The sequence below is a fragment of the Deinococcus carri genome (genome assembly GCF_039545055.1).
GTDB classification, from domain to species: Bacteria; Deinococcota; Deinococci; order Deinococcales; family Deinococcaceae; genus Deinococcus; species Deinococcus carri.
Window position 1 is genome coordinate 1 of record NZ_BAABRP010000009.1, and the last position, 53,352, is coordinate 53,352.

Annotated in this window: 71 protein-coding genes and 1 pseudogene (1 of these 72 only partly in view); 60 read left to right on the forward strand and 12 right to left on the reverse strand. The window is 67.9% G+C overall.

The window, feature by feature from the left end; translation table 11 throughout:
• The 24 genes from ABEA67_RS11860 to ABEA67_RS11975 all read left to right on the forward strand — a co-directional run.
• The coding region (locus ABEA67_RS11860; RefSeq protein ID WP_345465363.1) for a hypothetical protein at nucleotides 1-257 on the forward strand (257 nt) is incomplete at its 5' end.
• Nucleotides 258-259: 2 nt separating this feature from the next.
• Nucleotides 260-1,420, forward strand: a complete 1,161-nt coding sequence (locus ABEA67_RS11865) for a helix-turn-helix domain-containing protein (RefSeq protein ID WP_345465365.1) — start codon at nucleotides 260-262, stop codon at nucleotides 1,418-1,420.
• A complete protein-coding gene (locus tag ABEA67_RS11870) occupies nucleotides 1,417-1,809 on the forward strand; it encodes a hypothetical protein (protein ID WP_345465367.1) in 393 nt (130 codons plus the stop codon). Before ABEA67_RS11865 ends, ABEA67_RS11870 begins: the two co-directional genes overlap by 4 nt.
• 155 nt (nucleotides 1,810-1,964) lie before the next feature.
• Nucleotides 1,965-2,246, forward strand: coding sequence for a PDDEXK family nuclease (locus tag ABEA67_RS11875; protein WP_345465369.1), 282 nt, complete (start codon nucleotides 1,965-1,967; stop codon nucleotides 2,244-2,246).
• A gap of 56 nt (nucleotides 2,247-2,302) precedes the next feature.
• A complete protein-coding gene (locus tag ABEA67_RS11880) occupies nucleotides 2,303-2,665 on the forward strand; it encodes a hypothetical protein (RefSeq protein WP_345465371.1) in 363 nt (120 codons plus the stop codon).
• Nucleotides 2,662-4,260: a hypothetical protein gene (locus ABEA67_RS11885; protein ID WP_345465373.1), complete on the forward strand. Its 1,599-nt coding sequence runs from the start codon at nucleotides 2,662-2,664 to the stop codon at nucleotides 4,258-4,260. The genes ABEA67_RS11880 and ABEA67_RS11885 overlap by 4 nt, the downstream gene beginning before the upstream one ends.
• A gap of 523 nt (nucleotides 4,261-4,783) precedes the next feature.
• A complete protein-coding gene (locus ABEA67_RS11890) occupies nucleotides 4,784-5,674 on the forward strand; it encodes a ParB N-terminal domain-containing protein (RefSeq protein ID WP_345465375.1) in 891 nt (296 codons plus the stop codon).
• Complete coding sequence (locus ABEA67_RS11895; protein WP_345465377.1) at nucleotides 5,671-6,411, forward strand: hypothetical protein; 741 nt, start codon at nucleotides 5,671-5,673, stop codon at nucleotides 6,409-6,411. Before ABEA67_RS11890 ends, ABEA67_RS11895 begins: the two co-directional genes overlap by 4 nt.
• Nucleotides 6,408-7,199 (forward strand): phosphoadenosine phosphosulfate reductase domain-containing protein, encoded by a 792-nt coding sequence (locus ABEA67_RS11900; protein WP_345465379.1) that lies wholly within the window; start codon nucleotides 6,408-6,410, stop codon nucleotides 7,197-7,199. The genes ABEA67_RS11895 and ABEA67_RS11900 overlap by 4 nt, the downstream gene beginning before the upstream one ends.
• Nucleotides 7,199-7,864: a class II glutamine amidotransferase gene (locus ABEA67_RS11905; RefSeq protein ID WP_345465380.1), complete on the forward strand. Its 666-nt coding sequence runs from the start codon at nucleotides 7,199-7,201 to the stop codon at nucleotides 7,862-7,864. The genes ABEA67_RS11900 and ABEA67_RS11905 overlap by 1 nt, the downstream gene beginning before the upstream one ends.
• Nucleotides 7,852-9,192 carry a DUF3440 domain-containing protein gene (locus tag ABEA67_RS11910; RefSeq protein WP_345465381.1) on the forward strand — a complete coding sequence of 447 codons (1,341 nt, stop codon included), beginning with the start codon at nucleotides 7,852-7,854 and terminating at the stop codon, nucleotides 9,190-9,192. The genes ABEA67_RS11905 and ABEA67_RS11910 overlap by 13 nt, the downstream gene beginning before the upstream one ends.
• A complete protein-coding gene (locus ABEA67_RS11915; protein ID WP_345465383.1) occupies nucleotides 9,189-9,704 on the forward strand; it encodes an IbrB-like domain-containing protein in 516 nt (171 codons plus the stop codon). Before ABEA67_RS11910 ends, ABEA67_RS11915 begins: the two co-directional genes overlap by 4 nt.
• Nucleotides 9,705-9,735: 31 nt before the next feature.
• Nucleotides 9,736-9,960 carry a hypothetical protein gene (locus tag ABEA67_RS11920; RefSeq protein ID WP_345465385.1) on the forward strand — a complete coding sequence of 75 codons (225 nt, stop codon included), beginning with the start codon at nucleotides 9,736-9,738 and terminating at the stop codon, nucleotides 9,958-9,960.
• A gap of 66 nt (nucleotides 9,961-10,026) precedes the next feature.
• Nucleotides 10,027-10,599, forward strand: coding sequence for a hypothetical protein (locus tag ABEA67_RS11925; protein WP_345465387.1), 573 nt, complete (start codon nucleotides 10,027-10,029; stop codon nucleotides 10,597-10,599).
• Nucleotides 10,580-12,196, forward strand: coding sequence for a phage terminase large subunit (gene terL, locus ABEA67_RS11930; RefSeq protein WP_345465389.1), 1,617 nt, complete (start codon nucleotides 10,580-10,582; stop codon nucleotides 12,194-12,196). The genes ABEA67_RS11925 and terL overlap by 20 nt, the downstream gene beginning before the upstream one ends.
• Before the next feature lie 125 nt (nucleotides 12,197-12,321).
• Complete coding sequence (locus ABEA67_RS11935; protein WP_345465391.1) at nucleotides 12,322-13,890, forward strand: hypothetical protein; 1,569 nt, start codon at nucleotides 12,322-12,324, stop codon at nucleotides 13,888-13,890.
• Nucleotides 13,887-14,819: a DUF7352 domain-containing protein gene (locus tag ABEA67_RS11940; RefSeq protein ID WP_345465393.1), complete on the forward strand. Its 933-nt coding sequence runs from the start codon at nucleotides 13,887-13,889 to the stop codon at nucleotides 14,817-14,819. The genes ABEA67_RS11935 and ABEA67_RS11940 overlap by 4 nt, the downstream gene beginning before the upstream one ends.
• A complete protein-coding gene (locus tag ABEA67_RS11945; RefSeq protein ID WP_345465395.1) occupies nucleotides 14,816-15,358 on the forward strand; it encodes a hypothetical protein in 543 nt (180 codons plus the stop codon). Before ABEA67_RS11940 ends, ABEA67_RS11945 begins: the two co-directional genes overlap by 4 nt.
• A gap of 3 nt (nucleotides 15,359-15,361) precedes the next feature.
• Nucleotides 15,362-15,976, forward strand: a complete 615-nt coding sequence (locus tag ABEA67_RS11950; RefSeq protein WP_345465397.1) for a hypothetical protein — start codon at nucleotides 15,362-15,364, stop codon at nucleotides 15,974-15,976.
• The gene (locus ABEA67_RS11955; RefSeq protein WP_345465399.1) at nucleotides 15,973-16,449 is read left to right on the forward strand and encodes a hypothetical protein; all 477 of its coding nucleotides are present in this window, start codon (nucleotides 15,973-15,975) and stop codon (nucleotides 16,447-16,449) included. Before ABEA67_RS11950 ends, ABEA67_RS11955 begins: the two co-directional genes overlap by 4 nt.
• Before the next feature lie 45 nt (nucleotides 16,450-16,494).
• Nucleotides 16,495-16,716 carry a hypothetical protein gene (locus ABEA67_RS11960; RefSeq protein WP_345465401.1) on the forward strand — a complete coding sequence of 74 codons (222 nt, stop codon included), beginning with the start codon at nucleotides 16,495-16,497 and terminating at the stop codon, nucleotides 16,714-16,716.
• Nucleotides 16,709-17,542, forward strand: a complete 834-nt coding sequence (locus ABEA67_RS11965) for a hypothetical protein (protein ID WP_345465403.1) — start codon at nucleotides 16,709-16,711, stop codon at nucleotides 17,540-17,542. Before ABEA67_RS11960 ends, ABEA67_RS11965 begins: the two co-directional genes overlap by 8 nt.
• A 54-nt stretch (nucleotides 17,543-17,596) precedes the next feature.
• On the forward strand, nucleotides 17,597-18,052 hold the full coding sequence (locus ABEA67_RS11970) for a hypothetical protein (protein ID WP_345465405.1): 456 nt from the start codon (nucleotides 17,597-17,599) through the stop codon (nucleotides 18,050-18,052).
• 53 nt (nucleotides 18,053-18,105) lie between these two features.
• Nucleotides 18,106-19,290: a major capsid protein gene (locus tag ABEA67_RS11975; protein WP_345465407.1), complete on the forward strand. Its 1,185-nt coding sequence runs from the start codon at nucleotides 18,106-18,108 to the stop codon at nucleotides 19,288-19,290.
• Here the strand turns inward: ABEA67_RS11975 and ABEA67_RS19465 are convergent.
• Entirely contained in the window at nucleotides 19,287-19,976 is a 690-nt protein-coding gene (locus ABEA67_RS19465) for an HNH endonuclease (RefSeq protein ID WP_425557195.1), read from the reverse strand. The genes ABEA67_RS11975 and ABEA67_RS19465 overlap by 4 nt on opposite strands.
• Nucleotides 19,977-20,194: 218 nt before the next feature.
• Here ABEA67_RS19465 and ABEA67_RS11980 point away from each other — a divergent pair, with 218 nt between their 5' ends.
• From ABEA67_RS11980 to ABEA67_RS12030, 11 genes are read left to right on the forward strand one after another with little or no spacing between them, the layout of a single operon-like run.
• Entirely contained in the window at nucleotides 20,195-20,917 is a 723-nt protein-coding gene (locus ABEA67_RS11980; RefSeq protein WP_345465409.1) for a hypothetical protein, read from the forward strand.
• Nucleotide 20,918: 1 nt separating this feature from the next.
• Nucleotides 20,919-21,317, forward strand: a complete 399-nt coding sequence (locus ABEA67_RS11985; RefSeq protein WP_345465411.1) for a hypothetical protein — start codon at nucleotides 20,919-20,921, stop codon at nucleotides 21,315-21,317.
• A complete protein-coding gene (locus ABEA67_RS11990) occupies nucleotides 21,317-22,018 on the forward strand; it encodes a hypothetical protein (protein ID WP_345465413.1) in 702 nt (233 codons plus the stop codon). Before ABEA67_RS11985 ends, ABEA67_RS11990 begins: the two co-directional genes overlap by 1 nt.
• Entirely contained in the window at nucleotides 22,015-22,452 is a 438-nt protein-coding gene (locus ABEA67_RS11995) for a hypothetical protein (protein ID WP_345465414.1), read from the forward strand. The genes ABEA67_RS11990 and ABEA67_RS11995 overlap by 4 nt, the downstream gene beginning before the upstream one ends.
• Nucleotides 22,453-22,454: 2 nt before the next feature.
• On the forward strand, nucleotides 22,455-22,844 hold the full coding sequence (locus ABEA67_RS12000; protein WP_345465415.1) for a hypothetical protein: 390 nt from the start codon (nucleotides 22,455-22,457) through the stop codon (nucleotides 22,842-22,844).
• Entirely contained in the window at nucleotides 22,841-23,239 is a 399-nt protein-coding gene (locus tag ABEA67_RS12005) for a hypothetical protein (protein ID WP_345465416.1), read from the forward strand. The genes ABEA67_RS12000 and ABEA67_RS12005 overlap by 4 nt, the downstream gene beginning before the upstream one ends.
• A gap of 14 nt (nucleotides 23,240-23,253) precedes the next feature.
• Nucleotides 23,254-23,751, forward strand: a complete 498-nt coding sequence (locus ABEA67_RS12010) for a hypothetical protein (RefSeq protein WP_345465417.1) — start codon at nucleotides 23,254-23,256, stop codon at nucleotides 23,749-23,751.
• Nucleotides 23,751-24,002: a hypothetical protein gene (locus ABEA67_RS12015; RefSeq protein ID WP_345465419.1), complete on the forward strand. Its 252-nt coding sequence runs from the start codon at nucleotides 23,751-23,753 to the stop codon at nucleotides 24,000-24,002. Before ABEA67_RS12010 ends, ABEA67_RS12015 begins: the two co-directional genes overlap by 1 nt.
• On the forward strand, nucleotides 23,999-24,796 hold the full coding sequence (locus ABEA67_RS12020) for a hypothetical protein (RefSeq protein ID WP_345465421.1): 798 nt from the start codon (nucleotides 23,999-24,001) through the stop codon (nucleotides 24,794-24,796). The genes ABEA67_RS12015 and ABEA67_RS12020 overlap by 4 nt, the downstream gene beginning before the upstream one ends.
• A 35-nt stretch (nucleotides 24,797-24,831) precedes the next feature.
• Nucleotides 24,832-25,272, forward strand: a complete 441-nt coding sequence (locus tag ABEA67_RS12025) for a hypothetical protein (RefSeq protein WP_345465423.1) — start codon at nucleotides 24,832-24,834, stop codon at nucleotides 25,270-25,272.
• Between the two features lie 2 nt (nucleotides 25,273-25,274).
• Nucleotides 25,275-25,586: a hypothetical protein gene (locus ABEA67_RS12030; protein ID WP_345465425.1), complete on the forward strand. Its 312-nt coding sequence runs from the start codon at nucleotides 25,275-25,277 to the stop codon at nucleotides 25,584-25,586.
• Nucleotides 25,587-25,612: 26 nt separating this feature from the next.
• Here the strand turns inward: ABEA67_RS12030 and ABEA67_RS12035 are convergent, their stop codons facing one another.
• Entirely contained in the window at nucleotides 25,613-25,921 is a 309-nt protein-coding gene (locus ABEA67_RS12035) for a CopG family antitoxin (protein WP_345465427.1), read from the reverse strand.
• Nucleotides 25,922-25,926: 5 nt separating this feature from the next.
• Nucleotides 25,927-26,193 (reverse strand): BrnT family toxin, encoded by a 267-nt coding sequence (locus ABEA67_RS12040; protein WP_345465429.1) that lies wholly within the window; start codon nucleotides 26,191-26,193, stop codon nucleotides 25,927-25,929.
• A gap of 76 nt (nucleotides 26,194-26,269) precedes the next feature.
• On the opposite strand from ABEA67_RS12040, the gene ABEA67_RS12045 reads away from it, so the two are divergent.
• The 16 genes from ABEA67_RS12045 to ABEA67_RS12120 all read left to right on the forward strand — a co-directional run bounded on the left by ABEA67_RS12045 (nucleotide 26,270) and on the right by ABEA67_RS12120 (nucleotide 43,765).
• Entirely contained in the window at nucleotides 26,270-26,860 is a 591-nt protein-coding gene (locus tag ABEA67_RS12045) for a hypothetical protein (RefSeq protein WP_345465431.1), read from the forward strand.
• A 61-nt stretch (nucleotides 26,861-26,921) separates the two neighbouring features.
• On the forward strand, nucleotides 26,922-34,874 hold the full coding sequence (locus ABEA67_RS12050) for a phage tail tape measure protein (RefSeq protein WP_345465433.1): 7,953 nt from the start codon (nucleotides 26,922-26,924) through the stop codon (nucleotides 34,872-34,874).
• A gap of 9 nt (nucleotides 34,875-34,883) precedes the next feature.
• The gene (locus tag ABEA67_RS12055; RefSeq protein ID WP_345465435.1) at nucleotides 34,884-36,101 is read left to right on the forward strand and encodes a hypothetical protein; all 1,218 of its coding nucleotides are present in this window, start codon (nucleotides 34,884-34,886) and stop codon (nucleotides 36,099-36,101) included.
• A 9-nt stretch (nucleotides 36,102-36,110) separates the two neighbouring features.
• Nucleotides 36,111-36,629, forward strand: a complete 519-nt coding sequence (locus tag ABEA67_RS12060) for a hypothetical protein (protein ID WP_345465437.1) — start codon at nucleotides 36,111-36,113, stop codon at nucleotides 36,627-36,629.
• Entirely contained in the window at nucleotides 36,626-37,408 is a 783-nt protein-coding gene (locus ABEA67_RS12065; RefSeq protein WP_345465439.1) for a hypothetical protein, read from the forward strand. The genes ABEA67_RS12060 and ABEA67_RS12065 overlap by 4 nt, the downstream gene beginning before the upstream one ends.
• Before the next feature lies 1 nt (nucleotide 37,409).
• Nucleotides 37,410-37,853 carry a hypothetical protein gene (locus ABEA67_RS12070; RefSeq protein ID WP_345465441.1) on the forward strand — a complete coding sequence of 148 codons (444 nt, stop codon included), beginning with the start codon at nucleotides 37,410-37,412 and terminating at the stop codon, nucleotides 37,851-37,853.
• Nucleotides 37,853-39,172: a PPC domain-containing protein gene (locus ABEA67_RS12075; protein ID WP_345465443.1), complete on the forward strand. Its 1,320-nt coding sequence runs from the start codon at nucleotides 37,853-37,855 to the stop codon at nucleotides 39,170-39,172. The genes ABEA67_RS12070 and ABEA67_RS12075 overlap by 1 nt, the downstream gene beginning before the upstream one ends.
• Nucleotides 39,172-39,912, forward strand: coding sequence for a hypothetical protein (locus ABEA67_RS12080; RefSeq protein ID WP_345465445.1), 741 nt, complete (start codon nucleotides 39,172-39,174; stop codon nucleotides 39,910-39,912). Before ABEA67_RS12075 ends, ABEA67_RS12080 begins: the two co-directional genes overlap by 1 nt.
• A 70-nt stretch (nucleotides 39,913-39,982) precedes the next feature.
• Nucleotides 39,983-40,402 carry a hypothetical protein gene (locus ABEA67_RS12085; RefSeq protein ID WP_345465447.1) on the forward strand — a complete coding sequence of 140 codons (420 nt, stop codon included), beginning with the start codon at nucleotides 39,983-39,985 and terminating at the stop codon, nucleotides 40,400-40,402.
• On the forward strand, nucleotides 40,402-40,908 hold the full coding sequence (locus ABEA67_RS12090; protein WP_345465449.1) for a hypothetical protein: 507 nt from the start codon (nucleotides 40,402-40,404) through the stop codon (nucleotides 40,906-40,908). The genes ABEA67_RS12085 and ABEA67_RS12090 overlap by 1 nt, the downstream gene beginning before the upstream one ends.
• Complete coding sequence (locus tag ABEA67_RS12095) at nucleotides 40,905-41,243, forward strand: XkdW family protein (RefSeq protein ID WP_345465451.1); 339 nt, start codon at nucleotides 40,905-40,907, stop codon at nucleotides 41,241-41,243. The genes ABEA67_RS12090 and ABEA67_RS12095 overlap by 4 nt, the downstream gene beginning before the upstream one ends.
• 243 nt (nucleotides 41,244-41,486) lie before the next feature.
• Complete coding sequence (locus tag ABEA67_RS12100) at nucleotides 41,487-41,837, forward strand: hypothetical protein (RefSeq protein WP_345465453.1); 351 nt, start codon at nucleotides 41,487-41,489, stop codon at nucleotides 41,835-41,837.
• Nucleotides 41,834-42,196, forward strand: a complete 363-nt coding sequence (locus tag ABEA67_RS12105) for a hypothetical protein (RefSeq protein WP_345465455.1) — start codon at nucleotides 41,834-41,836, stop codon at nucleotides 42,194-42,196. The genes ABEA67_RS12100 and ABEA67_RS12105 overlap by 4 nt, the downstream gene beginning before the upstream one ends.
• Nucleotides 42,193-42,537 carry a hypothetical protein gene (locus ABEA67_RS12110; protein WP_345465456.1) on the forward strand — a complete coding sequence of 115 codons (345 nt, stop codon included), beginning with the start codon at nucleotides 42,193-42,195 and terminating at the stop codon, nucleotides 42,535-42,537. The genes ABEA67_RS12105 and ABEA67_RS12110 overlap by 4 nt, the downstream gene beginning before the upstream one ends.
• A gap of 2 nt (nucleotides 42,538-42,539) precedes the next feature.
• Entirely contained in the window at nucleotides 42,540-43,208 is a 669-nt protein-coding gene (locus ABEA67_RS12115) for a glycoside hydrolase family 108 protein (RefSeq protein ID WP_345465457.1), read from the forward strand.
• The gene (locus ABEA67_RS12120) at nucleotides 43,208-43,765 is read left to right on the forward strand and encodes a hypothetical protein (RefSeq protein WP_345465458.1); all 558 of its coding nucleotides are present in this window, start codon (nucleotides 43,208-43,210) and stop codon (nucleotides 43,763-43,765) included. The genes ABEA67_RS12115 and ABEA67_RS12120 overlap by 1 nt, the downstream gene beginning before the upstream one ends.
• Nucleotides 43,766-43,841: 76 nt before the next feature.
• On the opposite strand, the gene ABEA67_RS12125 is transcribed toward ABEA67_RS12120, so the two are convergent.
• Both ABEA67_RS12125 and ABEA67_RS19470 read right to left on the reverse strand, forming a co-directional pair.
• Entirely contained in the window at nucleotides 43,842-44,021 is a 180-nt protein-coding gene (locus ABEA67_RS12125) for an SH3 domain-containing protein (RefSeq protein ID WP_345465460.1), read from the reverse strand.
• Nucleotides 44,022-44,126: 105 nt separating this feature from the next.
• A pseudogene (locus ABEA67_RS19470) lies at nucleotides 44,127-44,447 on the reverse strand (excalibur calcium-binding domain-containing protein); the annotation flags it as partial.
• Nucleotides 44,448-44,495: 48 nt separating this feature from the next.
• On the opposite strand from ABEA67_RS19470, the gene ABEA67_RS12130 reads away from it, so the two are divergent.
• From ABEA67_RS12130 to ABEA67_RS12145, 4 genes are all read left to right on the forward strand, one after another.
• Nucleotides 44,496-44,780, forward strand: a complete 285-nt coding sequence (locus ABEA67_RS12130; RefSeq protein WP_345465462.1) for a DUF3006 domain-containing protein — start codon at nucleotides 44,496-44,498, stop codon at nucleotides 44,778-44,780.
• Nucleotides 44,777-45,838, forward strand: a complete 1,062-nt coding sequence (locus ABEA67_RS12135; RefSeq protein WP_345465464.1) for an excalibur calcium-binding domain-containing protein — start codon at nucleotides 44,777-44,779, stop codon at nucleotides 45,836-45,838. The genes ABEA67_RS12130 and ABEA67_RS12135 overlap by 4 nt, the downstream gene beginning before the upstream one ends.
• 35 nt (nucleotides 45,839-45,873) lie before the next feature.
• Nucleotides 45,874-46,461, forward strand: a complete 588-nt coding sequence (locus ABEA67_RS12140; RefSeq protein ID WP_345465466.1) for a restriction endonuclease — start codon at nucleotides 45,874-45,876, stop codon at nucleotides 46,459-46,461.
• A 273-nt stretch (nucleotides 46,462-46,734) separates the two neighbouring features.
• Nucleotides 46,735-47,451 (forward strand): hypothetical protein, encoded by a 717-nt coding sequence (locus ABEA67_RS12145; protein ID WP_345465468.1) that lies wholly within the window; start codon nucleotides 46,735-46,737, stop codon nucleotides 47,449-47,451.
• Nucleotides 47,452-47,520: 69 nt separating this feature from the next.
• Here the strand turns inward: ABEA67_RS12145 and ABEA67_RS12150 are convergent, their stop codons facing one another.
• The 6 genes from ABEA67_RS12150 to ABEA67_RS12175 all read right to left on the reverse strand — a co-directional run bounded on the left by ABEA67_RS12150 (nucleotide 47,521) and on the right by ABEA67_RS12175 (nucleotide 50,145).
• Nucleotides 47,521-47,736, reverse strand: a complete 216-nt coding sequence (locus ABEA67_RS12150) for a hypothetical protein (protein WP_345465470.1) — start codon at nucleotides 47,734-47,736, stop codon at nucleotides 47,521-47,523.
• Between the two features lie 82 nt (nucleotides 47,737-47,818).
• Entirely contained in the window at nucleotides 47,819-48,712 is an 894-nt protein-coding gene (locus ABEA67_RS12155; protein WP_345465472.1) for a DUF3560 domain-containing protein, read from the reverse strand.
• Complete coding sequence (locus tag ABEA67_RS12160; RefSeq protein WP_345465474.1) at nucleotides 48,709-49,077, reverse strand: hypothetical protein; 369 nt, start codon at nucleotides 49,075-49,077, stop codon at nucleotides 48,709-48,711. The genes ABEA67_RS12155 and ABEA67_RS12160 overlap by 4 nt, the downstream gene beginning before the upstream one ends.
• Nucleotides 49,077-49,502: a hypothetical protein gene (locus ABEA67_RS12165; protein ID WP_345465476.1), complete on the reverse strand. Its 426-nt coding sequence runs from the start codon at nucleotides 49,500-49,502 to the stop codon at nucleotides 49,077-49,079. Before ABEA67_RS12165 ends, ABEA67_RS12160 begins: the two co-directional genes overlap by 1 nt.
• On the reverse strand, nucleotides 49,499-49,894 hold the full coding sequence (locus tag ABEA67_RS12170) for a hypothetical protein (protein ID WP_345465478.1): 396 nt from the start codon (nucleotides 49,892-49,894) through the stop codon (nucleotides 49,499-49,501). Before ABEA67_RS12170 ends, ABEA67_RS12165 begins: the two co-directional genes overlap by 4 nt.
• Nucleotides 49,891-50,145 (reverse strand): hypothetical protein, encoded by a 255-nt coding sequence (locus ABEA67_RS12175; RefSeq protein ID WP_345465480.1) that lies wholly within the window; start codon nucleotides 50,143-50,145, stop codon nucleotides 49,891-49,893. The genes ABEA67_RS12170 and ABEA67_RS12175 overlap by 4 nt, the downstream gene beginning before the upstream one ends.
• 138 nt (nucleotides 50,146-50,283) lie before the next feature.
• On the opposite strand from ABEA67_RS12175, the gene ABEA67_RS12180 reads away from it, so the two are divergent.
• From ABEA67_RS12180 to ABEA67_RS12200, 5 genes are all read left to right on the forward strand, one after another.
• Nucleotides 50,284-50,526 (forward strand): helix-turn-helix domain-containing protein, encoded by a 243-nt coding sequence (locus ABEA67_RS12180; protein WP_345465482.1) that lies wholly within the window; start codon nucleotides 50,284-50,286, stop codon nucleotides 50,524-50,526.
• 2 nt (nucleotides 50,527-50,528) lie between these two features.
• Entirely contained in the window at nucleotides 50,529-51,176 is a 648-nt protein-coding gene (locus tag ABEA67_RS12185; protein WP_345465484.1) for a MarC family protein, read from the forward strand.
• Between the two features lie 129 nt (nucleotides 51,177-51,305).
• Nucleotides 51,306-51,824: an HNH endonuclease gene (locus ABEA67_RS12190; protein WP_345465631.1), complete on the forward strand. Its 519-nt coding sequence runs from the start codon at nucleotides 51,306-51,308 to the stop codon at nucleotides 51,822-51,824.
• Between the two features lie 96 nt (nucleotides 51,825-51,920).
• Complete coding sequence (locus ABEA67_RS12195; protein ID WP_345465486.1) at nucleotides 51,921-52,475, forward strand: HD domain-containing protein; 555 nt, start codon at nucleotides 51,921-51,923, stop codon at nucleotides 52,473-52,475.
• 123 nt (nucleotides 52,476-52,598) lie between these two features.
• Nucleotides 52,599-53,018: a hypothetical protein gene (locus ABEA67_RS12200; protein WP_345465488.1), complete on the forward strand. Its 420-nt coding sequence runs from the start codon at nucleotides 52,599-52,601 to the stop codon at nucleotides 53,016-53,018.
• Between the two features lie 99 nt (nucleotides 53,019-53,117).
• Here ABEA67_RS12200 and ABEA67_RS12205 read toward each other — a convergent pair whose 3' ends face one another.
• Nucleotides 53,118-53,352, reverse strand: partial view of a response regulator gene (locus tag ABEA67_RS12205; protein ID WP_345465633.1) — the 3' portion only. It continues 227 nt past the right edge of the window; the window shows 235 of its 462 coding nt (coding positions 228-462); its start codon lies off the right edge, out of view; the stop codon is at nucleotides 53,118-53,120.

Sequence of the window (53,352 nt, forward strand, 5' to 3'; positions counted from 1 at the left end):
GGGCCGTGCAGCGCGGCGCGCAGGACCGGCGCGACTTCCAGGGCACCGACGACGTGAAGCCGATGGATTACGTGGCCGGACTCCAGGGCATGGGGTTGCGCGGCGGCATCCAGTTCGACGAGCGCGGCTATTGGCTGGAGGTCATGGACAGCAGCACCGGCGACCTGCGCCCCGGCCCGGTCGTGAAAAGCATCTGGGACGCCCCGCGTGCGTGGCGGCGTCAGTACGAGGCCGAAACCTCTGAAAGCGAGGAATGACCGTGACGAACACCCTTCCCCTGTCCGCCCGGCTCGCCGCCCTAGAAGAGAAGGCAGCCCCACTCGCCGGGATGCGTGCGGCCCACGCGGATACTCTCGCGCACCTCGCCCATCTGAATACGCAGATTGCGGAGGCGGAGGCCGCGTTCCGAATTCTCGTCCACCTGACCGACCACGTGGACCGCGTGCTGTCGAGCGGCGACCTGCTGGCCGAGGCCCCTGTCGTGGACGCCGCGCCTGCCCCGGTGGACATGCCCACGGCAGTTGACGCCGAGACTCCTGCACACGATGCCCCGCCCGTCGTGCAGGAGTCTCCCCCCAGCTCGCCGCAGGAGCAGCCCCAGGTGCCGCCGTCTGCACCCCCTCCCGCCAACCCTGATGACGATGCAGAGGACCGCGACGACGGAGAAGAGCAGGCTCCCTACCGCAGCAACATGGACATCCTGACCGAGTACGCGCAGTCCCTCGCGCACGGCGAAGAAACCACGGCCCAGGAGGCCGCCAGCGCGACCGGCCTGCTGCCTGCCACGGTCAAGGACTACCTACGCACCCTCACCAAGCGGGGCGTGCTGGAGAAGGTGCCTGGCACAGGCACCACCGCTGTCGGTAACCCCGCCCGCTACCGCCGTTCGGGAACCGGGAAGGCGGCTGTCGTACCGCCGCCCTCTGGGGACAGTTCGGCCCTGAGCGATACCCAACCGTCTACCCGTGCCTACATCCTGGTGCACCTGCGCGAACACGTCGGTCAGGAGTTCACAGCCGTCCGCATCGCGGAGGACCTGCGCCTCGACCCGGCAGCCATCCGTGAGCACCTCCAGGCACTCCACCGCCTCGGCACGCTCTCCGCTTCCCCGGAGGAGGAGGACGGTACGCAGTGGTTCTGCTACCCCTCCCCAGTGCAGGTGCCACCCCCGCCTGCGGCCCAACCTACCCTCTCGCCCATTCCTGACCGCCTGAACCTTGACGAGCGCAGCATGTACGACTGCCTGCGCCGCGAGGAGGCGGGCTTGACTGCCCGCGTGCTGGCCGCCCGTCTGAACTGGAGTGCCCGGCGCACCGACAAGATCCTGAACATCCTCGCGCAGGGCGGGCATATCGGCCGCAACGGCGACCGCTGGCGCGTCATCCCCGCCGAACTTCAGGATGAGGAGGGGGCGGCGTGACCTGCCGACTGTGCGGGCGGGGCACCGACCATCACCCCGCCTGCCTACTGGCTCCCCGAGAGGTCGTGGCGGCGTACAGCGCCATCAACAGCCTGGGGGCAGTCGTGCCGCTGGAACGCCTCACATCGGGGGAATACGAAGACGCCGAACATGCCGCCTACATCTCCCGGCGGCTCCTCCCCTACGACCCGGATACCTCGCGAGTGTTGCACGGCATGTACCGGGGCATGGCTATCCAGGATGCCGAGGAGATGGAGGTCGGGTACCTCCGCCGCACACATACCTACGTGGGCATCCGCACCGTCACCGTGCGTCCCTGGTGGCGCTGGTTCTGCCCCACGCTGGCCGTGGAGCTGACCCCCACCAATGTGCTTGAGGTGCTTCTCTGACGTTCGACGAGGCCTTCCTGCGGGAGTACAAGCGCAGGCACCCCAACCTCTTCCCCAAAGAGCAGCAGCCCGCCCAGGGAGAACGCCTGGGCGGGTATCTTCCGCGCACCGTCAGCAACGGCTACGCCAGCGAGGCCGCGTTTCAGGCCGACGCCGTGAAAAAGCTCACCGAATGCGGCTGGAGCGTGCAGGAGAGCCTGAAGGGCAGCAGCAAGGGCGGCACGGTCTGGTACACGCCGGGATGGCCGGACCTCGTGGTCTACCTGGAAGACGGCCAGCGCCGCCTGTGGTTCGCGGAACTCAAGCAGCCCGGTAACAAACCGACCGCTGAGCAGCTCGCCTGCCATCTCCGGCTGCGCGCGTCCGGGTTTACGGTCGTCGTCGCCTGGACACTCCAAGAACTACTTGTCACCGAGGCGCAAGAACGGCTGCGCTAGTCTGCATCACAACTTTACTCGCCTTCCATCCCCACTTTTATCGGAGAAGCTGCTGCATGAGTGACCCCCTGCCCGCCGAATATCTGCTGCTCAGCGCCTTCAGCCTGACCCCCCTCGAACCTATCGACGCCCTCAAAGCCGCTCGGCTGTGGGCCCCCGAACAGCAAGACCCTACCAACGAGCAGCGGGACCTCCTGCACGAGTTGCACCGCATCAAAGGCCAAATCCGCTGGGTGCGTGCTCGCAAAGGCAAGAAGGGCGAACAGGAGGGCTACATCCTCACCCCTGCGGGCACCGATGCCCTCGCCACGTACTGGACCGAATACGGCCCCGCGCATACTCGCCGGGTCGGGCCAAGCCTGGGTGAGATCGCGCGGCAGCGGCTGGCAGAGCAGTGCCACCAGGTGGGAGCAGCATGAACGCCAGCGCCGCACGGGGGCAACAGGCCCAGCGGGAGGCAGACAGACTCGCCGCCCAGCGCCGCCGCCTGCTGGACGAGGAGCAGCAGGCGGCGGCCACCAACCGTCACCGCAGATCCCCCAGGAAAATCACCTCCAAGCAACTCCTGACCCTCACAGCAGGCGAGCAGGTGTTCTACGTTCCCCGGAACGTCGAGCATCCCTATGCAGGCAGCCGTGCCCGAGTCCTGCGCGCGCCCCGCAAGGACGTGAAGATCCCCACCGTCCGCCTCCAGTTCCTGGACGGCACCCAGAAGACCGTGCCCCTCAAGCACGTCTCCCGCGCGCCCGCCACAGCGGCTCCCCCGGCTTTCCTGATAGACGCTCGCAGCCGCCCGAGCTGGAAGCGGCTGATGAACCAACTGCTGGAAGCGAACGCGCAGGAAGCCGGGGGAGCCGCTGGGGTGGCCGCGCTCCGGCAGGCCGCCGACCAACGTGCCCGGCAACTCGCCGCCTTGGTGGTGCCCCGAGGCAGCGCACAGGCGGTGAAGACGGATGCGGCGCGCGTGCTGCTTGACGCGGCGCAAGCGGAAGCGGTGGCGCTCGCAGCCCGTCAGCCGGGCCGCAACGGGCGCGCAGTCATGCTGGAGGCTCCGCTGCCCGATGAACGCCTACAGGTCCAGACCGAGGAGCTGAATCAACGCAGTCGCCTCCTGATCAACAACATCGCCCGGTGCATTCATAAGCGCTACTTCCTCTCGGACGCGGAGGCGCGCGAAACCGCGCAGATCAGCAGCACGGTGCGCCGCATGATCGACCTGGCCGAGCGCGAGTACGGGACCAACAGTCGCCCCGACAACAGCGGCCAGGGTAAGGGGAACGCGACGGCAGGCGTGCTGCAAGATTCTCTGCTCGCCATGTATAGCGCGGCCCTCGAAGCCTGCAACCTGCGCGCCCAGGGCGACACGGTAGGCGCGGAAGTCATGGAGCGCGAGGTCCAGACCTACCGCGCTGAGTACGAGTTGGCGAATGCCGAGCTGGAGCGCCACCGCAAGAAGTTCCACACCGGTCGCTACTTCCACGGTGAGATTTTGTCGGTGCGCGAGGAGCGACGGCAGCGCGACGATCAGGGCATGATGCAGTTCTACGTGCGCCTCGTCGTGGTGTATGACCGTGATTGCCACACGCCCGTGGTGGTCAACGGCAGGGAGATCGAGGCGCGCACGCTCGTCGAGGTGGGCGAGGCGGGGTGGGCCGCTCTGGGGCGCTGGATTCAGGACCTGGCTGACCGCGAGCACGGCCGCAAGCAGGGCCGCCGGCAGGATGACGACTGGCATCTGATCTACCGCGACAACGACGGCCACCTGCGGCTGCGCGAGAACGTCAGCGATGGCCTGCTGCGCGCCTTTGATGCGATCCGCCGCGCCATGGTGCTCAACGACGTGGACCCGGCAGAAATTCCGAGTACCCACCCGGAAGCAGGCCTGCATTTGCCGCAAACGAAGAACACGCCCGAAAACCGTGAGCAGCGGAAAAAAGCCCTCGGGGACACCATGCAGAGCATCATGGCGCGTGCGCTTGAGCAGGGGGGCTTGACAAATCCTCGTCAGAATTAGCAGTTTTCTTTTTAAGCTGCGCCGAAGTCTACCCGTGTAAAGCGATGCCCCTGCCTTCACAGGGGCATCGTTCGTTTAGGCCTGGCGTAGCCCGCACGTTGCCGAGCGTGCGTCCAGCCCTGGAGGTGCCTGCCATGAAGCGCTGACCCTTCTTCCCCACTCGCCTGCCGGTCTTCCGGCCTTCCAGAACATGCGGCTGAAACCGCCTATATCCAACCCAACCGCGCAGCGCCTGACGCTGGGCGGCACTGTCGTTTCTGGCCCCTCGGAACGGGGGGCGACCCGCACCGCCCCGCGCCCACAGGATGTGAATCCGACACCCTCCTCCCGGCGCGCGGGCCACGCGGGATTTGTAGAGCGGCCAGCCCAGGGCCTTCAAACCTGGGCGCATCGCGGCATGACCGCGTCCACCGGGCCGCAGGACGCCCCTGCCCCACGACCACCTCAAGACGCCGCTGCCCCCAGGGCAAATCCTTGTGCGTCGCCCCGCTGTCCACCCTGGTGGACACGGGCTGGAGCTTGCATGTCCCGTAAGAACTCCCCATCCGCCGCCTCCGCCCTCCGCATCGAGTACCTGCCCCTCGACCAGCTCGCCCGCTGGCCCGGCAACCCGAAGGAACATGCCGAGAGCGCCATCGCCGCCAGCATCAGCCGCTTCGGCTTCCGTGACCCGCTCGCCATCGACGAGGCCTCGGGCCGCCTGATTGCCGGTCATGGTCGCCTCTCGGTGCTGGAGCGCGCGCACGCCGCCGGGCACCCCGCCCCGCAATTCGTGCAGGTCCGCGAGGACGGCATGTGGCTGGTGCCGGTCACGCGCGGCGCGTCCTTCGGAAGCGAGGACGAGGCCGCCGCCTACCTGGTGGCCCACAACCGCACCGGCGAACTGGGTGGCTGGAACGACGAGCTGCTGGGCAGCCTGCTGGCCAACCTCGACGAGGACCTGCGCGCCGTGTCCGGGTTCGACCTCGCTGCGTTCGTGAGGGAAACGGACGCCGCGGCGACCACTGCCCCCGCACTGCCCGAGGCCCCCAGCGAGTTCCTGAACGATCTGATTCAGCCCGTCCAGCCGGTGGCTGCCCCTGTCCTCCCACAGCAGAGCGGCAGCGCGCCGGGCATGACGGTCCCGGAGACGTCTGCGGAAGTGCCCGCCCCTGTCAGCGCCCCAGACACGTTCGTGACGCCTGCAACAGGCACGGCCCCCAGCGAAGGCTTGCCCGCGCCTGCTGCCCCGGCCACCGACGACGACCCCTACGTGCAGGTCGCGTACGTGGTGCGCCAGAGTGAGCGCGACGACCTGCTGCGGGCCATCAAAGACGCCCGCGAGCGCTTCGGCGTCGCCACCTCGCCGGAGGCCGTCGTCCGCATCGTGCGCCACTACCTGGCGGGCGTGCAGCAAGGGACGGTGGCCGCGTGACCGGCCAGCCCATGAAGGCCCACCCGGACGACGAGAACGAAATCCACGACGTGGCCGGATTCGTGGACCCCGCGCAGAACGTCGTCACGCCGGTCCTGCGGCTCAGCGCGGACCTAGCCGGGCAGATCGTGTGGGCCTTCGCGCGCATCGTGCAGGCCGCCCACGGCAGCCGCGCCGCCCGCACGCCCGACGAGGACGGCATCATCCGCGCCCAGGAATTCGAGGAAGGTGACGTGTACATGCTGGAGAAGCCCTTCGACGGGTACGTCTCCAGCCGCTACCTGATGGACTTCTACGACGTGACCGAGCGCGGCATCTGTTCGCGGATGCACCTGCACACCGGCCTGCGCTTCGTGCGGATGATGACCGGCCCCGGCACCACCATCCGCGTGGGCAGCCTCAGCCCCTTCCTGGTGACGAACATCCCCGGCGTGACGCCCTTCGTGCCCGAGCAGTTCGAGGACGACATGCCGGACTTGCCCGTCGGCGTGCGGCGCACCCGCTACAACCTGGTGGTGCCGGAGAACAGCTTCGTGGACATGCAGATTCCGCGCGGCGTCTCGCACCAGTTCAACGCGCTCGGCCCCAACGCGGTCATCGACTCCGTTCACCCCGAGGAGAGCATCGAGACCTTCCGCGAACGCATGAGCGGCTTCAGGATGATGGCCCAGACCATCTTCCTGACCGAGGACCGCCCCGACGCCAGCAGTTGCGCCGACCTGCCGGGGAACCTGTGACCGCCCCCGCCATCCCCCGCAAGCAGGTGTCCGCCCAGCAGGCCTGGCTGGACACCTGGGACCGCGTGGAGGACCTCTGCCCGGCGGCCGACCTCGACGCCCTGGTCGAGCGCACCCTCGCGGAGATGCGCGCCAAGCTGACCGGCAAGCGGGTGGCCTTCGCCTGGAGCGGCGGCAAGGACTCGCTGGTGGTCGAGTGGCTGTGCGAGCAGCTCGGCACCCAGGCCTGCGTGTTCGGCATGACCAACCTGGAGTACCCGGAGTTCCTGGCCTGGGTCACGGACCACATGCCGCCCAGCGTGCAGGTCATCAACACCGGCCAGGACCTGCACTGGCTCGCGCAGAACCCGCACCTGCTGTTCCCGCAGCGCGCCCAGGACAACGCCCGCTGGTTCCGGGTGGTGCAGCACGCCGCGCAGCGCCAGTACTTCCAGCAGCACCGCCTCGACGTCCTGGTGCTGGGCCGCCGTCACGCCGAAGGCAACTTCTGCGGGCAGGGCGGCATCTACCGCAACCGCGAGGGCATCACCCGCTACAGCCCCATCCGTGACTGGCCCCACGAAGCCGTGCTGGCCCTCCTGAAGCGCGAGGGCTTCTCCCTGCCCCCCATCTACGGGTACCCGCGCGGCTGGCAGGTCGGCACCGGCTGCTGGCCCCAGCGCCTCTACACGAAGAGCCAGGCGCAGGGCTGGGACGAGACATGGCAGATTGACCCTGACATCGTCCGGCACGCGGCCACCGTGCTCCCCCAGGCCCGCCAGTACATGCAGGCAAGGGGGCTGCGGTGATGTGCGGCCTCTTCGGCTTCTGGCGCAGCGGCGGCCCGCCGGAGGCGGACAGGCTGCGCGGCCTCGCCCTCGCGGCGGGCACCCGCGGCCCCCACGCCCACGGCTGGGCGACCGCAGGCAAGCGGCACGTCCGCCTCGGCCCCGTGGACGGCGCGGCCCTGTCTACCGTGGTGGACAGCGTGGTCGGGCACGCGCGGCTGGCAACCGCCGGCGCACACGACGACCTCGCCTGCGCACAACCCCTTCAGGCCGAACGCCTCTTCGTCGCTCACAACGGCACCGTGCCCGGCGCGGCCCTCCTTGCTGAGCGACACGGCCTGGCCCCACAGACGGCCAGCGACAGCGAGGTCCTGGCGCTGCTGCTGGCCCGCACGGACCTGGGCGCGGGCGTGACCACCCTGCTCGACACCGTGGCCCCCGGCGTGCCGCTGGCGCTGCTGGTGCTGGCCGGGGACGGCCGCGTGCTTGCCGCCCGGCGCGGCCACCCCCTGCACGCTTTGACCCGCCGCGAGGGCACGTACCTGTGCAGCCTGCCCTTCCCCGGCAGCGCGCCCCTCCCGGACGCCACGGTGACGGTCTACGGCCCCGGCGGCGCGGCCCAGCACCCTCTCAGCACCACGGCCAGCCTGCGCCGCCACACGGGAGGCCCGCAGTGGACCCGCTGACGTCTGAGCAGCCCCTCGCGGAGATTGCAGCGCCCCACCCTGGCCTAAAGCCCTACCGGTACAACCCGAAGAACAGCCGCCTGAAGTCGCACTTCGTGGACCAGGACGTGCTCACCCTGGCCCGCGAACGGATGCGCGTCCTGTTCGACCGCTTCGACCACGTGAGCGTGAGCTTCAGCGGCGGCAAGGACAGCACCATCGTCCTCAACCTGGCGCTGGAGGTGGCCCGCGAGCGGAGCCGCCCACTGCATGTGGTGTTCTACGACGAGGAGTGCATCTACTCCGAGAACGTCGCCTACGTGCGCCGCGTGGCCGCCGACCCACTGGTGAAGCTCGACTGGTATTGCGTGCCGGTCAAGCACCGCAACGCCTGCTCCAGCGAGTCGCCGGTCTGGTACCCCTGGGCACCGGAAGACCGCGACGTGTGGGTGCGCGATCTGCCACCCGCGGCGATCACTGAGGTGCCAGGCTACGACCACCACGACGTGGAAAAGCGCCTCTCCATCCCGGAGCTGTCCGGCCTGCTGTTTCCCCCCAGCTTGGGGAACGTGGTGCAGCTTCTCGGCATCCGCGCCGACGAGAGCCTGATTCGCCGGGCCGCGGTGAGCCGCCGCGCGGTCGACAACTACATCATCAAGGACAGCGGCGGGTATGGCGGAGCGAACGACGTGCAGCACGCCGGGAACGTCTGGAAGGCCTACCCCATCTACGACTGGCGTACCGAGGACGTGTGGCTCGCGCCCAAGCTGATGGGCTGGGATTACTGCCGGGTCTACGACCTGCTGGACAAGATGGGCTTCACGCCCGGCAAGCAGCGCCTCGCGCCGCCCTTCGGTGAGGAACCCATACAGCGCCTCGACCAGTACCACGAGTGCGAACCCGAACTCTGGGACCGCATGGTCTACCGCGTCCCCGGCGCAGCCACCGCCAAACGCTACAGCCGCACCGAGCTGTACGCCTTCGGGGAGATTCCCGACAAGCCGCCCGGCCTCACCTACGAGGCCTGGCTGCGCGACCTGGTGCAGGCCAACTTCCCCCCGAAGGAACAGGCCCAGGTCAGCAAGGCGATTCGCGCCCACCTGCGGATGCACTACCGCAAGACAGCCGACGACTTGGCCCCAAATGTGGACCATCCGCTCACCGGGTACTCGTGGGCCTTCTTCGTGAAGATGGCCATGCGCGGGAACTTCAAACAGCGGCGGCAGCCCAACATCGGGCGCAAGTCGCCAGACGAGTTCCGGAAGGCGCACGAGAAGTACTGCGCCGACCTCCAGCGCTACCAGGACGAGCTGTCTGAAGCGCGCGCCCTCCAAGGAGACGCCCCATGAAAATCGGACGTGACGCACAGCCCCTCTCCCGAATCGAGTGGGTGCCACGCGACGACCTGCACGCGAACGGCTACAATCCCAATTTCGTCGCCAAGCCTGAGTTGCTGCTGCTGAAAACCAGCATCCTCGAAGACGGCTGGACCCAGCCCATCGTCGCCCGCCCTGACGGCGAGATTGTGGACGGCTTCCACCGCTGGACCGTCAGCGCTGACCCGCGCATCTACGCCATGACCGACGGGTACGTGCCGGTGGTGCGCCTGCTGCCGCCTGCGACCGGCGACCAGATGCTCAGCACCATCCGGCACAACCGGGCGCGGGGCGAGCACGGTGTGTTGCCAATGGCAGGCATCGTGCGCCGCCTGATCGACGAGGAAGGCCTGACCGTCCCCCAGGTGATGGAACGCTGCGGTATGGAGAAAGAAGAAGTCACCCGCCTCTATGACCGAGGCGGGATGACGGAGCGGGGCACGGGTGGCCGCACGCGGTTCAGCAAGGGGTGGACGCCGAAGTAAGGGGCCCCAACTTTATGGGCTAACATCCCTCATGACCCGGCGCGACGACGGTCCCAAAGAGCTGGCCCCGCTTCTGGAGTTTGTCCTGGAGGAGATGCGGAGCGGCCGTTACGACTTCGAGAGCGTTCCAGAGAGCTCGCGCCTTCGGGACCTCTTCCCATCGGATGACAAGGACGGTGACGACGAGGGCGGCGGCTTTGCCTACACGAACGACGGTGGCGTGATTACCCTGTTCCTCCGCATGAAGCAGCTCTAACTCCCGTTCACCCTATTGCCCGCCCCAGCGCGGGCTTTTTCTGTGCCCTGAAGGAGGTGAATCCCCATGTCGAAACGCGACCCCAAGCCCAAGACGATCCCGAAAAAGAAGAGTGGCGGCGGGGCGCGTAGCGCCGCAGGGCGTCCCCCCGCCTATAACTGGACGGCCATCCGCCGCGAGTACATCCGCGGAGATGACACCGTCACCCTGGACGCATTAAGTGCCGAAAGTCGCGGAATTGGCTGGCCCAGCCTCAGTCAGGTGAAACGCCGTTCCAGCGACGAAGATTGGACGGATCTCCGCGCCCAATTTCGCGCCCAAGCTGCGGCCGCCGCGCGCACTCTCGACCTCGAAACCGTGGAAGAGGTACGCGTGCGGCAGGCCAAGATCGGGAAGGGCATGCAGACCCTCGCCGTGCGGGCGATGGCACACCAGAACCCGCAGGAGATGTCCCCCTTCGAGCTGGCCCGCCTCGCCACTGCGGGGGCGCAGTTGGAACGCCAGGCGCGCGGCATGGAGGAGTTCACCGTGCGGGTAGAGGACCTGCGCAGCCCGGCTGACCTGAAGAACCTCAGCACGGACCAGTTGATGGAGCTGCTGGAGCGGAGGCGGCAAGCGCGTGGCGCGGCAAAGGCGTGACGACTGGCCGGAGTGGCTCGACGATGATGTGATTTTCGCGGAATTGGCCGAGCGGGAACTGTCCGACCGCGGCGAACTGCCTGAACCGGAAGAGGTGAAGCCCCTCACGCTGCGCGAATTCGTGCACGAGTTCTGGGAGGTTCTGGAACCGGGTACGCCCCTCGCCTGGGGCTGGGCGCTCGACGCCATGTGCCTGCACCTCGAAGCGGCGGCGCGGCGCGAAATCAAGCGCCTGATCATCAACGTCCCGCCCGGCACCATGAAGTCGTCGCTCTGTAACGTCTTCTTCCCCGCGTGGGTGTGGGCCGAGATGGACGCGGGCGAGCGGTTCCTCGCCGTGGCGTTCAACGAAAGCCTGAGCCTACGCGACAGCATGGCCATGCGCCGCCTCGTGGAGTCGCCGGAGTATCAGGAGCGGTACAGCGACCAGGTGCGGCTCACCCGGGACCAGAACAGCAAGAGCCAGTTCGACACCACGGCGCGCGGCCGCCGCCTGGTCAAGTCCATCACCGCGGCGACCGGCGCCCGCGCGAACATCCTTCTGATTGACGACCCGAACAACGCCACCGAGATTCACAGCCGGGCGCACCGCCGGGCCATCAACAACGCCTATGACACCAGCCTCAGCCGCCGCGGCGCGGACCCCAAGCGGTACGTGCAGATTTGCATCATGCAGCGCCTGCACGAAGAGGACCTGACCGGCCACCTGATAGCCAAGGGTGGCTGGGAGGTGCTGCGCCTCCCGGAGAAGTACGAGCCGGAACACCACACCAGAACGTCCATCTGGGAGGACCCTCGCACCCGGCCCGGCGAGCTGCTTTTCCCGGAGTTCCGCGACGAGGCCGACTACGAGCAGGCGGCCCTGGACCTCGGTTCCTTCGGCGTGGCCGGGCAGCTTCAGCAGCGGCCTGTGCCGGTGGGTGGCGGCATCGTGAAGGGCTGGTGGTGGCGGTACCACGCCCCTGCCCACCTCATCAGCCGTCTGCCGCCCATCCGGGTCCCCGTGGTGGCCGAGGACGGCAGCATCACGGAGGTGGAGGCACTGGTGGTGCCTACTCCAGAGACCTTCGACCTCCGGCTCAGCAGTTGGGACCTGGCTTTCAAGGAGACGAAGAAAAGCGACTTCGTGGTGGGGCAGGACTGGGGCAGTCGGGCAGCCGACTTCTTCCTGCTCGATCAGGTACGGGGGCGCTGGGACTACGTCCGCTCCAAGGCCGAGGTGCAGGCCTTCGCGGAGCGGCATCCCGACATCCCTGAACACCTGATCGAGGACAAGGCGAACGGCCCGGCCATCATGAGCGACCTGCGGAGTGTTCTGCCCGGCCTGATTGCCTACGAGCCTGAGGGCAGCAAGGAGAGTCGAGTGGCCGCAGAGAGCAGCACCATCGAGGCCGGAAACGTCTACCTGCCTCACCCGAGCATCGCACCCTGGGTGGCGAGCGAATACCTGCCGGAGTGGGCGCAGTTCCCCAACGGCGCGAACGATGACCAGATTGACCCCACGACGCAGGCCTTGCAGCGCTTCAAGCAGAAGCGGCGGGCCAAGAAGCCACCGGCTGCGGCCCGTCAGCGCGGCTGGAACGGCTGGACCGGCTGACCTTTCAAAGGAGGTGAACCACCCTGAAGAAAATCCAGAACCTGACCCTGCTCACGGCCTCGCTGCAAGACCTGCGCGAGGCCGCTGTCGTTGGCCTCAGCGCGACCGCCGACCAAGCCCGGCAGATGTACCACGGCCACCACCTCGGCAAGCCCATCGGTGGCGGGGCGGAGGATCTCTCCTACTGGCGTGGCCCGGTCGTCCATCCACCCCAGGGCGGCACCGAGCAGGAGAAGCGCCAGGCTCAGGCGGTGGTCAACGAGTTCCAGATGGCCCTGCGTCGCAGTTTCACCTCAACCAACTTCATCAAGGAGTTCGTCAACCGCGAGGTGAACAGCAGTGTCGCCCGGATGAACTGGACGCTGTTGCAGGTCGAGGCCACCCGTGACGACGAGAACAAACGCACGACGCTGGAGCAGGAGGCCGACGCCCTCACCAAAGCGTGGTGGAGGCTCGACCGCAACCACCCCGAGCGCGCCATCCGGCAGGCCCTGGTGTTCGCCCGGCGCGAGGGCCGCGGCATCCTGCGCTTCCGGGTGGCCGGGGGTGCGCTCCAGCAGGGGGCAGATGGCAAGGTGCGCGTGAAGCCGGGTCTGAAGCTCGCGCAGCTTGCGCGTTACATCCGCCTGGAATGCATCGCGCAACCGGAGAACGTGGTGGTGCGCGAGGACCCGGACACGTTCGTCCGTTCCGCCATCTATGCCTACCAGGACGCGGCAGAGAAGGAAGCGGCAGAGGTCTGCACCGTCGAGGGCGAGGAAACGGTGCTGCGCGTGGTGAAGGAGGGGCAGGAAGGGGAAGCACCGGCCACCCGCATCAAGTTGGGTAGCCGCATCACCTTCATTGAGCTGGCCCTGGACGCGCTCATCACACCCCAGGTGTTGCAGAACCAGATGGCCTACAACACGGCCAGCACCATGATTCTCCGTAACACCGAGCTGGCCGGGTTCATGGAGCGGTACGGCATCAACGTCGAACCGCCCTATGTGTTGGAGCAGGACCCGGACAAGGCCGAAGGGGTCATGCGCCGCCGCTACCTGCCCCTGAAGGTGGGGGCAGGGCACATGACCGCCTGGCGCGGGGCCACCTACGACAAGACTGGCGAGAAGGGCGAGTATCTGGGCGAAGAGCCGCTGGGTAAGCCCGAGTACGGCCGCTTCACGCCGGTCAGCCCGGACGCCCTGATCGAGGCCGCCGACCACAACCGCATCAACCTGTACGGCGAGGTGGGGCAGGCCTACGTGCTGATGGGTGCGGACGCTGTGGCGAGTGGCCGCTCGCGCGAGGTGGCCATCGCGGACTTCGACTCCATCCGCCAGCCGGTGATTGATCTGGCCGAGGCCACCATCACCGAGGTGCTCGAAACGTTCCTCGCGCTGCTGGCCGCCCTCGCCAACCAACCCGGACGCTTCGAGTCCATTCAGGTGGACGGGCAGGTCAAGAGCCGCATCGTGCCGCCCAGCCCCGAGGACCGCTCGGCAGACCGGGCCGACGCACAGGCAGGTGTCATCAGCCTCCAGACGGCCCGGCAGCGGCAGGGCCAGGACGACCCGGCGCAGGAGGACGCCCAAATCGAACGCGAGCGGCAGGCAGGCGTCAGCCCCACGCTCAAACAGCAGGTGCTCACGCCCAAGGCACCTGAGGCGACCGCGCCGCCGAAACAGACGCGGCGGAAAGGGAGGAAAGCAGCGTGAAGGTCTTCTACGACACGGAATTCATTGAGGACGGCAACACCATCGACCTCATCAGCATCGGCGTCGTTGCCGAGGATGGCCGCGAGCTGTACCTCATCAACAACGAGTGCGACTGGGAGCGGGCCAACGACTGGGTCAAAGAACATGTCATCAGCAAGCTCACGCCCAGGCCGGAGAATTTTGTGAGCCGGGAGGAGATCAAGGCACGTCTGTTGCGCTTCCTGGGCTACCACACACAGCGGGAATGGTACGAGGAGCAGCACGGGAGGCCGCTGGCGCTCGACTTCTTCGAGGCGCACGGCATTGACCCGAGCCAACTCGCACCGCCCCGCGAGAAGCTCGAGTTGTGGGGCTACTACAGCGCCTACGACCACGTGGTCCTCTGTCAACTTTTCGGGCCGATGATTGACCTGCCGAAGGGCATGCCCATGTACACCCGCGACATCAAGCAATGGTGCGTGGCCCTGGGCGACCCCAAGCTGCCCGAGCAGGGCAAGGGTGAACACAACGCGCTGGCCGACGCGAGATGGAACCGGCAGGCTTGGGAGTTCCTGCGGGACTTTCAGGCGGGTCCACCTCGCAGCAGCCCCAGCCCTGAAGAGGCCGATGAACGTCCGCGGCACGTCATCTTCAAGTACTCCCTATCCCACGGGCCGGGCCAGGTGCTGGAACTGCCCCAGGGGGCCACCCCCGTCCACGTGGACGTCCAGGGGGACACGCTGCAACTGTGGGTGAGGCAGCCGCAGTGCCCGGAGGGCGGCACGACCCCTCGCACCTTCCGCGTCGTGGCCACCGGCCAGCCCTTCCCGGCCACGGCACACCACATCGGCACCTGCCAGCAGGGACCTTATGTCTGGCACGTCGTGGAGCTGACGGACGTCACGGTCGTATACGAGGACGGCGTCATGACGGACTGGTACCGCTCGTGACCGTCATCGCCGCTGTGATTCACGGCGGGCAGGTGTTCATGGGGGCCGACAGCCTGCTCTCCGACGACGAGGGCGACCTGGAAACCACGCTGGAGGGCAAACTCTGGCAGCACGGCGACTGGCTGCTGGGCTGGGCCGGGGGGCAGCGCAGCAGCCAGGTGGTCCGCTACGCCTTCGCCCCGCCGCCCCGGCATGAGGGTCAGGACGTGATGGCCTACCTCTGCACGGCCTTCGTGGACGAGCTGCGCGCAGCCCACGCGAACGCGGGCACACTCCGGCGGCAGCACGGGCAGGAACACACCGACCTGGGCCTGCTGGTCGGCTGGCAGGCGCGACTCTTCCACGTCTCGCCCTGGTTCTGCGTCACCGAATACCGCGACTTGGCCGCCATCGGCAGCGGCAGCCGTCCGGCGCTGGCAGCCCTGCAGGCCACCCCGGACCTCGACCCACACCTGCGCCTCCAGCGCGCGCTTGAAGCGGCGGAGCGGCTGAGCGAGGGCGTGCGCCGTCCGTTCGCGTACCTGCCAAAGGAGGAGTAAAAGATGCTGACCGCACAGCAGGCCCGCGAGGGCTGTTTGCCTAAGCTCCAGGCGGCTCTGCACGCCTACCTGGAGAACGCCCTCTCTGAAGTCAGCCAGGCCGTTGAAAACGGCCTGCTCGGCACGGTCTACCAGGTGCCCTCCTATGGCGTTGGTTATGTGAGCGCCAAGTTGAAAGCCCTGGGGTTCGAGGTGGAGGTGGGACGCTCCATAGCGAATGCCCGTGAGTTGCATATCGACTGGCTGGCCCCCGAGGAGGTCGCCACACTCGTCCTCCAGCGGGAAGCCAACACCCCCACTCTCCCTGAATACGGCCGCTTTGAACCCCCCAACACAACGGCGGCAGGTCTCGCCCACTGCCCGAGCTGCCGCCGCATTCACGACCAGGCCAAGCCCGGGCAGGTCTGGCGGCACTTCTACAGCCAGAAGCTCTTTGCCATCGGCAAGAACGGGTACGGCCTGGAGTGGACGACCGGCGAGCGCACCACAAGCCCGGTCAACGGCCTCGATCAGGGCTGGTCTTACGTGGCCCCCAGCGTGCAGAACGCGCTGGAGCGGGGTGTGCTGTCGCAGGGCACGTGTTACAACTGGCCCCGCTGGGCAGGCTTGGGTTCGTGACCCTCCAGCACCGGCAGCAGCACGGGCAGGTCGGGTGTCTGTATCACAGCCTCTATGCCCTGCTGGGCGACGAGGCGTTGCTGGAGCACGCCAACGACGTGAGTGCCCCGAGGTACTACGCCCGGCTCGCCGCGGCGGGCATGTTGGTGTCCAGCCTGTGGTGCACCGAGCCGGGTTTCTCCAGCACGCCCACTGCTTTCTGGGAGAGCCTGCGCCGGCGCTTCACGGCCGCCAGCCCGGGCGGCGCGGCGCATGCGCCCCTGCTGGTGAACATCGGCGGGGCCACGCCCGGCTGGCTGCATCAGGTGGCCGTGCTGCTGCCCATTTCGCCGGGCGAGGACATCGTGCACGTTAGCGACAGCAACTTTCACGAGCCGCTCCAGTTCACCTGGGACGGCTTTCTCCATTCGGACTACGCCCAGGCCTACCGCGTCGAGATGTTGGGTCCCGCCGACCTCGACGCCTACGCCTGAGCGTCCCATTCCGTCCCCATTCATCCCCATTTGGGAGGCCAGATTATGGAAGACACTGAACTGCTCCGGAAAACCGCACTGATGCACGAGAAGCTGCTCGGCATGCGCGCCACCCTGCATGAGCAGGGCGCGGCTGAGGAAGGCTCGCCGCTGCACGACGTTCACCGCCAGGCCTGCGTGCAGATGCGTGAGGCCCAGGCCATCCACGACGAACTCGCTCACCGCCTCGGCGTGACACACCGCCTTCCTGGAGGTCTCTATGCCTAAGAACCGTGCCCTGCTCACCCTGACCGCCCTGCTGCTCGCCAATGCCCCGTTCCCGCGCGGCGAAGGCGAAGGCACCACGACCACGACTACCGGCAACGACGGACGCCTCACCGCCGAGGAGTGGCAGGCCCGTAACGACGCTCTGCACGCCAAGACCAGCCACTCCGACCTCATCAAGCGGGTCACGACGCTGGAGCGCGAGAACGAAACCCTGAAGGGGAACCAGGTGCCCAACGGTGCCCGCGTCCTGCGGGGCCAGGAACTGAAGGACTACGAGGCTTATCTCGCCCTTGGCAAGCCCGACGAGCTGGGCCAGAAGCTGAAGGAACACGGCGAATACGCTGCCCTCGGCAAGCCCGGCGACGTGAAGAAGAAGGTCGAGGACGGCGACAAGGCCGCCTCCACCCTGGCCGACCGCGACCGCACCGACGCTATCCGCACGGCCGCTGAACACGCGGGCTTCAAGCAGACCGTGCTCGGTGACCGCCTGAAGGCCGATGGCCTCACCGTGCTGCCTTCGAAGGAAGTCGAGCGCGACGGCAAGAAGGTGCAGGTGGCCTACGTCAAGGACGGCCAGGGCGTCGAGCACGAGCTGGGCGAGTACGCCAAGAAGAACTGGACCGACTACCTGCCCGCCCTTCAGGTCCAGGCGAGCGGCGACGGCAGCGGCAGCGGGACTGAGTTCACCCGGCAGGACAGCACGGCCACCACCACGAACCAGAACGGCGGTGGCGGCGGCAGTTGGGTGAAGCAGACCCTCGCCAAGCAGTCGGAAGGAGGTGGTTACAAGGACCCGCTGCAACCGCAAGCCGCAGCGGCGAAGTAAGCCCGGCGTCCGGACGTCCGCCTCTCTCGCGTAGTGAATTCCGAAAGGATTCCCATGAAGAAATCCCTGCTTTCCCTCACGGCCCTGCTGCTCGGCGGGGCCTTCGCCGTTCGCGGCGAGAAGTTCAGCATGTCCATGCCCCACTGGATCGCGGACTACCACAGCCTGACCTACCACGGTGCCGGCGCGCCTCTGAACTGGGGCGCGTTCACCGACCCGAAGTACGGCGCCACTGGGCGTCGGCGCATCCCCAGCGGCACAGCAGTCAGCGTGGTGGACAACAAGATTGTCCCCGCCGATGGAGCGGCCGACACCCTGCTGCTGTTCAGCGACGCGCAGGAGGGCCTGGCCTCCGACAGCCCCAGCGGCTACGGCCTGGTCGTGTCCGGCAACGTCTATGAGGACCGTTTGCCCGACGCGACGGGCATGCCCGCTCGCCTGCCTGTTGCCATTCGCGGCAAGGCGACCCGCTTCTACCTTCAGGCCTTCACTCCCACCTACTTGGAGTGACGTTCGGGAGACGGCGACCCCTGGTTCCACACCTCCACTCTGAAAGGACCACCATGAAACACCCCAAGCACTACCCGTCCGGCGTCTACGCCGGGCAGATGCTCGCCGCCTCGCTGCTTGCGGCCGCTCTCGGCCCGCGTGGTGACGCCTTCACCGTCCAGGCCATCCTCAGCACGATGACGTCGGACGACTTCTTCGACCTCGCCAACCAGCCGGTGCCGGAGAGTGAGTACGCCCTGGCGGCCATCCTGCCCGAGGAACTGCGCATCAGCTACGAGGCGAAGTCGGGCGGCCTGAAGATCATCACCACGCCTGCGGGCGAAACCGGCATGGACAGCCCCTACATCCCCGTGGGGGCTATCGAGTTCCGAGGCGAGAGCCACCCGATTGCCAAGTGGACGGCTACGAACGTGATGCCCGAGCAGATGCAGCGCGAGTTGCAGCAGCGCATCATCAACATTCGTGCGGGGGTGGTGACCGGGAACGCCCTGGAATACATCCGGAACTTCGTCGTGAACTGGCTGGGCAAGATCATCCGCCAGAGCTTCACGGACCGGCACGAGCTGATGCGTGGCGAGGCGCTGACGACCGGACGCCTCGTGCTGCGCGGCGGCACTATCGACCTGGGCGTGCCCGCCGCGAACAAGTTCGCCAAGCGCACGGGCATGGACGCGTACGGCGCAGGCACGGGTACCTTCTGGCGGGACATGCGGCGCGCGGAGAACATTCTGGGGAGCGTCCGCACGCGGGTCATGTCCATGAACACGCTGAACTACCTGCTCGACAGCCAGGAAAACCCTATGGCTGTGACCAGCGAGGTCATCAGCGCGGGGGGCAACATCAAGATCGTCGCCGTCCGCCGCCTGATCGGCTCGCAGCAGACGCTCAGCCAGGACGCCCGCGACACGTACACCCTGGTGGGCTACCGCCGGACCGTCAGCATCCCCGTGGGCGACATCTACGCGCAGCAGCAGGTCCTTCCGGACGGCAAGATCGCGGTGGTCGGCAGCAACGATGTGACCATCGACATGACGAACGGCACGACGGAAACCCGTCCCGGCCTGGGCCGCACGCACGTCGGTCCGACGGTCGAAGGCGGCGGCCGCCCGGGCATCTGGCTCAACGCCTATACCCCTCAGGGCCGCGCGATGAATGCCATCGCCGAAGGGGCCGCGAACAGCCTGACGATATTCGACGCCCCTGAAAAGCTCGTAATACTGGACTCTGAGCTTGCCTAATCAATTGTAGGCAGGGCAACCTTGCCCCGCTCTGCTTTTCTATGGCAGCTCGCGCAAAGAGTAATCAGGTTACTCAATTCATTTGCGGCTAGGTAGGCGTCATTGACGCCGACGATATAGCCGAAGCTGCGGAATGGCCGGATGTGGTGGACATGCAGCCGAGCGGACGCATTGCAATTTCGGCACCGGTTTCCATCCCGCTTCCGCGCCTCGGTTCTTTGCTTGCTCCAGTTGGGTCCCCGATACTCTACGCCGCCACCCAGCCAAAGGGGGTGATTGTCGCCAGAATTGTTGAGGGAGATGGAGTCGGCGTAACAGGATCGTGAGCAGTATTTGCCGCGCCCTCGACGTTGCGCGTAAGGCTTGGCGTAAAACTCCTTCCCGCAAGTCAGGCAAGCAGAAGGCGCTGTTTTCTTGGGGAGGCTGGGGTGCGTCTTCTTCCACGCACCTGAGCAGACTCGATCACAGAACTGGTGCCCATGCGCCTGCACTTGGTTCGCCGGCCTCTCCAGGTGTTTGCCGCAATGAGCGCATTGCACAGAGACTCTTGCGTACTTCGCGCTCTTTGGCCCCCGTAGCGTCTTGGTATACTCGGCGCGGCACGCTGGAGAGCAGTTGAATCCTTTGCCCGCAGCCTGTGCCTTCTGAACAACGCTTCTACACCGGTAGCAAGCGCGACCACACATCTGGCAACGGACCTCAATGTCGCCAGGAGAATTCCGTCTCTTCGGTTCCAGAGGGATAGAATGCTGCACAGCTAAGCACCTCCAATGCTTGGCTCGTGCCCAAGGGGATTGCCGTCCCGCTTGGGCTTTGCATTTACATTTTATCACGTCTGGGACAGGGTTTTTACAAGGTGGTTGATGATGAAAAAGAAAACATTCCTCGACAGTGAGGTGGCCTGATGCGCATGGTCACGGTGGAGCGGATGCCGCAGACGGTGGACTACGCCGGGAAGCGGTACGGCCCCTCGGAAACGCCTATCCAGATTCCCGAGGTCCTGGCGAACAGCCTGGGCCTCAAAGCAGCGGACAAGGAAGCCACGCAGGCGGAGGCCCTCGGCTCCCCGGCCCAGCAGCAGGCCCAGGACAATCTGGACACGCTGCTGGGCCTGCTGGCCCCAGAAGCGAAGGAAGGCGAACAGCCGGACGACGTGCTGCGCCGCCTGGTGCGGGAACGCGGCACGCTGGAACGCGAGGTGGCCAACCTCACCGACCGCAACAGCAGGGGGGCGGCCGCCAACCGCGAGCAGAACGTACAGCTCGGGGAGCTGTCGCGCCAGCGTGCCGAGCTGACCCAGCAGGTCGAGGCCCTGACCAAAGAGCGCGACCAGCTCCAGGACCTGGCCAAGCGGGCTTCCGACGCTGTCCTGGCCCGAGGGGACTTCCTCCGCGTCCCCCGCCCCACGGACGAACATCCCGAAGGCCAGGACCTCGCGCAGGCCGTGGCACAAGGCTTCGACGACCTGAAGGCGGAGCTGGACGAGGCCAAAGCCCGACCCGCACTGCCCCCTGAAGACGAGGCCATCAAGCGCATCGCCAGCGTGAACCGTATCAGCGAGGCGCAGGCCAAGGAGGCTTGGGCCGCCCTGATCAAGCCTGCTGAAGCCAGCACGTCCGAGGGCTGACATGGACGAGGCCGCCCGCAAGCGTGTGGCCTTCCTGGTGCAGCCCGCCGCCTGGAAGTACCACCAGGGCCTGGACCCCGCTGAACAGGCTGACCTCGATGAAGCCCTGGCGCAGCTTGGGGACCTGCGCCTCGTGGCCGCTTACGTGCTTGATGTGGCAGCGGCGGCAGCGCGGACGGAGGCCGCGCAGGGCAATGGGGAGCAGGTCAAGCGGTTTCGCGTTGAGGGGCAGTACGAGGAGGAGTATTTCGCCCCCACAAGCAGCTTGAAGGTGGACGCTGACGCCTGGACCACACTTGCCGACAGCCTACGCGAGGAGGTCGAGGCCGAGAAGCGACAGGCTACCCAGCAGCGGCCGCGCGGGGGAACGGTCGTGCTCCCGGTGGAGTCGGGGTTCTGATGGGCCGTGTGGAGCGGATTCGCGAGCGCGTGCAGGGCCGCCTGCGCGCGCGAGCCGACATCCTCTACCGGGACAGCACCACGTGGAGCGACGGCACGACCTGTCAGTTCTCCGTTCTGGACCCCAGCCGGGCGGACGGGACACTTGCTCGCAGCCTGCGGCAGCGTCCCGACGCGCCCGATATGCGGGTGCTGGAGATTCACCCGGACCACCCACGCCCCGCCCCAGGGTCTCATATCCCCTGGGAGCACGGGGTGCTGTTCATCGAGCGCTACGCGCAGGAGTCCGCCTTCACCGCTACGGCTCCCGGCGTCTGCCGCTTCGTGGACCCGGCCCGCACCCGGCACGACTTGCTCACCTTCGCCACGTCGGGCCCACTCGTTGAAGATCCACGCACCGGGAACGTCAGCCCCAGCCCCGGCGTGCCGCTGACCCTGCCCGCCCGCCTGGAGGCCACCACCGACCCACAGGCACGGGACGCGGTGGGGGCGGACACGGCAACGGTGGTGCTGTTCGGGCGCTGGGGGAAGGCCGGGGAGCCGCAGCCCTGGCCGGACGGCGTCCGTTGGGGCAGCACCTGTCCACTAACTCTTCAGGGCCAGCCGGGCACGCTCACGGTGCGGCTGGCATGGCCGGACGCGGACCCGGTGCAGAGCCTCATTCACGGCGAGCCTTTCCTCGCTACCTGGAGGTCTACGTGACCCAACCCCCCATCCCCGAGTCCCTCAAGCGCGTGGCCGTCCGCGAGGACCCCACGCAGGAGGAGGCCGCCCGCATCACCGTGGACTACTCCGGTGGCATGGACGTGGCCCACCTCACCCTCAACCCCGACGTCGCGCCCCCGGAGAGCGTGGACGGCTACCGCATCCGCGCGGCGGTCGCCGCCACGCTGGAGCCGCTGCGCCGTTACAACCGGGCCATCACCCGGCGCTACGGCACCTGGGACAACGAGCAGGCCCTCTTCGACGACGGCATGGCGAAGGCGGCTGCCGAGGTCGAGCAGCTCGTCCACCTCGCCCCCCGCTCGCCGGAAAGCCTGCTCGACGCCCTGCGCGGCCTGAGCGACGAGCAACTGCTGGCCGTGCCGGGGCTGGGGGCCAGGAAGCTGGAATACCTCCGCAAAGCGCTGGCCTGACCGTGGCTGTCACCGTCACCCTCGCCAACCTGGACGACCTGTTCGAGCAGGGGCTGACCGGTGTGGCACAGGAGTTCGCGCAGGCCTGCGACGACGCCTTCGAGGACCCGCTGTGGGCCTGGCCGAACACCACGCGCCGCGCGAACGGCGAGACGGTGGGCAGCCCCCGCAACCTGGTGGACACCGGCGAGTTGCGCGACAGCCGCCAGGACCCGGAGGTGGCCGGCAACACCGCCCGTCTCACCTGGGAGGTCGACCACGCCGCCGCGACGTTCCTGGGGGCCGTGTTCACGGACCGCAGCGCCTCCCTGCCCGCCCGCAATCTGCCGCTGTTCGTCGCCCGCGAGTTCAACTTCGCGGACGCCTTCCTGCGGCACGCGGGGCTGACGTGAGTGCCCTGGCCATTCGCCGCGGCGTGGAGGCGGCGCTGGCCGAGGCGGGCGTGCAGGTGGGCACCTACCGCTTCCCGGACGGCCAGGAGGCCCCGGCCATCCGCGTGGGCGACCCGCCGGAGGGCACCACCGTCACCGGGCTGGAGGTGCTCATCAGCCCCAACCCGAAGCGGCAGAACATCGAGGCCTTCATTCCTCTGGGCATCCAGTCCTACTCCGTTCGCCTTCTGAACCGGGCCGCGCTGCCCGATGTGCTGGAGGAGGCCACCAACGCCATCGCCCAGCGCTTCTGGCCTTTTGACGATGAACCCCGACGACTGGACGCCAGCAGCGCCATGCCGGAGCAGGTGGGGTTCAGCCTGCTCTACGACCCAACCGACCACCCCACTCCCTGAGGAGGGAACCCTACATGGCACAAGACGTGAAAGTCCGCTTCGGCAAGAACGCCCGCATCGAAGTTGCTCCCTACACCGACGGCAGCGAACCCCCTGCGGCCGCCTGGCAGCACCTCTGCCTCACCAACCGCGTCTCTCTCGGCGGCGAGAAGGGCACCGAGACCTTCGAGAACTTCTGCACCGAAGGCAACGAGGTCGAGGTGCTCGACGGCAGCGAGAAGGGCACCCTGGAGTTCGGGGATACCACCTGGACCGAAGACGACGCGGCCCTGGCGGTCCTGAAGAAGGCCAGCAAGGCCAAGACCGAGGACGGCAGCAAGGTCCACTACCGCGTCTTCCCCCTCGGCAAGGGCGAGGGCAAGCCGGTCTTCCGCGGCATCTTCCAGGTGAAGAACTGGAAGCTGGACGTGCCCAGCAAGGGCCTCATCAAGATCGAGAACGGCGTCACGCCCCTCGGCGTGCCCGAGGAGGGCACCCAGGGCGCGGACGGCGCGTTCACGCCCCTGCCCTGATGCCCGTCTGGCGTGACCGTTGGGACGGCACGCCGAACGTCGCCGTCATCAGCGAAACACCAGTCACCGAGGAGGGCACCGTCGAGGATGCCCTCCTCTTCGTGCTGGACGAAAGCCCGCAGCGGGTGGCGCTGACTGACGAACATGGCGCTTCCCGCACCTTCACCCTGCCGTCCGAAGCGCTGGAAGGCACCTTCTTTAAGGCCGGCCTCGACCTCCCCACCGAACCTCAACAGGAGAACCCACAATGACCACGGCAACCACCGCGCCGACTGCGCCCACCAAGCCCCGCATGATCTTCGCCACCAAGACCGCGCAGCAGCTCCAGTTCCCCCTAGGCGGCCTGGACTTCACCTCCAAGCGCCTCACCGCGGAGGAGGACCTCATCTACGAGGACGCCAAGCTCCGCGCCAACTTCCTGCCCACCCTGCGCGAGCAGGTGGCGGACACGGCGGGCGTACTGGCCGTCATCCTGGGGCACCGCACCGCCCAGCCGGTTACGCCCGACTGGGTGGCCGCACACCTGAACGCCACGACCGAGACGGCGCTGATGGCCTATCTCCGCACCGGTCACGAAGGCCCTGGCTTGGTGCCCGCGCCGGGCGTGACCTTCGACCTCCCCCAGGTGGACCTCGACCTGTACGGGCGGCAGTTCAGCGGCCCGGTCCTCAGCTACGCGGAGATGGCGGACCTCGCGGACGCCCTGCCGACCGCGCTGGGCGACGAGGTCCACGACCTCGACGAGAGCAGCATGACGGCGGCCCAGATTCGCGCCAAGGGGCAGGAGCTGGCCGCGAGCGTCACCGCCTCGAAACGTGCCCAGGCCGACGGGCTGGCCGCACTGCTGAACGTCCGCCGGGTGGTGACGCCAGCGGAAGAGGGGGGCGAGGCTGCCGAGGTCGAACCCATCACCGGCACCTGGCTGCTGGAGCAGATGTCCCGCGAGGAGCTGGACCAGTTGCAGGCCTTCCTCCAGACGGGCGAGATGGCCGGTGAGACCCCAAACGCCGAATCCACGCCCGCGAACGTGCCCTTCAGCGGCTGAGCAAGGGCGCGGAGGCGCTGCGATACGAGACCATCGTGCTGGAGGTGGTCAAGCACTATCCCCAGTACACCTGGGGAGCGGCGCTCGATGAACTGAGCATGGTCATCGCGCGGCTCTACATGGAGATTCCCGACATCCACCTGAAGCGCGCGTGGCCCTTCATGCAGCTTCAGGCTTTTGTGGGGAACGCGCTGGGCGGCAAGGGCAAGGGCGGCGAGAAACCCGACCCGAAATCGGTGTTCTCGCCGCCGGAGTTCGCGCCGTGGTATGCGCGGGGAGCGGACGCCATCCCTGAGCCACCGCTCCAGCCGCAGCACTGCTGGGCGCTGGTGGAAGCGATTGAGGCGGGGCACCTGAAGGGAGCCTCATGGTGCGTGCAAATGGTCGAGATCGAGGATGACCTCGAACGGGTGCGCGCCGTGGCGGAGGGCTACGGCGCGCTCCTGGAGGGGGACGCCGCTCAAGGTAGCCTGTGAGGATGCATGCTGTCCGACTGTACCGGGTGACGGCCGCCGCCGACGCCAATGCCCACACACGCTCTATCGCCGAGGTGTTGACCTCGCAGGCCCACCTGCACGTGTATCTGGGGGCGACGGGGGCGGAGGCGCTGGGGAACCTAAAGGCAGCTCTGGCCGAACTGCATGCGTTTCAGCACATTCAGGGAGGCTGGGAGGTCGAGTACAGCGCGGGGATGCTGGAGCGGCACAACCGGTTCACGGGGACCCTCCTGCTCTCGACGGCCTACCGGTTCACCCTGCCGCTGCCCTCCGGAGTTGCGATGGAGGCGTAAGGGCGCTGCTAGAGGGGGAGTGGACCTCAGATGATCTTGAGTCGCTTCTCTTCCTCGTAGACGCGCTCCAGCACGAACTCCTTCAGCAGGGTCTGGTAAGAGGTGCCCTTCAGCTCCGCGAGGTGGCGCAGCCGCTGCTCCAGGTCCGTGCCCAGGCGCAGGCTGGTGGGGTTGGACTTCCGGGGGCGTGTGGGCGGCAGCAGGTCGCTGTCCGCGTTCCCGGCGCTCAGGAGGTGCTCGGCCAGGGCGTGCGTGGCCCAGAAGTCGGCTTCCTCGGCTTCGGTGGCGAAGGCGGGAACCTGGCTCATGTCGGTGATGATGGTCAGTTCGGGCATGGGACTTACCTCCGGTAGGCGCGGCGCTCGCTGGGGTTGGCTTCCCGCGCGGTCACGACGCGGAAGAGGTCGCCGCGCCGGGTGAGGATGACGGTGAGGATGCGGCCACCTTCGGTCTTGCCAGTCACGGCCTGACGGCGCTCGCCGTTCTGGGCACGGTAGGCGGGGGCGGCCAGGCGGCGGGGGTCGGTGGCCGCTTCCTCGGCTTCCTCCGGTTCGACGTCGTGCCGGGCGATGTGCTCGGTATTGGCGTCGTCCCAGTGGAATTCCATAGCCAGAGTGTAGCGCGTTTGTAGCTACATTGCAAGGGGTAAGGGTTATGTGAGGAGGGGCAGGTAGGGTGGAGGAATGAGAAAAATCTTGCTCACGCTCACCCTGCTTTCGATAGGCAACGCAACCGCGCAGACGGCCACCACGCCTGCGCCCCAGCCTGCCACCGCCGATACGTTCCTCGATCAGTATGGCTACACCTGGGAGCAAGCGGCGGGCGGGTACTACGGTGCCCAGAAGGCCGGTATGAATGCGGCCATCGCCACTAAAACCGCAAACCTAGGAGAGGCTCCCGTCATCATCGCTACGTCCCTGATTAAGACGGGAGAAACCAGCGGAATCTTTGACTGCGTCACCTATGAGAATATGGGTGGTGCCAATGGGAGTCTTTCCCTGAGGATTACCGAAACTACTAAATTCGTTAAACAGGACTTGGCCTCAAAAGGGCTATTTGAGATACTTGCCAAGAACGATAAGGGTTCAAAAGTCATTGGTATGTCGGTGATTTGCGCCGTCAAAAACCTTGGAATGGTAATGGATACTAAATCCGAAGTCGTTCAAATTCCTGCCAATTCGAAGGTTAAACTTAAGACCCTCGCGATGGACGTATACGCAACTCTGAAGATGGAGGGCTTGGACGTCACACCGGAAATCAGCTTCTCTAAGTAAGCACCCCCTCTCTGCCTCGCCCCCGCTATAAGCGGGGGTCTTTCTATTCCCAGGAGCCTCCATGACCCAGGTCGGGCACGCCCGCTTCGATGTCACCGCCGACACCGCCCCCACCCTCAAGGCCCTACGTGACCTCGCCACCCAGTCCCAGAAGCTGCTGGGGAGCGTCGCCCTCACGCCAAAGATGGACCGGGCGGCGGCTGTTGCCGAGTTGAAGAAAGCCACCCAGAGCCTCCGGGCAAGCGTGGCGCTCAACGTGAAGCCCCTCACCCAGGCCGACCTGGACAAGGCTCTCGGAAAATTGACCGGTAGCAAGCAGGTCACGGTAGACCTGAAGGGTGACGCGAAGGCGAAGCTCGACGAGATCAAACAGCAACTGACCGACCTGCGCACCACGTCAGCCAGCGTCCTCACGGTGGACACCAGTGCAGTCAAGGCCGTCATCACCCTGCTGAACAAGCAGATTGCCGACCTGAACGCGCTGGAAACCCGCCTACGGTCCCTCGCCACAGGTAGAAGCGGCGGGGGCGGCACGGGTGGACAGGGCGGCGGCAGCCCCGGTGCGGGGAGCAGTCCCTACGCGGGGCAACTTCGCGCCCTGAATGCCGACCTGAAGGCGGGGACGCTCGGCACCACCCAGTACGAGCAGGCCGTGCGGAACCTCCAGGCGGCCATCCAGGGGGAGATCACCAGCCTCCGCTCTCTCGGCCCCCTGACGGTGGACCAGCAGCGCAAGCTGGATAGCCTGCGGGCCGCTGCCGGGCAGGCTGCCACTGCCCTGAAGGGCGTCACCCCCGCCGCCGGGGACGGTATAGGCAGGCTCGCCCGCGAGTTGCAGGTCGCCCAGTCCCAGTACGAACGCGGCGCTACCAGCCTCCGCACCTACCTGCGGGAGATGCAGCGTATCCAGACCGCTGGGCAGGGCATGGCGTCCGGGCTGCAAGTGGGAAGCCGCGAGGCCCAGGCCCTCGAACGGGTGATGAAGGGCCTGTCGGGCGCGACGGCCAAGATCAACGACCAGAGCATCGTCCGCCTGCGCTCTGACCTTGCTGGAGCACGCGCTGAGTTTGAGCGCGCGACCGCCGCCGCGGGCAGGTTCAACTTCCTGGAGCAGCGCCAGGCCACCCAGCAGTACGAGGCGGCCTTGCGCGGCCTGGAAACCCGCATCCGCGCCGTCGGCGAGCGCAGCACTACGACCCAGGGACAGCTCCGCTCCCTGAACCAGCTTTCGGCGCAGCTCGGCAGCCAGCGGAACGCCCTGAACGGGATGTTCACGCAGGTCGGGCTGGCGGGCAACGTCGTCAACGCCCTGAAGTCCCTGCCCCAGTTCGCGGCCCAAATGGGCGGGAGTCTCGGGGCGGCCTTCGTCTCCACCCAGCAGCTCACCGGGGGCCTCTCGGCCCTGGCCGGGGCGGCGGGGCCGGTGGGCCTGGCGTTGGGTGGGGTGGCGGCCGCCGTGGTGACCCTCACCGCAGGGTTGTCGGGCACGGTCGGCGTCGCCGCGCAGTTCCAGCAGACCATGGTGGATATCAAGGCCCTGACCCAGCCGACGGCGGCTGAGCTGGGCCAGTTGCGCCAGGCCGCGATGGACATCGGCACCCCGCTGGGGGTCGGGGCGCGCGACGCCGCGACGGCCATCCTTGAACTGAACAAGGCCGGTCTGAGCGCGAAGGACGCCATTGGCGGGGGGCTGGCCGGTGCCCTGACCCTCGCGGGGGCGGCGGGCATCTCGGCGGCAGACGGCAGCCGCCTCGCGGTCGCCGCCATGACCGCCTTCGGGCAGCAGGCCAAGGACCTGCCCCAGATCGCGGACGTTTTCGCCTCATTCGCCAACCGTACTTTTCTGTCGGCCGAGGACCTCTCCCAAGCCATTGCGGCCGTGGGGCCGGTCGCCAAGGACGCGGGCCTCAGCCTGAGCCAGTTCGCGGGCTACATGGCCTCGCTGGCCCAGGGCGGCTTCAAAAATATGAGCGACGCGGGCACGTCGCTCAAGACGCTGCTCACGTCGCTGCAAGCGCCCTCGGACACCGCGGCAGGCGCGCTCGCCAAACTGAAGGTCAGCTTCTACGACGCCGCCGGTGCCTCCCGCCCGCTGGGCGAGGTGCTGGAAGAGCTGCGCCAGAAGTTGGCGTCCATGTCGGACCAGGATCGCAACAACGCGATCCAGAAAATCTTCGGTTCCGACGCCGGACGCGCTGCCCGCGTGTTCTTCGGCACCACCAACGCCGCCATCGAGGAGAACATCAGGGCGATGGGCCTCCAGGGCGAGGCGGCCCGGGTGGCACGCGAGCGACTGGAAAGCTACGCGGGTCAGGTCAAGATTCTCAAGGCCACCTGGGAACAGTTCGTCGTCGCCGTCGGTGAGCGGCTGCTGCCCACCCTGACCAGCATCGTGCAGGGCCTGACCGGGTTCCTGAACGAGGTCAAGCGGGGCGGGCCGATTATCGGGGAACTGCGGGGCTACGTGCTGGCTCTGGCCGGTGCCCTCCTCATCCTGAAGGCCAATGCCCTTGGGGCCGCGGCCTCCTCCGGCTGGGGGGCACTGGCGGTGACCGGGGGAAAGCTGGCGCAGCTTATTCCCACCCTCGTTTCCGGCCTGACCAGTGTGGCAGGCGCGCAGGCTCTCCTGAACACCGCCATCGCGGCCGGCCCCGGCATCATCGCGGCGGCGGTTGCTGGCCTCGCCATCTACGCCAACAAGATCATGGGCGACACTGCCCGCGCCTATGACCAGGTGGACCAGGGCAACCAGCAGAGCTTCAACGCCCTGATGGCACGGGTGCGAGCGCTGATGGCCGAGAACACCGAGCTGTCCCGCGCCAAGGCGAAGTACCTGCTGCTGGTCCAGCAGATTTCCGACGCGCAGCAGGGCGAATACAAGGGCACGAAGTGGACCGGCGAGCGCATCTACGGTCCCCCCGACGAGGCGCGCATCAAGAAGCTCCAGGCCGACCTCGCTGCTGCCCGGCAGAACATCACCCTGCTGACCACCGAAGGCGAACGCCATGCCGCCGCTTCCAGAACCCAGCAGCAGCAGGTTCAAACCGCCCTGAAGTTGACCGACGACCAGCTTAAAAAGCAGGCCTCCACCGTGAAAGACCTGCGCGCCGAACTGGCCAAGCCGGTCAAGGTTTTCGGGGGGACCGAGTTCCAGAACCAACTGGATCAGCTGGCAGAGAAGTACCGCCAACTGCGCGAGAAGCTGCGCCAGGACGTTCTCGACCCGAAGCAGCGCAACGAGTTGAGCCGCCAGCTCACCGCGCGCCAGGGGCAGGAAGCCACTCAGGTCCGGCGTGAATATGGAAGCCGCGCCGGAGAGGCCGCGGCCACCGCCGAGCGCCAGGCCCAGCAGGCCCGCGTGAACGCGATGGCTGAGGGGTCCGCGAGGATTCGTGCCCAGGCCGTGCTGGACATTCAGGTCGTCCGGGACGATGCCAAGAAGCAGGCGGCGGCGTGGGCCGATTTCCCGAAAGAGAAGGCACGCATCCTCTCGGCGGGCGAGGCGCAGGTCCGCCAGATCCAGGCCGAAGCCAACCGCCGCGCCCTCGAAGCCGACCGCAAGGCGGCTGAGGACCGGCGGCGCGAGGCGCAGCGCCAGCAGCGCGAGGCGGCGCAGCGTCTGCGTGAAGCCCAGGCTGTCGAGAAGATGGGTCGCCAGTTCTACAACCTGAACCAGGACTTCGGCCTGAAGGTCTCAAAGGGCAGCGTCAGCGCGGCAAGTCTCCAGAACTACCAGCAGGCCGTGGCCGGTCTCCGCGCCGAAATCGAGAAGCTGCCCCAGGGCCAGCAGGACCGCTTCAAGCCGCTCTTCGGCCAGGCTGGGCAGCTCGACCGGCAGGGCCAGGCCCTCGTGAAGCTGGGCGACCAGATTGCCGAGGTGCGGGGGCGCGTCCAGCAGATGACCGTCGCAGAACTGGAAGCCGCGCGTGCCCGCTGGGCCGGGGTCCCCGCCGCCCAGGCACTGGTCAAAGCCATCGACTCCCGCCTGCCGGTTCAGCGGGCCGCCGAGTACAAGGCTGGGCTGGAGAGCCTGCGAAGCGCCCTCGCCGGCATGACGGATGCCGAACTGCAAAGCCGCCTGGCCGCCGAGCAGGGCAGCGACCAGCAGGGCAAGCGCCTCAAGCTCATCCGGGAGGAGATTGAAGCCCGCCGCAAGCTGCGTGACGTCACCCTCCGGCAGGGTCGCCTGGAACTCCAGAAGGGCGATGCCGAAGCAGTCGTCGAGAACTACGAGGCGCGGAAGGCCGCGGCCCAGGGCAACGCCACCGAACTCCTCCGCATCGAGCAGGAACTCGGCAGCGAGGTGCTGGCGGCGCGCCAACGCCTCGCGCAGGTGGCCGCCGAGCAGGAAATCATCCAGATTCAGGAGCGGTACCGCACCCAGATTCAGGCGGCCCGCAAGCTCGGTCAGGACACTACCGTGCTGGAAGGCCAGCAGGCCACGGCCATCCAGCAGGTGCGTGACCGCCGGGACGCGCTGCAACTGGCGAACAGGCTCGCCTCCGACAAGGTCCTTCTGGACCAGGCCCGCGACACCACCGCCGAACTGGTGCGCCTCGCCAACGAGCGTCTGGACCGGGTGGACGCGGTCGAGCGCCAGCGCGACGAGGGGACGGTCGGGCGCTACCAGCTCGACGTGGACCGCGCCGGGGAGGACCTTCCCGCCCGCCTGCGCGCCGAGCAGCAGTGGGAGGGACAGGTCCGCACCAGCCGCCAGGACACGGCGACCCTCTCCGCCCAGGCCGATATTCGCGCCCAGACGGAGAAATACCGTGTCCTCATCGAAAAGGCCCAGGACGACGTGGGCGAGCAGCAGCGCCTCCAGACCGAGCTGACCGACTGGATCATCGACCGCAACCAGGCCCTGGGCACCGAGCTGGAGCGCATCGCCTTCGAGACGGCCCAGGCACGGGTGCGCGCCGAGCAGGCGCTGAAGGACGCCCTCCTGCGGATTGACCGCGAGCTGCGCGATGGCCTGAACCAGCGCGCGCAGAGCGACGCCGACCGCAGGAAGGGGCAGGCCGAGTCTGACTTGCAGAACGACCTGCGCGCGGCAGGCGATAACGAAGAGGCGAAGCTGGGCATCTTGCGCCGCGCAGAGGTCGCCCGCATCGCCCTCTCGAACCAGAGCATCAACGCCCGCATGGCGTCCGAGCGTGACGCCGAGAACCGCCGCTTCGAGGACCTGCGGCAGCAGGCCGTCAAAGACGGCACCTGGGCCAGCCGCCGCGAGCAGCTCGAACGCGACCACCAGGCCCGCCTCACCGAAATCACCACCCAGGGCGAGTACGACAAGGGGCAGGAGATTCGGCGCATCCGCCAGGAAACGGAGGACCAGGACCAGCGAACCCAGGAACAACGTGCCCAGGACGAGGTGAAGCGCATCACCAAGGGCCTGAACGACATGACCCTGGCCCAGCGGCAGGCGGCCCGCTCCAGCCTAGAAGGTTGGCTGAAGAGCTTCCGCGATATGGGCTTCGCGGGGAAGGCCGCGGCGAAGGTCATCAAAGACGCCCTCGACCAGGTGGCCGACGCGGACACCTCGGCCCGGCAGCGCGCGGTGGACCTCGCGGACAAGCTGTTTTCGAAGGATGCCGGGGGCCGCTTCCAATCGCCCGAAGCAGTGGCGCGCTCCCTCTCCGACCACACCGGCAAAATCGGGAAACCTGACAGCATCGCGGATGCAGAGGCCAAGGGGCGCGAGGGCTATGTGGGCGAGATCGAGAGCCTGAAGAAAGGGATTTCCGACGCCCAGGCCGTCATTGACGAACTGGGCAAGGTCCCCGTCGAGCAGCTCGACGCGCAGCAGGCGCTGGCACTGCGGATGGCCCAGCAGTACCTGCCCATCTTCCAGGCCCAGCTTGGCCGCACCGAACAGGCGGCGACCGAGGCGGGGCAGAAGGCGGGCAAGGCCTTCGTGGACGGTCTGGCGGCTGAACTGGTCAAGGCCCAGGACTCGGCCGCCGAAGCAGGCCTGCAACTCGCGGAGGCGAACCTGAAGCTGGCCCAGTCCAAGGGGCTGCCGGGCACCGCCGAGTACAACGCGGCCCTGCGCGCGTACCGCGACTACTGGCAGGGACGGGTCACGGTGCTGCAAGGGGGCCTCGCGGCCGCTCAGCAGGCCGAGGAGGCCGCCCGAGCAACGCTGGCGGGGGCAAGTACCCCTGAGGCTCGCGCAGCAGCCCAGACGGCCCTGACAGCAGCGATGGCGAACACCGCCGCCGTGCAGGGGCAACTGACCCAGGCCACCACGAACTACGTGAATGGTCAGCAGCGGGTGCTCGACAGCACCAAGACCAGCACGGCCGGTCTGGATGCGCTGGCGGAAGCACAGCGCGGGCTGGACGGGGTGCTGGGCCGCTCGGCCATCTCGTACCAGTCGGAGATTCAGAACCTCAAGGAACTGATCGAGAAGTACCCCGAGCAGGCCGAGGCCCTGGGCCGTATCCGCGCCGAGTACGAACGGATTCAGCGGATTCGGGCCGCAGGCATCGCCACCCCCGAGAGCCTGAAGCTGGACTTCCAGATGGGCTTTGGTGGGGGCGCACAGTCCCTCCAGAACAGCGTCAGCGGCGTCGCCAAGGGGTTCGGGCAACTGATGAATCCCCTGCAACTCTTCTCGGCCATCCTCGACAAGATCAATCCGGCCGGGATGATCCTGGAAGGGATGTTCTCCGTGCTGGAGGAACCCATCAAGGCCCTCCAGGAACCCTTCAAGGTCATCGGCACGCTGGTCGGTTCGGTGCTGGCCCCCGTGCTGGAGCTGATTGCGCCCATCCTGACGGCCGTCGCCGACCTGTTCGTGGTGCTGTACGACGCGATTGCGGCGTTCGTCAAAGCCATCACGTTCGGGGTGGTCAACATCGACCGCCGCACGCCCAGCGACAAGAAAAAAGAGGCCGACAAGGACCCCGCGCAGTCGGCGCGCGAGCTGGCCGACCTCGAAGGCGAGAACGACCTGGAAGAGCTGGAGCAGCGCCACCGCCAGCGCCTGCTCAGCGACCGCAACTACGAGGAGGAAAAGTACAAGCTCACCGTCGCCCGCCTGCGCCGCGAGCGCGACGCCGAACTCGCCGCCGCCGAGGGGGACGCCAAGAAAATCGCGGCCATCAACCGCAAGTACGTCCTGCTCGAAGAAAAAGAGCGGCTGGACATGCTCGACCGGCTGACCGAGGCCTACCGCAACATCGGGGAAACCCTGATGGGCAGCATCACCGGCAGCGTGAAGGACGGGCTGGTGAATGCCCTGAATGCGGGCAATTTCGGCCTCTTCCGGTCCACCCTGCGGAAGAACCTGCGGGAAGCCATGTTCGAGGCCGTGGTGTCCGCGGCCATCGAGACGGCCGCCATCAAGGCCCTGCTGCAACCCGCCATCGACGCCCTGACGGCGGCGCTGCAAACGCCGGGCACCGCCGACGACGACGCGGCCATCGCCGGGCTGCTGAAGGCCGGAGACAAGGTCGAGGGCAGGGTCCGCCAGATTTACAAAGCGCTGCGGCCCCTGCGCGACGCCTGGGGCATCACGGGCGACTCGGAGCAGACCCAGACGATGGAGGTGGTGGGCAACGTCAGCGCGCCGGAGGTGCGCGTGTCGCTCGACATGCTGTCCTACCTGGCCGACACCATCCAGAAGGACGTGCCCTCGTGGCGGGACGCCATCGTCGCCCACACCGCGGCGTTGCGGAACCAGGCGGCGGGGGTGGGAGCCACCCCAGTCCTGCGGGACGACGTGGCAGCGGAGCTGGGGCGCAATGTCGCCCTCGCTGCCGCGCGTCTGGATGCCCAGCGCGCGGCTCCTGCCCCCGCTCTCCCCAGGTTCAGCACGGCCACGGACGCCTTCGGGCTGCACGAGCAGGCCTACCAGGCCAGCGTCGCGCAGTTCGGCGGCCACGTGGACCGCTTCGGCGGGCACGTCACGGCCTGGGGGCAGTCCAGCGCCCGGCACATCGCCGCGATGGACGCCCACACCCGCGCGCTGGCCGGCACGACCGGCGGCTTCAACCCCAAACGCTAGGAGGACACGTTGAGAGAGGCACTGGAAGGCATGTACCTCCCCCGGTCGGATCTGACCGGGTGGAGGGTGGACATCGGGGACCAGGTGTTCACACAGCAGGACCCTGGTCCCATCCAGCAGATCGACATTGAGCTGGACAGCATCGGCTGCCTGACCGGCGGGACGCTGGCGCTCAAGTCGCCGCGGCACCCCCTCTTCCCGCCGTTCACGGTGGCGGCGCGGGTGTGGGTGGCATCCCGGACGCGAGGGCTGGTGCCCGTCGCGGTCGGGTTCGTTCCCGGCCCGAGGGAGGACGGCCGCGAGGAGTACACGCTGGAGCTGCGCCCGATGGAGCAGATCAGCCTGAAGGACTACTTCGACGGCACCTTTGCTGGGGCGACCGGCGCAGTGGCGCAGCCCTCGGGGTGGCTCCAGAAAAACGAGGAGGTGGTACAGGAGGCGCTGAAGGGCCGTCCCAAGGCCAGCATCGGCGTGGCACACGACGGGCGCGTGTATCTGGCGGAACCGGGCGACGGGCAGCCGGTGCGCGTGCCCCGGCAGCAGTTCTACGAGTGGAAATCCACCGGGTACGTGGACGTGCCCTACGCCACCCGTTCACGTTGGGACGGCGGGCCAGGCTGGCGCAAGGGCGAGTACGTGGGCATCGCGCGCCCGCCCTATGCCGAGCGCCGGGCGGTGGACGCCGGGGAGGTCCAGTTCGTCGAGGTGACACGCGACGCCGGTCCGCCGGTCATCACCGTCGCCGAGCTGACCGTGAATGCCGCCTCGGACGAGGACCTGGCCGCTGCCGGGCTGGACGGCACTGGAAAGACCCCGGTGGTCGGCATCGCGCCGCCTTCCCAGGTGGTCAAGAAGACGGTGGTGGCCGAGCAGTACGCCCTCGTCCACGTCTACGACCTGGGGGCGTGGTACGAGGGCAGCGCGCTCCCCGGCCAGGACAACGAGCTGGTGAAAAAGCTCCAGGACGCAGTGAATGCTGCCCAGGCCGCCTTCCTGACCGCCCACGACGTGCTGGGGCCGGACAACGCCTTCACGCGCGAGGAGCAGGACCAGCTCGACTACGCCCGCAACCAGTTGCGCCTGGGAAAGCTGGGCGCGAACGACCACCAGAGCGACTACGAACCGCTGACGGCGAAGCTGTCCACCGGCTTCGTGCTGGACGCCCTGCTGTGGCAGCCCCTGGCTGGCGGGGAAGACCCCTCTGACCCCCCGCCACAGGATGACTAAGGAGATTCAATGGTCCAGACCCCTGACCCATCCACCGACCCGTCTTCTCCAACGCCCACCGAGGCGGGCTACAGCCTGCTCACTGGCACGACCATCTGGCTCTCGACCGAGCCGTGGGACACGGACGCCGTGGGCCTGGCCGCCGGGCCGGACGACGCGAGCCAGGACCCCGAGGTCTACACCGACCTGATTCATCCAATGGCCTCGGCCCACACCATCAAGCTCTTCGACTCGCACGTGGTCGAATTGGACGAGTTCAGCCGCAACACGCCCTTCCAGCAGGGCGCGCTGACCATTCCGCCGGAGTATTTCCGGGGGCCGATGGGACCCGCGCTGGCCGGCCTGCTCGACGAGCGGTGGCGGCAGAAGTACGACCCCGACCCGCCCCCGGACGACGAGCGGCCACCCTCGGCAACCTGGGACGGGCGCTGGTACATCTACATCGCCTGCTGGTGGCGGGTGGTCGGGCAGACGGTCGAGGATGCTGGGCCGATTGACCCTGGCCCCCCATCTGGAGAGGCCTCGTGAGCGGCACCACCCTGCCGATGGCCTGGACGTGCGTGAACATGTCCGGAAAGACGCTGACCGTCCACGGCTTCAGCATCGCAATTGACCGCGCCGAGTACGGGTACTACGCCAGGGCCACCTACACCCTGATGCTGGACGGTGAGGTGGTCGCCAGCGCGCCCCCGCTGGCGGAGGCCTCCGAACTGAACGCGGCGGCCACCCATGCGCTGGAGATACCGGTTTCGCCCGGCGGCACGCTGCGGCTGGAAGCGGCCGTCACCTTCTTCCGGCCTCTGGAGAGCTTCGAGGGCCGCAACGCCGGCTGGGAGGTCACCGCCGAAACCGAGGTGGGCCAGGGCCGCCTGAGCCTGCACTACGACGCTCCCGCCCCCGAACCGCCTGCGCCACCTTCAGGGGGTGGGGGCAATGGTCTCCCGTCCGGGTTGCAGGCCCCCGGCGTTCCCCCCGCGCTGGAGGGCGCGAATTACGTGCTGAACTCCGGCCTGGGGGTGTGGGCGCGCGTGACGCGCTGGAGCTACCCGCCGTCGTTCGGGGTCAAGGAACTCGTGCCGCCGCCTGCGCCCGCGGCGCTGTACTACCCCACTGTGGCCGGGCCGAACTACGAGGGCCGCGTGTCGGGCCTGCTGCTCACGCCCGCCGTCGTCACCGGCGTGCAGCACGAGGATGGACGCGTCGAGGACCTGGAGGGGGCAGGCGTGCGCTTCACGCTGGGTACGGGGGACATCAGCACGTCGGCGGCAATCGGCATTCATCCGTTCAAGGACAGCGGGGAGGTGTGAGGTGACGTTGACGCGCCTGACCGGCGACCCCAACGAGGGGTACACCGTGATTACCGTGGACAGCTTCGGGTACCCCCTGCCGCTCACGCTCAGGCCGCCCTACTGGCTGCCCTCGCTGCAACCCGTGGTGCACCGCTTCCCCATGACCTTGCGCCAGACCCGCACGGACGATTACCTGCGGACGGCGGGCGGCCTGCTGCTGGAGGGGCCGCTGGTCGGCACGACGGAGACAGACATGCACCTGAACGCCGAGCAGCTTCGCTGGTACGTGCAGCGAGCGGCGTGGTTGCAGCGGGCAGACCGCGCGTCCCTGGCGCTGCTGCCGGGCAGCGACATCGAGCTGAAGCCGGACGGGAGCAAGAGCAAAAGGGCGGCGCTGGGCGTGCTGCTGGTGGCCGCCGAGCTGCGCTGGATCGGGCCGGACGGAAGGGAGGTGACGGGCTAGTGGCGGACTTGCAGGTGGTGGGCCAGGTGGCCGGGGGCGAGAGCGCGACCGTGCGCCTCACGGTGGCCCTGATTGACGACTGGCGGGACGAGCGCGGCCTGCTGCCGCCGCCCGTCTACGAGCTGGTGAGTGTGAACGGGGCGGGGTGGACGGCGGCCGAGGGCGGCCCCGGCACCGTGCTGGGGTCGAGCACGCCGGGCATCGCGCCCCGCGCGACGGTGACGTATGTGCTGGAGCGCGCCGGACGCCCGCCCTTCGCGCGCAGCGTGCGCCGCCGGGTGTACGCCAACACGGACGCCGAGGGAGTCTGGGACTTCACGGTCCCGGACGCGCAGCAGCCCGCCTGGGCGGGGGGCATGGCCCCGGCCCCGACCGTGAACGTGCTGCCCGGACAGGGACCGCGCGGCGAGCGCGGGGCGAGCTTCCTGAACGGTGCGGGGCGGCCGCCCGCAGGCCTGGGCCTGGACGGGGACGCGTACCTCGACACGACCACCTTCGACCTGTGGGGCCGGGCCGGTGGGGCGTGGACGCTGCTGGGCAACCTGCGGGGCGGCCAGGGGGCGCGGGGACCGGAGGGGCCGAAGGGCAAGGACGGCCAAGGGTTCCCGAAGCCGACAGCGCAGCAGGTGGGGTACGTCGCGCTGGCGGACGGCAGCCAGCCGTCGGGCTTCAGCTGGTACCCAGCGGCGAAGTTGAGCCTCCGGCTGCGCGACCTGCTCGACGTGGACCTGACGGACCTCCAGGACGGGCAGACGCTGGTCTGGAGTGCGGCCGCCCGCAAGTGGAAGCCGGGGACGGCCGCAGCGGGCAGCGGGCCGGTGGAGCCAGCAGAGGCGCTGTCCAACGGCGTCCCAGTGACAGTTTCAGGCGGCCCAGAAGGCAGTGTGGCGCTCTACACAGCAGACATCCCCATCGGCACGGCGGAACTGCGCGTCAGCACCAGGGGCGGCAGTGGGGATGTGGATATGTACGTCAGGTCCAGCGCGCCGCCCGAGTTCCCGCAGCCGTGGAGACCCGTGGCCGATGCCCGGAGCGAGCAGGCTGGTACAGCCGAGACGGTCATCATCCCCGACCCCCAGGCGGGCGTGTGGTACGTCGCCCTGTACAGCTACGGGTACAGCGACGTGACCCTTACGGCCACCTGGGGCGAGGGCGGCAACGCGGGCGGCGAGCCGTTCGAGGTCAGCCCTGACGCCGAGGGGTACGAAACCATCACCAACGCCGACGCGGCCACCGACGCAGACGGCTATCAGACCATCCCGGACGCGACTGCCACGGCGGACAGCGAGGGGTACGAGACGGTGGAGAGGAGCAGCTAATGGCAGCAGGACCGTATCCGACGAAGGCGATGTTCGAGGCGCTGAAGGGGCGTGTGGGGACCCTGGAGAACGGGGGCACACCCCCTGCTGGTGCCGAGGGTGGTCCCTATGCGTCTCTCAGCCTGTTCTCCCCGACTGGCCGACCACAGGCGACGCCAACCCCTGCCAGTAGCGCCCTGATTTCCTGGTCTCGCCGGAGTGTGTACGTCGCGGGCATCGAGCTGGAGGGGGACGTTCACCTCAATGGGCTGAGCGTGCTGGGCGCGAACATGTACGAGGGACGGAGTTACGAGTTTTCGCTCGACCAGCTCCGGCGCACGGTGACCGGCAGCGGTGTCTACCAGCGGACACTCTTCTTGCTGCCCACACCGATCCTGGTGACGGATGGCGGGATTGCGCTAGATATTGCCGAGGACGCAGTCCTGCAACTGTACGGCACACCCGTGACGGTCCCAACCGCGATGCGGATAGAGGCCTCGAAGCTTGACGGTAACCGGGTGGATTGCAACTTTAACGTCACCATCTACGAGGCACCCCTGGAAGGCGTCCGGGTCGTGCCTGAGCCAACAGAACCGACTGGCAACTTCACGGAGTACGAGGCAAATTACACGCCGCCGCGCATGGTTGAGGTGGTCTGGCCCGCAGCAAGTGCCCCTTACCTACATGTGGTGGTGTTCAGCAGCGTGACGGCAGATGGGCGAGGCTTCCACGTCCCCCTGACCCCCGGCCTCCCCCAGTAACCCCTTCCCCCCACCCCCGCCCGCGCTTCAGCCCGCGAGCGGGGGTCCCTTTTGGCTGATGAGGTGAGAAATGAGCTTCAACGACGAGTTGACCATGCACGACAAGCGGGCCTTCCGGGACGCCCCAGGGCGCAAGGCGTTGCTGTACGTCATTGGGCCGGACGGCGTGAGCTATGTGCCTGCAACGGCGGAGATGCTGGGGGGCGGAGACACCTCCCAGGGCATCACCACCACCCTCCCGCCCCAGGCCCTGACCGTGAGCGCGGCCCCCGTCGCCCTGACCATCCCCGCCGGAGCCACCCACGCCACCGTCCATGTCGTGAGCGGCAGCGTGCGCCGCAGCATCGGCGGCGTGCCGGGGGCGGGGACGCCGGGGCTGAGTGTCGGGGACAGCGAGGAGATTTCCGGCGCGGAACTCGCGGCCTACCGGCTGGTGCGGGATGGGGCGGCGGACGCGCAGGTGTACGTCGAGTACAGGACGGTGGGCTGATGGGGCAGATTACGCGGAGGTCCCCGGGGGCCGACCTTTCGCCGCTGGACGCCCGGCTGGATGCGCTGGAGGGTACCACCTACAGCAGCCGGACGCTGAGTTCCGACTACTGGCCCGAGTACGCCATTCGCGCTGACGAAAACGTCTGGACGCGCCTCCAGCGGGGCGGAGCGTCTGCCCCGCCCCTGCAAGTGCCTCCACTTCCGCTGGCCCGCCCCGGCCACAAGTGGGAGGCGCAAATCGAAGGATTCCTGCGTCTGCGAACCACGAAGCGCGGAACGGTTTATGTCGGTATTCAGTTGAACGGTGCCGGAATGGGCAGTGTCTCTGGCGGCAAATTGTTTACGGAGGGTGGCGACGACCTCCTGCCTATCATGCAGCGTCTGCCGGTGAACGGTGGGGAAACCATCTATTTTTCGGTGTACAGCCAGGCCGCAGGCGGCGACACGCTGACCATCATCCCCAACCCCTACCCCTACCTGCTGGTCCGCGAGGTGGTGGCGTGATTGCCCTCATCCTGCGACACCTCTATCCCGCCGCCGACCCTCTGCGCGACTACACCGTTGCCGACGACGGCACCGGTCCCCGCATCACCGCCTGGCACCTCCCCACCCCCCAGCCCACCCCTGCCGAGCTGGCAGCCGCTCTCCCCGCCGCACAGGCCGCTGCCCAGGCTCGTGCTGACCTGACCGAGGCGCAAGCCATGCTGGACGAGCGCTACCGGCTGTACACGCGGGCGGTGGCAAGCGGAAACACGCAGGACGCCGCCGACATTCAGGCCGAGATTCAGGACATCCTGACCTACATCCAGGAGGTGCGAAATGCCGCTGGTGCTGCCTAAACGCTGCCCGAACTGCGGGCGCAGGTGCGTTCGGAACGAGCGCGGGTACTGGCTGTGCGACCCGGCGGCCGGAGGGTGCGGCTGGACCGACGACCCGGCCACCGTGCAGCCGCTACCGACCGCTCCCACCCCGGACGAGGCACCGCAGACCCCGCCCGAGACGGCCTGACCTCACCATCCTGCCCCCGCCAGCGCCCCGGCCCGCGCTGGCGGGTCCTGTTTGAGCCGGAGAACTGGAGCCACATGCTCAAAACGCTCGCCCTCGCCTCGCTGACGGGCCTGCTGCTGGTCACGCCCACCCCGCCCGCCTGCCAGATTCAGGCGGGCGTCTTCGGTGGTCCCAACAATCTCGGTCAGTACCAGATGCGGCTCACCTTCCCACCGACCTGCGCGGCCACCAGCGGCCTGCTCTATGCCCGCCTCATCGCCAAAAACGGCGGCGTCATTCCGCCCATCGGCCAGTTTCGCCTCTCTGCTGGCTACCCCCGCGAGGTCCGCTATTGGGTCTGGCCGGGCGCGCACGCTGAACAGAAGCTCGCTGGATTGTGGCGTGACCTGCCCATCCGCAACCTGCCCAGGGGGTGGTTCGAGTGAATGCCCGCTTCCCGAAGGCCATCGCGCACATCCTGCTGCTGCTGGCCGTCTTCCTCCTGGCCCCCGTCAGCAAACCCAGTCTCTGGCTGCTCGACGAGTGGGGGGACTTCCGGCTCCCCTTCTTCCTGTGGCCGGGCCTGCTGCTGCTGACCGGCCTCTCTCTCCTGCGCGCCCACGGCCCCCGGCGGCTGCGGCGCTGGCTGTTTGCCGCCTTCGTCATCCTCGTGACCTTCGCGGCGGCGGCCTACCTCGCGCAGGGCTGGAACGGGCTGACCTGCATCGCGGTGGGGCTGGCCTACCACTGCGGCCGGACCAGCCTGGACGCCAAGGCGTACCAGGATGAGCAGGAGCGCGCGTGAGTGGTGTGTGGGAGCCGGGCACCATCCTGGCCGCCATCACGCTGGGGTCTGGTCTGCTCTGGCAGGTCTGGGACCGGCTGGGCAAGGGCAGGGCCGATGCGTTCGCGCGCACCGAGGCGGAGCGCGACCGACTGGACCGGCGCGTACAGGAACTGGAGAAGGGCCGCGAGGAGGACCGGGGCCGGCTGGACCGGGTGGAGGCCGAGCTGGAGGACCTGAAGCGCGAACGCAACACGCTGCTGGATTTCCTCAGGGATGTGGTGAGCGACCTCTACGACCACGACTGGTGCAAACGCCGCGCGCAGGAGCTGCTGAGTCGGCTCGCGGGCGAGAAAGGATAGACATGAGCCGATTCAACGACGCCTTTGAAATCGTTATCGGGCACGAGGGGGGTTACACCGCCGATCCGCGCGACCGCGGCAACTGGACGGACGGGGCCTTCGGGCAGAAGGGAGGCACGCTGAAGGGCACCAAGTACGGCGTGTCCGCCATGAGCTACCCCCACCTGGACATCCAGCACCTCACGTTGGAGCAGGCCCGTACCATCTACAAGCAGAACTACTGGGACCGCGCCGGCTGCGACAACCTTCCCGGCGACCTGGCGCTGTGCGTGTTCGACACAGCCGTCAACAGCGGGGTGGGTCGGGCGCTAAGCCTGCTCACCACGGCCAAGACGCCGGGCGACTACCTCGACGCCCGGCTGCGCTTCCTCCGGAGCCTCCCGTCCTGGGGCACCTTCGGGCGCGGCTGGCAGCGCCGGGTGGACACGCTGCGCCGTCAGGCCGCGAGCTGGGCAGCCACGCCCCATGTGGACGTGAGCTTCCCGCCCACGCCGACCCCCGCGCCCACCACCTCCCTCTACGTCCAGCTCCGCAACCCGGACGGCACGCTGCGCGAGGACTGGGTGAGCGTGCCGGTGGACAGCACGGGGCGCGTGCTGGTCGGGAGTGACCGCAAGCCCCGCGCCTATTACGTCACGGCGGCCCTGGCCGCCACGAAAGGACTTGCCTGATGGAAATGCTCCTCCCGTATCTCGCCCAGCTCGGCCTGGGCGGCATCCTCGCCATCGTGCTGCTGGGCCTGGCGCAACTGGCTCTCGTGGAGTTCGCTCGCGCGGTGCTGCACCGCTGGGGCCTGGCAGTTCAGGGCGGCGCGGTGCTGCTGCTCTCGCTGGCTTTAGGCGGCCTGCTGGGCTGGCTGATGCTCTCGCGGGTGGCTGGGGTGGCCGGGATTGACCTGCCTCCGCCGTGGGGCGGCGTGGCGCTGGGCCTGGTGCTGGCGGCCACCGTGAGCGGCCTGGTGGCCTACCAGCAGCGGCGTCGGGCCGAGAAAGCGGCTGGGCAGGTGACGCCGGACATTCTGGCGGACGTGCTGGCACAGGTGGCCGCCGGGCAGGCCAGGACGCCCAGCGTGACCGTGCAGGTGCCCGCGCCTGCCGCGCCACAGGTACCCGCGCCGGTGCCCTGCTCGGACGACCTGCGGCCCATCACGCCGGAGGAGACGGCTGCGATGACGCGCACCGACTGGCCCGCTGTGGCTGGGCTGGATGACCCGCCCCAGTACCGCTGACCCCTCGGACAACGCGCCAAACACTGGCCCCCACCCCTCAGCCGTTTTAGCTGAGGGGTGGGGGCCTTTTTTGTGTTCAGTACCTGCTGAGCGCCGAGCCGACGAGCCAGCCGACCCGTTGTTGCGTCTTCACCTTGCACCACTTGGGACCGCAGGTGTAGACCTCGACGAGCGTGTTCTTAGGAATGACCTTGAGGATACGTGCCCCACTGACCCCACTGGCCCGCAGATTGACGTTCGTGTTCGTGATTCTCATATTACTTCCGTAATTGCCGGAAGTGTTGCTGGACAAAGTGTAGTTGCTGGAGGCGTAAGAACTGCCGCCACTGCTGCCGCCAGAGCCACTTTTACAGGCAATGCCGTCGCCATCCCGGTCCAGGTTCGAGCTGTATCCTGCCGATCCGACCGTCATGTTGGAGTAACCCGCAACGCGTGCAGCCGCGCAGCTTTTGAATGAGGCGGATGGCGTGCTGGAGTAGCTGGAGGAACTGCTGTAGCTGCCCCCACTTGAACCCCCTCGGTAATACCCGCTGACGTAGGTGCCGTCTCGGCGAGTGTAGCCGTGGACGTAACCTCCGCGACGGGCCTCAACGGAAGTCTGCGCCAGAAGGAGCAGGGTGCAGGCAGCTACCGTGGCTCTACAAAGCGCAGAGCGGTTCAGCAAACCGGAGAGTTTTCGCATACGGCTAGAGTGGCATGTACCTGGGCCGCCCGTGCGCTACTTTGCGGCATGACCCCCGACACCCCTGAACCCGACCTGGCTGGCACCCTGACCGTGGACGCCATCGAGGGCCGCTACGCCCGCGTCGAGCGGGAGGATGGCAGCACCGAGGACTGGTCCCTGGCCTCCCTGCCCTGCGGTGTGCAGGAGGGCGACGTCATCCGCCTGACTGTCATCGACGGCGACCTGGACATTGAGATTGACCACGCCGAAACCCAGCGCCGCCGCGCCTCCGCTCAAGCCCAACTCGACGCCTTGAACCAGGCGGCTCCCAGCGGGGAGTTGGACCTGTGAGGCACGTCCTCGCCCTGGCTGCCCTCTCTCTGGGCCTGGCCTCCGCCCAGGCGGCTGCTCCCGGTGCTCCCGGTGTCTTGACCATCCGCTTCCTCGACGTGGGGCAGGGGGACGCGGTCCTGATTACCAGCCCCGAGGGGAAATCTGTCCTGTATGACGGGGGCCGTTCCGAACCTCGTCTCCAAGCCCTGCTGAACCTGTATGGCGTGCAGTCGCTCGACCTCGTGGCCGCCAGCCATGCCGACAGCGACCACATCACGGGCCTGATTCCGGGCGTACGGCTGTTCAAGCCAAAGTACTTCCTCAACAACGGCATTGCGGGCACGACCCAGACCTGGAACCGGCTGGTCACGGCAGCCCAGCAGGCGGGCACGCAGGGGCTGGTCGCTAAGGACCAGACCATCAACCTGGGGAGCGTGAAGCTCACGGTGTTGGCCCCCCCAAGCGGCATGCCCAAGAACGAACAGAACCCGAACTCGGTCGGCCTGCTGGTGCAGTTCGGCAAGTTTCGCGCCCTCATGACCGGCGACAGCGAGACGGCGGAGACGGCCGCCTGGCTGCGCAAGTACCCGGCGGCAACGCTCGGCCCCATTGATGTCTACAAGAGCATCCACCACGGCGCGCGCAACGGCGACAACGCGGCGTGGCTGGCGGCTGTCCGGCCTCGGAACGTGATTATTAGCGTCGGCCCGAACAATTACGGCCACCCGACTGCGGAGGCGCTGGCGCTGTACAAGCGGGTGGGGGCGACGGTCTACCGCACGGACCGGGAGGGGACGGTGACGGTGGTGGTGCAGCCGAGCGGACAATTCGCTATCACGACAGCGCACGGGCCAGCGGTTCCGACGAATCCCCCAGCATCGCGCCCAGCCCCCGCGGCAGCGGCACCACGTCCAGCAACCCCGGCGGCGATTCCTCCGACTCCAGCTCCAGCCAGCAGTGTCTACTATGCGAACTGCGCGGCCGTCAGGGCAGCAGGGGCGGCACCGCTGCTGCGGGGGCAGCCGGGGTACCGGCCTGGTCTGGATAGAGACGGGGATGGGCGTGCGTGCGAGTGAGACTTCGGAGAGGCCGGACACACTAGCTTCCCCCTATGGCACGTCGTAGGCGCAGGAAAAAGGAAGACCCAAGGGCGGTAGTCACCCTCGCGTTGCTGTTCGGGCTGTTCTATAGCGGAATAAGCGGGGCATGGGGCCTGTTCGCGGTGCTGGTGCTCCTACTGGTCGGGGCCGTTGTCCTGTTGGTTGCGCAGACCAGGGCCAAGCGCACCCGCGCTCTGGCCCTGCGTGACCTCCAGGCCCTTACGCCGCGTGAGTTGGAGCTGCACGTCGCCCAGGTGCTGAATGCCCTGCCGGGATGGCGGGCCGAGGCGACAAGGGGGAGTGCCGACCAGGGTGCGGACGTGATTGCAACTGGGCCGAGCGGCGCGAAGGTGGCGGTGCAGGTTAAGAAGTACAGCAACCCGGTCGGCAACAAGGCCGTGCAGGAGATTGTGGCAAGCAAAGCGTTCTACCGCTGCGCCCACGCGGTCGTGGTGACCAGCGGGCCGGGATACACACGGGCAGCGCGGGAACTGGCGCGGGCGAACGGAGTGCCACTCTGGGGGCCAGATGAGTTGTTCCGGCTTCAGGCCCTGGCGGCGCAGAAACAGGCACCTCCGCGTGACCTGCTACCTGCCTGAACCCGAAAGTACCGGCACCCACGCCCGATGTGTCCCCCTCTCCTCGGCTTTGCAGCTGAGCGGCGGGGGACACCTTGCGTTTGGTTGGGGACTTGACCTTCACCACTTCCGCAGGCCGGTGTCAACCTGGGGAAGTGGCTGTTCGGCCGAACCGAACAAGCCGTCCTAGACGGTGTTTTCCTCGATTTTCCGACTTTACTTCTCGACCTCCGACCTTCAGACTACAGACATCCAAGGAGGCGAAAACGCTGTCCTAGACGGAGGAAAACCACTATGACCAAGACCCCGATGACCGCCGCCGACAAAGACGCCCTGATTGCCGAAGCCGCCGCCGCTGGCCTCACCGTCACCCGCACCAGCAAGGACTTCTTCCTGGGCGAGAGCGAAGGTCGCCAGCGCGTCACCCCCGGCGAAATCAAGCGTCTCATCCTCCAGGCCCAGCAGGAGGCCGAGGCAGAAGAGGTGGCCCGCGCTGAGGCGCTGGCGCTGGCCGACGAGCTGCGCGCCGAGGAACAGGAAGGTACGGCGGTCGAGGAAGCGCCAGTCGCTGAGCCGATGGCCGAGCTAGAGGCTGCCCCGGCAGCATCGACGCCCGCGCCTACCGCTGAGAAGGCCTCGAAGGTCGTCATCAAGTGGGGGCCGCCCTGCGGGGGCAACCTCGCGGGCCTGGCTGCCGCCGCGTGCGACGAGGGGCGCAACCCCATCGTGCACCTGGGCTTCACGCCCTCCAGCACCCACAAGACCAAAGAGGCGGCGGCGGCCGCCGGGCGGCAGGCCTGCAAGAGCGGCTGGCTGGCCGCGCTCGCCCAGGACCACGAGGGTGCCCAGTTCTGGGTGGTGGCCTGCCTGAACGAGCGCGGGCACCTGGTGCTCGACGGGCAGGAGGTCCGGCTGGAACCGCTGACCGGCCAGGAGGCCGAGGCCTACCGCCAGAAGGTGCAGGGCGCGCGCAATCAGGCCAAAGCGCAGTGGGTGGCGCAGGCCGTCTGAGCAGCAAGCGCAAGCGGCGTGCCGCCCAACTGGGCGGCACGCCTTCTTTTGGACTTACAGCGTAGTGGACTACTCCGCGATGGCGAGGGAGGTGCCGGACTCGACTTCCTGGTCGTCGGGAATGATCGCCATGTAGCGGCCATCCGCTTGGCGCTTCCAGGTATTCCCTCTGGTGTCCGTGATGCGGTTATCGGCAGCGCCTTCGAGAGTGATGCGCACTTCCTTGCAGCAGGACAGGGCATTCCGGAGGTGGGGGACGGTTTCGGCGGAGGTGATAGTCAGCATGGTGGTCTCCAATGTATGCGACAGAGCGGGGACGGGAAGTCACAAATGCAGCAGGCGGAAGAGCGGAGGGCGGCCTATGGTGTCAACCGCTGGTAGACACGTCCTCCTCGGGGCGGCGCAGTTCGTCGGGCCGCACCATCATCTCCATACCCCGCGCACCACCTTCCAGAAGCCTTACCCGGACGTTCTTCGGGCCGACGCGCACCACCTCACAGCGTCCGTAGCGGCTACTGACCACCACGTCGCCCCTCTTGTAGCTGGCGGGCGACGCGAACGGCATGGGCGCGAGGCTCTCCAGGCGGGCGCGCTCATACGCCAGGCGCAGGTCCAGGTGCTCGACCCACCGCTGGCAGCGTGCCGCACTGCGGTCCCAGAGGGGCTGCGTCTCCGGGGTGGCCGGATGTTCGTGCAGTCGCGCCAAGGCCCGTTGCTGGCGGCGCAGCTCGGCTTCCAGCTTCTCGATACGCCGCCGGACCACGCTGGGGTCGCTCTTCTGCCTTGCCCGGCGCTCGGCGCTCGCCGCTCGCCGCCGCCAGTAGTCCGCCTTGCGGCCCTCCTCGACCGCCTTCCGCATGTTCTGGTCGCTGCGCTCGATGGCGCGGCGGTGACGGCCCTCCGAGTGGTGGCCGATCTTGACGGGTTCGCCCATCGGGGGCAGGCCCTTGCTCGCCGCCGCGCGCCTCTCCCCTGCCCGTCCTTCGGCAGCGGCGGCGCGGCCCGCGAAGCGGGCAACCCTCGCCTCCGGGGCATCTGGGTCGGTCTCGTGCTCGATACCTTCCACGAACTCCAGCAGGAGGTCCTCACGCTCGGGCGTCCAGGTCGCCACCCACGCCTCATGCCCGCGCCACCACTTGAAGCCAGCGGCACGGGTGCGCGCGTACTCGTCGGCGTCCAGTCTCGCGCCGGGCATCCAACGCAGGGTGTCGTCCTCGATGTTGTAGGTCGCGCTCCCGAGCGGCTCGCGCTCGCCGCTCACGACTCCACCGTCCAGGCGCGCATGATGAGGCCTTCTTCTTCGTCAATCTCCACGTCCACGCGATGCCCCATGATGCGGCCCAGGTGGACGGCCTCGCGGACTGAGGGCACGGCGGCCAGCAGGGCATGCAGCTCTAGGGCCTCGGTGTCGGTGATGACCAGGGCGGTCCACGGCTCGCGCCAGTCCTCGGGAATCTCCAGCTCGACGTCGGTAAGCGTGCGGGTGCCCGCCCCGGCAGTGGGCAGGTCGGCCAGCCGCACGACGACCAGCCCGGCCGCCTCCAGCTTCTCCAGGGTGCGCTCGGCACCCCGGCCCAGGGCAGCGAGCGCAGCGGCCCGCGCGGCTTCCAGGTCGGGGCGCGGCATCAGGCCACCGCCTCCATGTTCCGCAGGTCCTGCTCGACGTACAGCAGGGCTGTGTAGCCGTCCAGACTGCGCTCCAGCGGGTAGACCTCGCCGTCCGTGCCGGTGACCGTCATCGCCTCGGGCTGCACGCTGGCGACCGTGAGGCGCGTGCGCTGGTAGCCGCGGCTGCGCGTCGCCTGCCGGCCCACGACCTCCCAGGTCACGTCGTCCATCCGGCGAATCTCCCAGAAGATGATGGGCCGGTTCTGCCGGGGAGCTGCTCGCAGGCGGGCGACCACGGCGCGGTACATCGCGGAAAGGCGCAGTGCCCGGCGCGTGAGGTGTGCGCGCTCAGGGGTGCCGGGTTCGGCCTGCATTTCCGCGATGGCCGCGTCAATGGCGCGGGTGCGCAGGTTGCGGAGCCGGAGGGCCTCAACGCGCGTCATTCGGGCACCACCAGCGCAAGGCGGGCCGGGGTGGGGCGAATGAAGTGGGTGGCCTCGCCTTCACGGACGAACTCCACCGCACCGCCGTGCAACGCCTCCAGCAGCCGCGCGGCGGTGTCCTCGGCGTGCTCGTGCGTCTCGGACGTCAAGGTGACTTCCACTTCGTCCCGCAGGACCCAGGCGGGGATGGGGCGGGCCTGCATCACCTCGACGTCGACCAGCCTGTTGCCAATCTCGTCGCGCAGGGTGATGGTGCCTTCGCGCTCGGTCACACGCGAGGCGGCAATGCCGAGCTGGTGGGCCACGAGGCGACCGGCCGTCAGGCTGTCACCGGCGCGCACCTCATGCACCTGCCCCAGCGCGCGCAGGCTGAAAAGAGAAAGGCCGCTCACGCGGCCACCTCTACGTTCCCGTTGCTGTCCACGGTCGCGTCGGGGAGATTCAAGCCGGCGACCGGCAGACGCTTCTGGCTGGGGGTCACGAAGCGGGCTACCGGCCAGCCCCGGCCTTTGAAGAGGGTCGCCCGGCGGCTGCCGCAGCGGAACTCCATGCTCAGCATGCCGGCTGGAGAGGGGAAAGGGGCGGGGACATGCTGCCAGGTGCGGCCATCCACGGTGGTGAGGGTCAAGGCGGTATCTTGCACAACGGTCTCCTACTGAGGGGGATTTCAGGAGGGGCGCGATCGTTACTTGCCGGTGCGGACGCGCCCTTTCCTGATACCAGAATTATAACCAGCATGTTTATAATAGTCAATATGGTTATGCCCAGCTATGATGCGGCTATGTCGCCTCTGCTCTCCCCCACCGACCTCCGCATCCGCGAGGCCATACGCGCTGCCATGGAGGCCGAATCCCCTCGGCTCACACAGCAGGCCCTGGCAGACCGCCTGAGCATCTCCCAGCCCGCCGTGGCCGCGCTTCTGGCCGGAAGGCGCGGGCAGATTCCGCAGAGCCTTGTCGATTTGCTCGACGCGCTGGGACTGGAAATCACGCTCCAGCCGCGCAGCAGCGGAAGCGAGGGCTGATCATGGACGCTCTGATGCTGCTGACTACCATCAACAAAACGTTTCTGACCATGCTGGTGGTGATGGACCCGATTGGCCTGGCCCCCATCTTCATCGGGCTGGCGGGCAACCGCCCCAGCTTCGAGCGGCGGCGCACGGCGCTGCGGGCCGCGCTGGTGGCGGGCGTGATCATCCTCTGCTTCGGGCTGTTCGGGCGGGCGCTGCTGGGGCACCTGGGCATCAGCCTGAGTGCCTTCCGGGTGGCGGGCGGCATCCTGCTGTTTCTGATTGCGCTGGACATGGTCTTTGCCCGCCCCAGCGGCAGCAAGGAAACCCCCGAGGAAGAGCAGGAGGCCCAGGAACGCCAGGACATCAGCGTCTTTCCGCTGGCGATTCCGCTGATCGCCGGTCCCGGCACGCTCGCCAGCATCATGATTCTGGCCGGGGACGCCCATGGCAGCCCGGCCCTGCTGGCCGCCGTCTTCCTGGTGACCTTTTTCGTGCTGCTGCTGTGTTACCTGGCGCTGCGCCTCAGCGGGCAGATCGCGCGGGTGATCGGGGTGACGGGCGTTCACGTGGTCACCCGCGTGCTGGGCGTGCTGCTGGGCGCGCTGGCCGTACAGTATGTGGCCGACGGCGTGCTGGAGTTCCTGCACGGCACAGCGGCCTGACGCCCAGCCCGGACCGCCCCGGGGTGCGGTCTCCATAAGCCACCTGGCGCAACATTCGCCTCACCGTCACGCCCTAAAATACGCCCTGTGAACCCAACAGCGAGCGTGACGAGAGAGGAGGCGCGCGGGATGCGCGTGGCACCGGACCTGAATGCGCCGCGCGTGCTGGTCCTGAACGCGTCCTACGAACCCCTCCACGTGACCAGCGCCAAGCGCGCGATCACGCTGCTCCAGTACGGCGTGGCCGAGGTGCTGGAAGTCAGCGGGGACGTGGTCCGCTCGCCCAGCACCATCCTGCGGGTTCCCAGCGTGATTCGCCTGAGGCGCTACGTGCGGCGGCCGCGCGTGCATCCGGTGCCCTTCAACCGCCGCAACGTGCTGCGCCGCGACACCTTCGCCTGCCAGTACTGCGGCTCGGAAGCCGACCTCACGCTCGACCACGTCATGCCGCGCTCGCGGGGCGGGCGGCACAACTGGGAAAACGTGGTCACGGCCTGCCGGGTGTGCAACCAGCGCAAGGGGAACCGCACCCCCGACGAGGCCGGAATGCCCCTGCGCTCCCGGCCTCGTGCGCCCACGTTCGGTGTATACGCCCACGGGCAGTTCGCCCACTGGCAGCCGGAGTGGGCGCGGTATATCGGGGGGTAGGCAGAAGGCTGAGGGCAGAAGGCAGATGGCCGAGAAAGGCTCATGCCTTCTGCCTTCTGCGTTCCGCCATCTGCCCCCCACACCCTACACTGCCGTATGAACCGCGCCCAGGCCTATGCCCTGATGACCGAACACACCCCCTCCGAGTCGCTGCGGCGGCACATGCTGAACGTGGAGGCGGCGATGCGCTGGTATGCCCGCCACTGGGGCGAGGACGAGGAACGGTACGCCGTGACTGGACTGCTGCACGACTTCGACTACGAGGGGCACCCGGAGGAGCATCCGGCGTGGGGCGTGGCGTACCTGCGCGAACACACCGACGCGCCCCCCGAGGTGCTGGACGCGATCATGGGGCACGCGGCCTACACCGGGACACCGCGCGAGACGCGGCTGGCGAAGACGCTCTTCGCGGTGGACGAGCTGACCGGGCTGGTGCAGGCGGCGGCACTGATTCGCCCCGACCGGGACGTGCGGCAGGTCGAACTCTCCAGCCTGAAAAAGCGCTTCAGGAACCGGGCCTTCGCCGCAGGGGTGAACCGCGAGGAGGTCGAGCAGGGTGCGCGTGAACTCGGGCTGGACCTCGACACGCACCTAGGCAACGTGCTGCTTGCGATGCAGCAGGCTGCGGGGGACACGACGGCCAACCGCTGAACGCCCTGGCCGGGCAGACAGCACATGAAGGACTCATGGAGGTGACGCTCAGCGTGCGGCCATGTGCGCCGCTCACACTGTGATCAATTCACCCGCCACTTCCAGGCGACCCAAGGAGTTCCCATGAACAAGACGCTGCTGACCCTGATGCTGACCTTTGCCGCCCCCGCCGCCCTTGCCACGGCCCCCAGCTCTGCCTACATGCAGGTGCAGGACACCAGCACCACCGGCACCAACACGGGAACCGGCACCGACGCCAACGACGGTGCGGCCGAGCAGGCCGGCGCGGCGGTGGACCAGGCCGCCGAAAGCACCACCGATGCTGTCAACAACGCCGTGGACCCCAACAACGACGGCGTGGTGGACTCCAACAACGACGGCGTGGCCGACACCCGCCAGTTCCCCTGGGGCCTGCTGGGTCTGCTGGGCCTCTTCGGCCTGATGGGCCGCAACCGGCAGCCTGTGCCCGTCGTCCACCCCGGCACGCCCGCCACGGGCACGACCTACAGCAGCACGACCACCAGCACGACCGACCGCCGCTAACGCGGGCCAACACCAAGCACGTCCCCAGCCAGTCGGCGGGGACGTGTTTTTCTGTTGCCCGGGCGTCGGCCTGCTCAGCCGCCTGCCGGGGCAGAACCGTCAGGCGCGGGGTGGGAAGCGGACGAAGGTCATCCAGAAATCCTCGAAGGCCCGTATGGCCTGGAGAAAGTTCTCAAATCCGACCGGTTTCACGACGTAGCCGTTGGCGTGCCGGGCATAGGAGCCGCGCACGTCGTCTTCCGACTGGCTGGTGGTGAGCATCACGACCGGGATGGTGCTGAGTGAGGGATCGGCCTTGATCTCGGACAGCACCTCCAGGCCGTTCTTGCGGGGC

Coding starts and splice junctions, on each gene's coding strand:
- ABEA67_RS11880 (WP_345465371.1), top strand. CDS start 2,303: ATGAGTGACCCCCTGCCCGCCGAATATCTGCTGCTCAGCGCCTTCAGC.
- ABEA67_RS11885 (WP_345465373.1), top strand. CDS start 2,662: ATGAACGCCAGCGCCGCACGGGGGCAACAGGCCCAGCGGGAGGCAGAC.
- ABEA67_RS11890 (WP_345465375.1), top strand. CDS start 4,784: ATGTCCCGTAAGAACTCCCCATCCGCCGCCTCCGCCCTCCGCATCGAG.
- ABEA67_RS11905 (WP_345465380.1), top strand. CDS start 7,199: ATGTGCGGCCTCTTCGGCTTCTGGCGCAGCGGCGGCCCGCCGGAGGCG.
- ABEA67_RS11915 (WP_345465383.1), top strand. CDS start 9,189: ATGAAAATCGGACGTGACGCACAGCCCCTCTCCCGAATCGAGTGGGTG.
- ABEA67_RS11920 (WP_345465385.1), top strand. CDS start 9,736: ATGACCCGGCGCGACGACGGTCCCAAAGAGCTGGCCCCGCTTCTGGAG.
- ABEA67_RS11925 (WP_345465387.1), top strand. CDS start 10,027: ATGTCGAAACGCGACCCCAAGCCCAAGACGATCCCGAAAAAGAAGAGT.
- ABEA67_RS11935 (WP_345465391.1), top strand. CDS start 12,322: ATGTACCACGGCCACCACCTCGGCAAGCCCATCGGTGGCGGGGCGGAG.
- ABEA67_RS11950 (WP_345465397.1), top strand. CDS start 15,362: ATGCTGACCGCACAGCAGGCCCGCGAGGGCTGTTTGCCTAAGCTCCAG.
- ABEA67_RS11960 (WP_345465401.1), top strand. CDS start 16,495: ATGGAAGACACTGAACTGCTCCGGAAAACCGCACTGATGCACGAGAAG.
- ABEA67_RS11965 (WP_345465403.1), top strand. CDS start 16,709: ATGCCTAAGAACCGTGCCCTGCTCACCCTGACCGCCCTGCTGCTCGCC.
- ABEA67_RS11970 (WP_345465405.1), top strand. CDS start 17,597: ATGAAGAAATCCCTGCTTTCCCTCACGGCCCTGCTGCTCGGCGGGGCC.
- ABEA67_RS11975 (WP_345465407.1), top strand. CDS start 18,106: ATGAAACACCCCAAGCACTACCCGTCCGGCGTCTACGCCGGGCAGATG.
- ABEA67_RS19465 (WP_425557195.1), bottom strand. CDS start 19,976: ATGTGTGGTCGCGCTTGCTACCGGTGTAGAAGCGTTGTTCAGAAGGCA.
- ABEA67_RS11980 (WP_345465409.1), top strand. CDS start 20,195: ATGCGCATGGTCACGGTGGAGCGGATGCCGCAGACGGTGGACTACGCC.
- ABEA67_RS11985 (WP_345465411.1), top strand. CDS start 20,919: ATGGACGAGGCCGCCCGCAAGCGTGTGGCCTTCCTGGTGCAGCCCGCC.
- ABEA67_RS11990 (WP_345465413.1), top strand. CDS start 21,317: ATGGGCCGTGTGGAGCGGATTCGCGAGCGCGTGCAGGGCCGCCTGCGC.
- ABEA67_RS12010 (WP_345465417.1), top strand. CDS start 23,254: ATGGCACAAGACGTGAAAGTCCGCTTCGGCAAGAACGCCCGCATCGAA.
- ABEA67_RS12015 (WP_345465419.1), top strand. CDS start 23,751: ATGCCCGTCTGGCGTGACCGTTGGGACGGCACGCCGAACGTCGCCGTC.
- ABEA67_RS12020 (WP_345465421.1), top strand. CDS start 23,999: ATGACCACGGCAACCACCGCGCCGACTGCGCCCACCAAGCCCCGCATG.
- ABEA67_RS12030 (WP_345465425.1), top strand. CDS start 25,275: ATGCATGCTGTCCGACTGTACCGGGTGACGGCCGCCGCCGACGCCAAT.
- ABEA67_RS12035 (WP_345465427.1), bottom strand. CDS start 25,921: ATGCCCGAACTGACCATCATCACCGACATGAGCCAGGTTCCCGCCTTC.
- ABEA67_RS12040 (WP_345465429.1), bottom strand. CDS start 26,193: ATGGAATTCCACTGGGACGACGCCAATACCGAGCACATCGCCCGGCAC.
- ABEA67_RS12045 (WP_345465431.1), top strand. CDS start 26,270: ATGAGAAAAATCTTGCTCACGCTCACCCTGCTTTCGATAGGCAACGCA.
- ABEA67_RS12050 (WP_345465433.1), top strand. CDS start 26,922: ATGACCCAGGTCGGGCACGCCCGCTTCGATGTCACCGCCGACACCGCC.
- ABEA67_RS12060 (WP_345465437.1), top strand. CDS start 36,111: ATGGTCCAGACCCCTGACCCATCCACCGACCCGTCTTCTCCAACGCCC.
- ABEA67_RS12080 (WP_345465445.1), top strand. CDS start 39,172: ATGGCAGCAGGACCGTATCCGACGAAGGCGATGTTCGAGGCGCTGAAG.
- ABEA67_RS12085 (WP_345465447.1), top strand. CDS start 39,983: ATGAGCTTCAACGACGAGTTGACCATGCACGACAAGCGGGCCTTCCGG.
- ABEA67_RS12090 (WP_345465449.1), top strand. CDS start 40,402: ATGGGGCAGATTACGCGGAGGTCCCCGGGGGCCGACCTTTCGCCGCTG.
- ABEA67_RS12100 (WP_345465453.1), top strand. CDS start 41,487: ATGCTCAAAACGCTCGCCCTCGCCTCGCTGACGGGCCTGCTGCTGGTC.
- ABEA67_RS12115 (WP_345465457.1), top strand. CDS start 42,540: ATGAGCCGATTCAACGACGCCTTTGAAATCGTTATCGGGCACGAGGGG.
- ABEA67_RS12120 (WP_345465458.1), top strand. CDS start 43,208: ATGGAAATGCTCCTCCCGTATCTCGCCCAGCTCGGCCTGGGCGGCATC.
- ABEA67_RS12125 (WP_345465460.1), bottom strand. CDS start 44,021: ATGAGAATCACGAACACGAACGTCAATCTGCGGGCCAGTGGGGTCAGT.
- ABEA67_RS12130 (WP_345465462.1), top strand. CDS start 44,496: ATGACCCCCGACACCCCTGAACCCGACCTGGCTGGCACCCTGACCGTG.
- ABEA67_RS12140 (WP_345465466.1), top strand. CDS start 45,874: ATGGCACGTCGTAGGCGCAGGAAAAAGGAAGACCCAAGGGCGGTAGTC.
- ABEA67_RS12145 (WP_345465468.1), top strand. CDS start 46,735: ATGACCAAGACCCCGATGACCGCCGCCGACAAAGACGCCCTGATTGCC.
- ABEA67_RS12150 (WP_345465470.1), bottom strand. CDS start 47,736: ATGCTGACTATCACCTCCGCCGAAACCGTCCCCCACCTCCGGAATGCC.
- ABEA67_RS12160 (WP_345465474.1), bottom strand. CDS start 49,077: ATGCCGCGCCCCGACCTGGAAGCCGCGCGGGCCGCTGCGCTCGCTGCC.
- ABEA67_RS12165 (WP_345465476.1), bottom strand. CDS start 49,502: ATGACGCGCGTTGAGGCCCTCCGGCTCCGCAACCTGCGCACCCGCGCC.
- ABEA67_RS12180 (WP_345465482.1), top strand. CDS start 50,284: ATGTCGCCTCTGCTCTCCCCCACCGACCTCCGCATCCGCGAGGCCATA.
- ABEA67_RS12185 (WP_345465484.1), top strand. CDS start 50,529: ATGGACGCTCTGATGCTGCTGACTACCATCAACAAAACGTTTCTGACC.
- ABEA67_RS12190 (WP_345465631.1), top strand. CDS start 51,306: ATGCGCGTGGCACCGGACCTGAATGCGCCGCGCGTGCTGGTCCTGAAC.
- ABEA67_RS12195 (WP_345465486.1), top strand. CDS start 51,921: ATGAACCGCGCCCAGGCCTATGCCCTGATGACCGAACACACCCCCTCC.
- ABEA67_RS12200 (WP_345465488.1), top strand. CDS start 52,599: ATGAACAAGACGCTGCTGACCCTGATGCTGACCTTTGCCGCCCCCGCC.